This window comes from Burkholderia sp. LFS061 (genome assembly GCF_047978125.1).
In the GTDB taxonomy this organism is placed as follows: Bacteria; Pseudomonadota; Gammaproteobacteria; order Burkholderiales; family Burkholderiaceae; genus Burkholderia; species Burkholderia pyrrocinia_C.
This window is the reverse complement of the sequence record NZ_JBFPFS010000019.1, coordinates 56,243-112,581: the sequence shown is the minus strand read 5'-3', so window position 1 is coordinate 112,581 and position 56,339 is coordinate 56,243. Positions and strand designations below refer to the sequence as shown.

At 65.3% G+C, this 56,339-nt stretch carries 52 protein-coding genes (1 of these 52 cut by a window edge); 12 read left to right on the top strand and 40 right to left on the bottom strand.

Annotated elements, in window-relative coordinates; genetic code table 11:
• The first annotated feature begins 72 nt into the window (after positions 1–72).
• Positions 73–798, top strand: coding sequence for a glutathione S-transferase (locus tag ACNQQL_RS18700; RefSeq protein WP_347065033.1), 726 nt, complete (start codon positions 73–75; stop codon positions 796–798).
• Positions 799–846: 48 nt separating this feature from the next.
• Here ACNQQL_RS18700 and ACNQQL_RS18695 read toward each other — a convergent pair whose 3' ends face one another.
• Together ACNQQL_RS18695 and ACNQQL_RS18690 are read right to left on the bottom strand one after the other, a co-directional pair.
• Positions 847–1,245 (bottom strand): DUF4440 domain-containing protein, encoded by a 399-nt coding sequence (locus ACNQQL_RS18695; protein WP_347065032.1) that lies wholly within the window; start codon positions 1,243–1,245, stop codon positions 847–849.
• A 36-nt stretch (positions 1,246–1,281) separates the two neighbouring features.
• Entirely contained in the window at positions 1,282–2,646 is a 1,365-nt protein-coding gene (locus ACNQQL_RS18690; RefSeq protein WP_347065031.1) for an MFS transporter, read from the bottom strand.
• A 138-nt stretch (positions 2,647–2,784) separates the two neighbouring features.
• Between ACNQQL_RS18690 and ACNQQL_RS18685 the strand changes: the two genes are divergently transcribed.
• The gene (locus ACNQQL_RS18685) at positions 2,785–3,690 is read left to right on the top strand and encodes a LysR family transcriptional regulator (RefSeq protein WP_347065030.1); all 906 of its coding nucleotides are present in this window, start codon (positions 2,785–2,787) and stop codon (positions 3,688–3,690) included.
• Between the two features lie 61 nt (positions 3,691–3,751).
• Here the strand turns inward: ACNQQL_RS18685 and ACNQQL_RS18680 are convergent, their stop codons facing one another.
• The 5 genes from ACNQQL_RS18680 to ACNQQL_RS18660 all read right to left on the bottom strand — a co-directional run bounded on the left by ACNQQL_RS18680 (position 3,752) and on the right by ACNQQL_RS18660 (position 8,668).
• Complete coding sequence (locus ACNQQL_RS18680; RefSeq protein ID WP_347065029.1) at positions 3,752–5,290, bottom strand: amino acid permease; 1,539 nt, start codon at positions 5,288–5,290, stop codon at positions 3,752–3,754.
• Positions 5,291–5,387: 97 nt separating this feature from the next.
• Positions 5,388–5,852 carry an Lrp/AsnC family transcriptional regulator gene (locus ACNQQL_RS18675; protein ID WP_034180011.1) on the bottom strand — a complete coding sequence of 155 codons (465 nt, stop codon included), beginning with the start codon at positions 5,850–5,852 and terminating at the stop codon, positions 5,388–5,390.
• A 98-nt stretch (positions 5,853–5,950) separates the two neighbouring features.
• On the bottom strand, positions 5,951–6,709 hold the full coding sequence (locus tag ACNQQL_RS18670; RefSeq protein ID WP_347065028.1) for a dimethylarginine dimethylaminohydrolase family protein: 759 nt from the start codon (positions 6,707–6,709) through the stop codon (positions 5,951–5,953).
• Between the two features lie 209 nt (positions 6,710–6,918).
• Complete coding sequence (locus ACNQQL_RS18665) at positions 6,919–8,169, bottom strand: DUF1479 domain-containing protein (protein ID WP_347065027.1); 1,251 nt, start codon at positions 8,167–8,169, stop codon at positions 6,919–6,921.
• Between the two features lie 109 nt (positions 8,170–8,278).
• Positions 8,279–8,668, bottom strand: a complete 390-nt coding sequence (locus ACNQQL_RS18660) for a VOC family protein (RefSeq protein ID WP_347065026.1) — start codon at positions 8,666–8,668, stop codon at positions 8,279–8,281.
• A 71-nt stretch (positions 8,669–8,739) separates the two neighbouring features.
• On the opposite strand from ACNQQL_RS18660, the gene ACNQQL_RS18655 reads away from it, so the two are divergent.
• Positions 8,740–9,705, top strand: coding sequence for an AraC family transcriptional regulator (locus tag ACNQQL_RS18655; RefSeq protein WP_347065025.1), 966 nt, complete (start codon positions 8,740–8,742; stop codon positions 9,703–9,705).
• 89 nt (positions 9,706–9,794) lie between these two features.
• Here ACNQQL_RS18655 and gltA read toward each other — a convergent pair whose 3' ends face one another.
• The 7 genes from gltA to ACNQQL_RS18620 form a co-directional block, all read right to left on the bottom strand.
• Positions 9,795–11,096, bottom strand: coding sequence for a citrate synthase (gene gltA, locus ACNQQL_RS18650; RefSeq protein ID WP_014899964.1), 1,302 nt, complete (start codon positions 11,094–11,096; stop codon positions 9,795–9,797).
• A 53-nt stretch (positions 11,097–11,149) separates the two neighbouring features.
• Positions 11,150–11,422, bottom strand: coding sequence for a succinate dehydrogenase assembly factor 2 (locus tag ACNQQL_RS18645; protein ID WP_031400668.1), 273 nt, complete (start codon positions 11,420–11,422; stop codon positions 11,150–11,152).
• A 10-nt stretch (positions 11,423–11,432) separates the two neighbouring features.
• Positions 11,433–12,134 (bottom strand): succinate dehydrogenase iron-sulfur subunit, encoded by a 702-nt coding sequence (locus ACNQQL_RS18640; RefSeq protein WP_011658352.1) that lies wholly within the window; start codon positions 12,132–12,134, stop codon positions 11,433–11,435.
• 21 nt (positions 12,135–12,155) lie between these two features.
• Positions 12,156–13,931: a succinate dehydrogenase flavoprotein subunit gene (gene sdhA, locus ACNQQL_RS18635; protein ID WP_034180014.1), complete on the bottom strand. Its 1,776-nt coding sequence runs from the start codon at positions 13,929–13,931 to the stop codon at positions 12,156–12,158.
• 3 nt (positions 13,932–13,934) lie between these two features.
• Positions 13,935–14,303, bottom strand: a complete 369-nt coding sequence (sdhD, locus tag ACNQQL_RS18630; protein WP_034180015.1) for a succinate dehydrogenase, hydrophobic membrane anchor protein — start codon at positions 14,301–14,303, stop codon at positions 13,935–13,937.
• 4 nt (positions 14,304–14,307) lie between these two features.
• Positions 14,308–14,724: a succinate dehydrogenase, cytochrome b556 subunit gene (gene sdhC, locus ACNQQL_RS18625; RefSeq protein WP_034180016.1), complete on the bottom strand. Its 417-nt coding sequence runs from the start codon at positions 14,722–14,724 to the stop codon at positions 14,308–14,310.
• A gap of 170 nt (positions 14,725–14,894) precedes the next feature.
• On the bottom strand, positions 14,895–15,719 hold the full coding sequence (locus ACNQQL_RS18620) for a GntR family transcriptional regulator (protein WP_208457401.1): 825 nt from the start codon (positions 15,717–15,719) through the stop codon (positions 14,895–14,897).
• A 288-nt stretch (positions 15,720–16,007) separates the two neighbouring features.
• Here ACNQQL_RS18620 and ACNQQL_RS18615 point away from each other — a divergent pair, with 288 nt between their 5' ends.
• The 5 genes from ACNQQL_RS18615 to acnA all read left to right on the top strand — a co-directional run bounded on the left by ACNQQL_RS18615 (position 16,008) and on the right by acnA (position 23,172).
• Complete coding sequence (locus ACNQQL_RS18615; RefSeq protein WP_034180017.1) at positions 16,008–16,994, top strand: malate dehydrogenase; 987 nt, start codon at positions 16,008–16,010, stop codon at positions 16,992–16,994.
• 179 nt (positions 16,995–17,173) lie between these two features.
• The gene (locus tag ACNQQL_RS18610; RefSeq protein ID WP_204422608.1) at positions 17,174–18,181 is read left to right on the top strand and encodes an HpcH/HpaI aldolase/citrate lyase family protein; all 1,008 of its coding nucleotides are present in this window, start codon (positions 17,174–17,176) and stop codon (positions 18,179–18,181) included.
• 230 nt (positions 18,182–18,411) lie between these two features.
• Positions 18,412–18,927 (top strand): hypothetical protein, encoded by a 516-nt coding sequence (locus ACNQQL_RS18605; protein ID WP_347065024.1) that lies wholly within the window; start codon positions 18,412–18,414, stop codon positions 18,925–18,927.
• A gap of 23 nt (positions 18,928–18,950) precedes the next feature.
• Positions 18,951–20,402 carry a bifunctional 2-methylcitrate dehydratase/aconitate hydratase gene (locus ACNQQL_RS18600; RefSeq protein ID WP_347065023.1) on the top strand — a complete coding sequence of 484 codons (1,452 nt, stop codon included), beginning with the start codon at positions 18,951–18,953 and terminating at the stop codon, positions 20,400–20,402.
• Between the two features lie 52 nt (positions 20,403–20,454).
• The gene (gene acnA / locus ACNQQL_RS18595; protein ID WP_347065022.1) at positions 20,455–23,172 is read left to right on the top strand and encodes an aconitate hydratase AcnA; all 2,718 of its coding nucleotides are present in this window, start codon (positions 20,455–20,457) and stop codon (positions 23,170–23,172) included.
• A gap of 125 nt (positions 23,173–23,297) precedes the next feature.
• Here the strand turns inward: acnA and ACNQQL_RS18590 are convergent, their stop codons facing one another.
• From ACNQQL_RS18590 to ACNQQL_RS18540, 11 genes are all read right to left on the bottom strand, one after another.
• Positions 23,298–23,729, bottom strand: a complete 432-nt coding sequence (locus ACNQQL_RS18590; RefSeq protein WP_072444156.1) for a DUF1801 domain-containing protein — start codon at positions 23,727–23,729, stop codon at positions 23,298–23,300.
• The gene (locus ACNQQL_RS18585; protein ID WP_347065021.1) at positions 23,726–24,157 is read right to left on the bottom strand and encodes an SRPBCC domain-containing protein; all 432 of its coding nucleotides are present in this window, start codon (positions 24,155–24,157) and stop codon (positions 23,726–23,728) included. The genes ACNQQL_RS18590 and ACNQQL_RS18585 overlap by 4 nt, the downstream gene beginning before the upstream one ends.
• Complete coding sequence (locus tag ACNQQL_RS18580; protein WP_034185784.1) at positions 24,154–24,477, bottom strand: ArsR/SmtB family transcription factor; 324 nt, start codon at positions 24,475–24,477, stop codon at positions 24,154–24,156. Before ACNQQL_RS18580 ends, ACNQQL_RS18585 begins: the two co-directional genes overlap by 4 nt.
• Before the next feature lie 246 nt (positions 24,478–24,723).
• Positions 24,724–26,133 carry a hypothetical protein gene (locus ACNQQL_RS18575; protein ID WP_347065020.1) on the bottom strand — a complete coding sequence of 470 codons (1,410 nt, stop codon included), beginning with the start codon at positions 26,131–26,133 and terminating at the stop codon, positions 24,724–24,726.
• Complete coding sequence (locus ACNQQL_RS18570) at positions 26,130–26,387, bottom strand: PAAR domain-containing protein (RefSeq protein WP_347065019.1); 258 nt, start codon at positions 26,385–26,387, stop codon at positions 26,130–26,132. Before ACNQQL_RS18570 ends, ACNQQL_RS18575 begins: the two co-directional genes overlap by 4 nt.
• A 49-nt stretch (positions 26,388–26,436) precedes the next feature.
• Positions 26,437–27,018, bottom strand: coding sequence for a hypothetical protein (locus ACNQQL_RS18565; protein ID WP_347065018.1), 582 nt, complete (start codon positions 27,016–27,018; stop codon positions 26,437–26,439).
• A gap of 27 nt (positions 27,019–27,045) precedes the next feature.
• The gene (locus tag ACNQQL_RS18560; RefSeq protein ID WP_347065017.1) at positions 27,046–27,789 is read right to left on the bottom strand and encodes a hypothetical protein; all 744 of its coding nucleotides are present in this window, start codon (positions 27,787–27,789) and stop codon (positions 27,046–27,048) included.
• Positions 27,786–28,517 carry a hypothetical protein gene (locus tag ACNQQL_RS18555; protein WP_347065016.1) on the bottom strand — a complete coding sequence of 244 codons (732 nt, stop codon included), beginning with the start codon at positions 28,515–28,517 and terminating at the stop codon, positions 27,786–27,788. Before ACNQQL_RS18555 ends, ACNQQL_RS18560 begins: the two co-directional genes overlap by 4 nt.
• A 173-nt stretch (positions 28,518–28,690) precedes the next feature.
• Positions 28,691–29,440, bottom strand: a complete 750-nt coding sequence (locus ACNQQL_RS18550; protein ID WP_347065015.1) for a hypothetical protein — start codon at positions 29,438–29,440, stop codon at positions 28,691–28,693.
• Positions 29,440–31,374: an effector protein Tle3 domain-containing protein gene (locus ACNQQL_RS18545; protein ID WP_347065014.1), complete on the bottom strand. Its 1,935-nt coding sequence runs from the start codon at positions 31,372–31,374 to the stop codon at positions 29,440–29,442. Before ACNQQL_RS18545 ends, ACNQQL_RS18550 begins: the two co-directional genes overlap by 1 nt.
• Positions 31,375–31,377: 3 nt before the next feature.
• On the bottom strand, positions 31,378–33,891 hold the full coding sequence (locus ACNQQL_RS18540) for a type VI secretion system tip protein VgrG (RefSeq protein WP_347065013.1): 2,514 nt from the start codon (positions 33,889–33,891) through the stop codon (positions 31,378–31,380).
• 1,075 nt (positions 33,892–34,966) lie between these two features.
• Between ACNQQL_RS18540 and ACNQQL_RS18535 the strand changes: the two genes are divergently transcribed.
• Positions 34,967–36,700 (top strand): S53 family peptidase, encoded by a 1,734-nt coding sequence (locus tag ACNQQL_RS18535; protein WP_072439481.1) that lies wholly within the window; start codon positions 34,967–34,969, stop codon positions 36,698–36,700.
• Between the two features lie 85 nt (positions 36,701–36,785).
• Here the strand turns inward: ACNQQL_RS18535 and ACNQQL_RS18530 are convergent, their stop codons facing one another.
• From ACNQQL_RS18530 to ACNQQL_RS18510, 5 genes are all read right to left on the bottom strand, one after another.
• Positions 36,786–38,204, bottom strand: a complete 1,419-nt coding sequence (locus ACNQQL_RS18530) for an MFS transporter (RefSeq protein WP_347065012.1) — start codon at positions 38,202–38,204, stop codon at positions 36,786–36,788.
• A 337-nt stretch (positions 38,205–38,541) separates the two neighbouring features.
• Positions 38,542–39,381, bottom strand: a complete 840-nt coding sequence (locus tag ACNQQL_RS18525) for an ABC transporter permease (RefSeq protein ID WP_034180026.1) — start codon at positions 39,379–39,381, stop codon at positions 38,542–38,544.
• Positions 39,382–39,414: 33 nt separating this feature from the next.
• Positions 39,415–40,668 carry an ABC transporter permease gene (locus ACNQQL_RS18520; RefSeq protein WP_072439519.1) on the bottom strand — a complete coding sequence of 418 codons (1,254 nt, stop codon included), beginning with the start codon at positions 40,666–40,668 and terminating at the stop codon, positions 39,415–39,417.
• A gap of 99 nt (positions 40,669–40,767) precedes the next feature.
• Positions 40,768–41,814 (bottom strand): ABC transporter substrate-binding protein, encoded by a 1,047-nt coding sequence (locus tag ACNQQL_RS18515; protein ID WP_347065011.1) that lies wholly within the window; start codon positions 41,812–41,814, stop codon positions 40,768–40,770.
• Positions 41,815–41,891: 77 nt separating this feature from the next.
• Entirely contained in the window at positions 41,892–42,989 is a 1,098-nt protein-coding gene (locus ACNQQL_RS18510) for an ABC transporter ATP-binding protein (protein WP_347065039.1), read from the bottom strand.
• 187 nt (positions 42,990–43,176) lie between these two features.
• Here ACNQQL_RS18510 and ACNQQL_RS18505 point away from each other — a divergent pair, with 187 nt between their 5' ends.
• Entirely contained in the window at positions 43,177–44,694 is a 1,518-nt protein-coding gene (locus ACNQQL_RS18505; RefSeq protein WP_347065010.1) for a PLP-dependent aminotransferase family protein, read from the top strand.
• 27 nt (positions 44,695–44,721) lie between these two features.
• Here ACNQQL_RS18505 and ACNQQL_RS18500 read toward each other — a convergent pair whose 3' ends face one another.
• The 5 genes from ACNQQL_RS18500 to ACNQQL_RS18480 form a co-directional block, all read right to left on the bottom strand.
• Positions 44,722–45,756, bottom strand: coding sequence for a lipase secretion chaperone (locus tag ACNQQL_RS18500; protein ID WP_347065009.1), 1,035 nt, complete (start codon positions 45,754–45,756; stop codon positions 44,722–44,724).
• Between the two features lie 3 nt (positions 45,757–45,759).
• Positions 45,760–46,854, bottom strand: a complete 1,095-nt coding sequence (locus ACNQQL_RS18495; RefSeq protein ID WP_347065008.1) for a triacylglycerol lipase — start codon at positions 46,852–46,854, stop codon at positions 45,760–45,762.
• Between the two features lie 220 nt (positions 46,855–47,074).
• Entirely contained in the window at positions 47,075–49,207 is a 2,133-nt protein-coding gene (locus tag ACNQQL_RS18490; RefSeq protein WP_347065007.1) for a TonB-dependent copper receptor, read from the bottom strand.
• 83 nt (positions 49,208–49,290) lie between these two features.
• Positions 49,291–49,659, bottom strand: a complete 369-nt coding sequence (locus ACNQQL_RS18485; protein WP_204422600.1) for a DUF2946 domain-containing protein — start codon at positions 49,657–49,659, stop codon at positions 49,291–49,293.
• A 156-nt stretch (positions 49,660–49,815) separates the two neighbouring features.
• Positions 49,816–50,352 (bottom strand): cytochrome b, encoded by a 537-nt coding sequence (locus ACNQQL_RS18480; RefSeq protein ID WP_175958697.1) that lies wholly within the window; start codon positions 50,350–50,352, stop codon positions 49,816–49,818.
• A gap of 228 nt (positions 50,353–50,580) precedes the next feature.
• Here ACNQQL_RS18480 and ACNQQL_RS18475 point away from each other — a divergent pair, with 228 nt between their 5' ends.
• Complete coding sequence (locus ACNQQL_RS18475; protein WP_072439463.1) at positions 50,581–51,219, top strand: Pr6Pr family membrane protein; 639 nt, start codon at positions 50,581–50,583, stop codon at positions 51,217–51,219.
• 58 nt (positions 51,220–51,277) lie between these two features.
• On the opposite strand, the gene ACNQQL_RS18470 is transcribed toward ACNQQL_RS18475, so the two are convergent.
• Positions 51,278–52,009 carry a peptidoglycan DD-metalloendopeptidase family protein gene (locus ACNQQL_RS18470; protein WP_347065006.1) on the bottom strand — a complete coding sequence of 244 codons (732 nt, stop codon included), beginning with the start codon at positions 52,007–52,009 and terminating at the stop codon, positions 51,278–51,280.
• A 422-nt stretch (positions 52,010–52,431) separates the two neighbouring features.
• On the opposite strand from ACNQQL_RS18470, the gene ACNQQL_RS18465 reads away from it, so the two are divergent.
• Positions 52,432–52,752, top strand: a complete 321-nt coding sequence (locus ACNQQL_RS18465; protein ID WP_072439461.1) for a hypothetical protein — start codon at positions 52,432–52,434, stop codon at positions 52,750–52,752.
• 111 nt (positions 52,753–52,863) lie between these two features.
• On the opposite strand, the gene ACNQQL_RS18460 is transcribed toward ACNQQL_RS18465, so the two are convergent.
• The 4 genes from ACNQQL_RS18460 to ACNQQL_RS18445 all read right to left on the bottom strand — a co-directional run.
• Complete coding sequence (locus ACNQQL_RS18460; protein ID WP_034180037.1) at positions 52,864–53,208, bottom strand: DUF4148 domain-containing protein; 345 nt, start codon at positions 53,206–53,208, stop codon at positions 52,864–52,866.
• A gap of 197 nt (positions 53,209–53,405) precedes the next feature.
• Positions 53,406–54,818, bottom strand: coding sequence for an NADP-dependent phosphogluconate dehydrogenase (gndA, locus tag ACNQQL_RS18455; protein ID WP_347065005.1), 1,413 nt, complete (start codon positions 54,816–54,818; stop codon positions 53,406–53,408).
• A gap of 97 nt (positions 54,819–54,915) precedes the next feature.
• Positions 54,916–55,557 (bottom strand): DUF938 domain-containing protein, encoded by a 642-nt coding sequence (locus ACNQQL_RS18450; protein ID WP_347065004.1) that lies wholly within the window; start codon positions 55,555–55,557, stop codon positions 54,916–54,918.
• A protein-coding gene (locus tag ACNQQL_RS18445; RefSeq protein WP_347065003.1) for an NAD-dependent protein deacetylase crosses the window boundary here: on the bottom strand, positions 55,554–56,339 show its 3' portion. 111 nt of this gene lie beyond the right edge of the window; 786 of the gene's 897 nt are visible here — the last part of the coding sequence; its start codon lies beyond the right edge, outside the window; the stop codon is at positions 55,554–55,556. The genes ACNQQL_RS18450 and ACNQQL_RS18445 overlap by 4 nt, the downstream gene beginning before the upstream one ends.

Genomic DNA, 56,339 nt, shown 5'->3' with positions numbered 1-56,339 from the left:
CGGCGGACCGCGCACGGCTGCTCGGTTATCACGATAGGACAAGCATCCGGTTCAACTGGACAGGAGAACAGCATGCGATACGAACTCTATTACTGGCCCGAGATCCAGGGCCGCGGCGAATATGTGCGGCTCGCGCTCGAGGCTGCCGAAGCCGACTATGTCGACGTCGCGCGCGAATCGGGGCTCGGCATGGGCGTGTCGGCGATGATGCGCATGATGGACAGCGCGAACGCGGAATGCGTGCCGTTCGCGCCGCCGTTCCTGAAGGCCGGCGATGTGGTCGTCGGGCAGACCGCGAACATCCTGCTGTTTCTCGGCGCGCGGCTCGGGCTCGCGCCCGACGACGAAGCCGGCCGGCTGTGGGTGCACCAGATCCAGCTGACCGTCGCCGATTTCGTCACCGAGATCCACGACACGCATCATCCGATCGCAAGCGGCCTGTACTACGAGGACCAGAAAGCGGAAGCGGCCGAGCGCGCGGCCGATTTCCTCGAGAATCGGCTGCCGAAATTCCTCGGCTATTTCGATCGCGTGCTCGAACAGAATCCGCACAAGAGCGGCCATATCGCGGGCAGCGCGCTCAGTTATGCGGACCTTTCGATGTTCCAGCTCATCGAGGGCTTGCGCTATGCGTTTCCGAAGGCGATGAAGCGCGCGGAGCGGAAAGTCGCGGGGCTCGTCGGCTTGCACGACCGCGTCGCGCAACATACTTCCGTCGCGCGTTATCTCGACTCGGAGCGCCGCATCCCGTTCAACGACATGGGGATCTTCCGGCACTATCCGGAGCTGGACAAGTAACGGCTGCCGATGCCCGTGCGCCGTCGCGCGCGGCGGCACGGTTCCCGCTCACGCAGCGACCGGCGTCTCGTGAAGGTGTCGCCACACGATCAGGCCATCCGCTTCGCGCCGGAACACGGCCGTCGAGCGCCGCACCGCGCGCCGCCCGTCTCCATCGGTCTGCGTCTCGCGATAGCCGATCGCCGCGCCGTTCGACCACACCGCCAAACCGCGCAATTCGTCGATGCCGATCATCAGCCCCGGGCGCGCGCCGTGACCGCGCGAGAACAGCGCGTCGACGCCCGCGTAATCGAGTACCGTACCCGACAGCGTGATCATCGAAAATCCCGGCGAAAAACGCACCAGCAGCGACGCGAGCCGCCCGGGCGCCGCGCGGCCGGACAGCCAGCGTTCGATGTCGACGTGCGCGTCGACGACTGCCTGGAAATACGGATTCGGCAGGTTCATGAGGCTCTCAGGTTCCTTGTAATGAAGTGATGCGGGTTACGCGACGACCGCGCGGCGGGCGGGAAGCCGCGCGATCGGGCCCAGCGGCAGCGCGGTCAGCAGCGCCGCGAAGCAGAAGCACAGCCGGTACGGCGCCGACGACAGGCCTCCCGCGTCGAATACCAGCAGCGCATTGAGCGCACCGCCGAGCACGGCCACGCCGAGACAGAAACCCAGTTGGCGATTGATGTTCCACAGCGCGCTCGCGTCGGCCATCCGGTCGGCCGGCACGTCGACGAACGCTGCGCTTTGCGACGCGCTCGTGCACAGGCTTGCGCCGAACCCCATCGCGACGAACGCCGCGATACGCGCGGTCTCGAATGCAACCCACGGCGTCGCGAGCAACGCGATTCCCGCGCAATCGATCGCGATCCCGCAGACGAACAGCGGTTTCGCGCCATGACGCGCAAAGCAGCGACGCGTCGTCGCGACCGCGAAGAACGACGCGATTGCCCACGGCAACATTAACGCACCGGTGTGGGCGGCGCTCAATCCGAGCGCATTCTGCAGATAGAGCGACGCGACGAGGTTGACGCCTGTGAAGATGCCCGGCACGCACAGATAGACGACGACACCGATCCGCAGCAGCGGCTGCGCGAGCAGGCGCAGGTCGAGCACCGGCGATGCGGCGCGACGCGCATGCGCCGCATAGCCGGCGCCGGCAGCGAGTGCGACCGCCAGCATCGCGAACGGGAATGCGACGCCGCCGGGTTGCCCCGTTGCGGTCAGGCCGAGCAGCAGCGCGACGAGCGCCGCGGCGCTCAACGCGAGGCCGCGCACATCGAGCGCCGCCGGGCGTTCGCTCGCGTCGTCGGGCGGCAGCCACGCGAACGCGAGCACGCTGGTGGCCGCGGCCAGCGGCAGCATGCCGAAGAAGATCGCGCGCCACGACGCGCGATCGACGATCACGCCGCCGAGCGCCGGCGACAGCGCCGGCACGAGCAGCGCAACCATCATCACGATCGACGTCAGGTGCGCGCGCGCATCGGGCGGATACGCACGATAAGCCATCGTCTGCCCGACCGGAATCAGCAGCCCGCCGCCGAGTCCCTGGATCAACCGCCATGCCAGCAGCGCGCCGATCGATGCCGACAGGCCGACGCCGGCACTGCCGAGCGCGAACAGCAACAGCGACGCGATCAGCAGGCGGCGCTCGCCGAAACGCCGCGCGAGCCACGTGCCGAGCGGGATCACGACGGTCAGCCCGAGCACGTACATGTTGCCGATCCACGCCAGTTGGGCGACCGATGCGTGCAGCTCGCGCTGGATCGTCGGATACGCGGCGTTGATGACGAACATGTTGGCGAGATCGATCGCGAACCCGAGCAGGTAGACAGCGGCAATTTTCGAGCGATCGGTCATGTCGGCGGGAGGCGAACGAAACGCCGCAGTGTAAGGTTCGCCGCACGCGTCGATAAGACCGCCCGGCCGGCAAGACTGGTCGAAAAATTTTGACAATCAGGGCAACATGTCGGTTTTCCGCAGAGCAGCCGACATGCCATGGTGAGTCTCGATCGTTTCGCCGTCTTCCGCGCCGTCGTGGAATCGGGGTCGTTTACGGCCGCCGCCGCCCAGTTGAATCAGGCCCGGGCCGCGGTCAGCTTCAACATCAAGCAGCTGGAAACCGAGCTCGGCGTCACGCTGCTCACGCGCACGACGCGGCGCGTCGAGCTGACCGACGCGGGCGAGCGCTTTTATGCGCGCTGCCTGCGCGTGCTGGAGGAAGCCGAGAGCGCGATCGACGATGCCCGCAGCGAGCATGGCGGGATGCACGGCGTGCTGCGCGTGACGTCGACCGTCGAGTACGGGACGATGGTCGTCGCGCCGGCGCTGCACGAATTCATGCAGCGCCATCCCGCGCTGCGCGTGCGGCTCGAGACGCATGCGTCGCAGGTCGATCTGGTGCGCGAGCGCGTCGACGTCGCGATCCGGCTCGGGCGCCTCGAACAGTTTCAGGACCTGCCGTACCGTGGCGCGTGCCTTGCGACCTATGAAGTGCGGCCCGTGATCGCCGCGTCGCTGCTCGCCGCTGCCGGCCTGTCGCGCATCGATTCGCCCGACGTACTGGCGCGCCTGCCGCAACTCGGCCACACGCGGCTCGAGCGGATCGCCACCTGGACGCTCGCGGATCGCGACGGCAACCCGCACGCCTTTCAGCCCGGCGCCAAGCCGCGTGTCGTCGTCGACAACGCGTCGGTGCTGCGCGTGCTCGCGCGACAGGGCAGCGGCGTCGCGCTGCTGCCCGAATGGCTCGTGCGCGACGACCTCGCGAGCGGTGCGCTGGTCGACGCGCTGCCGGGCTACCGGTTTCCGCCGCAGGCCGTCTACGCGCTGTACCCGTCGACCCCGCACGTGCCGCAGAAGGTGCGCGCGTGGGTCGATTTCATGAAGGCCTATCTGGCCTGAACGCGGCGGCTCAGGCAGCCGTCGCGTCCTCCCGCAGCCGCGTGTCGATCCGGCGCGTGCACTACGCGTCGCGCGATCGCTCGCGCGGGTCCGCCGCCGCGTCGACGGCCTCGACCGAGCGCGTCAGCCACGGCCCGATGTCCATCTCCTCGTAGCGCACGAGCCGGCTCTTGCGTGCACGGCGATACGCGAACCAGATCGCGACGAACAGCGGAATCCACACATAGATCGACAACACTTCCATCCAGTCGATGCGGGCCGCGAAGAACGCCTGGTAATCCTGCCCGAGCGAGATCACGATGCAGATCGCGATCGCGAACAGCGGCCCGAACGGAAACCACTTCGCGCGATACGGCAACTGATCGAGCCGGTAGCCCTGCTTCAGGAAGCCCTTGCGGAACCGGTAATGGCAGACCGCGATGCCGAGCCACGCGATGAAACCCGTGATGCCCACCGTATTCAGCAGCCACAGATAGATGCTCTGGTTGTTGGTCAGCGACGTGAGGAAACACAGCCCGCCGACGGCCATCGTCGCGTACAGCGCGTTGCGCGGCACGCCGCCCGGCGACAGCGTCGCGAACATCGCCGGCGCACGCCCTTCCGATGCGAGGTTGTACAGCATCCGCGTCGCCGCGTAGGTGCCGGAATTGCCGGCCGACAGCACGGCAGTCAGGATCACGAGATTCATCGCGCCGGCGGCGAGCGGGAAGCCCGCATGGCTGAACACCAGCGTGAACGGGCTCACGCCGATGTCGGTCACGTCGCTCTTCAGCAGGTTCGGATCCGTGTACGGCACGAGCAGGCCGATCACGAAGATCGCGAGCACGTAGAACAGCATGATCCGCCAGAAGATCTGCTTCACCGCGCGCGGGATCGTCTTGCGCGGGTTTTCCGATTCGCCGGCCGTGATCCCGACCAGTTCCGTACCGAGAAACGAGAAACCCGCGATCAGCGCGACGCTCATCATCGCGTGCACGCCGCCGACGAACGGCGCTTCGCCCGTCGTGAAGTTGCGCCAGCCGACCGGATGCCCGGTGCCCAGCACGCCGGCCGCAATCAGCAGCCCCGCCACGATGAACGCGATCACGGTGACGACCTTGATCAGCGAGAACCAGTATTCCGATTCACCGAAGCCGCGTACCGACAGCGTATTCAGCAGGAAGATCAGCACAAGGAAGGCCGTGCCCCACCACACGCCCGGCACGGCCGGAAACCAGTAGCGCATCACGATCTGCGCGGCGACCAGCTCGATCGCAATCGTCACGGCCCAGCTATACCAGTAGGTCCAGCCGAGCGCGACGCCGAAGCCTTCGTCGACGTACTTCTCGCCGTAGATTGCGAACGAGCCCGACACGGGCATCAGCGCCGCCATCTCGCCGAGCCCCGTGACGACGAAGTAGACCATGATCCCGATCACGAGATACGCGGCGATCGCACCGCCCGGTCCCGCCTGCGCGACCGACGCGCCCGACGCGACGAACAGCCCCGTGCCGATCGAGCCGCCGATCGCGATCATCGCGATGTGGCGGCCCTGCAGACGGCGCTTCAGCGTCGTCCCGGACGGCGCGGCCGTCTGCGCTGCCGCTTGCAAAGCATCCATGGTGTTCACCCTGATTGGATTCGGGTCGACCAATTTGATTCGGAATACAAATCGATTGGCCTGGTCTTTCGCATCGAAACCGGACCTTCCCGGCGCGTCACACGACGCTGCGCTTGATCGCCTGCAGTTCGGCCGTCGTCACGATCTTCTCGATCCGGTACCGCGGGCTTTCCAGCCACGCGTTCGCGATCCGCCGGTACTCGTCGAGATCCTCGCATGCGAGCCGCACGAGAAAATCGAATGTGCCGCTGACGAGCCAGCAATCGAGCACGGCCGGATTGGCCCGCATTTCATCCTCGAACGGCGCCTGCGAACGCCCGTGATCGGCCAGCACGATCTGAGCGATCACGACGATCGGCTTGGTCGCGCGCGGCGCGTTGATCACCGCGCGGTAGCCTTCGATCACGCCGAGCGCCTCGAGCCGCTCCACGCGCGCCTGGCAGGGCCGCGGCGTGAGGTTCACGAGCTCCGACAGCTTCCGGTAGGAAATCCGCCCGTCGGTGCGCAGGATGTCGAGGATCCGGAGATCGATCTTGTCGAGCTGCATCTTCTTGTCGGTCATCCGCGTTCGCTCCGGTCGGGTCGTGGCTGGTGCGCGGGACGTCTCCTTGTCCGCGCGGGGGCCACATTATCCGGCCGAAGCGGCCGCGCGCCAATCGGCTAGAACCGCAGCGACAGGCAGGTCAGGCCGCCGTCCATCTTGCGGAACTCGCTCGTGTCGATCACGTGCAGCGGCAGCCCGAGCGACGCGATCGCGTCGTGCACGCGCGGATAACCGGCCGGCGTGATCAGCGTGCCGTTCACGCGCAGCGTGTTGCCCGCGTATTCGTCCGCGGCCGAGATCGCGATCCGGTGGTAGCCGGCGAACGCCGGGTGCGCGGCCAGCGCTTCGGTCACGAGCAGCGTGTCGTCGCCGAGCGCGTTGACGACCGACTTCAGGTGCAGGCCGGCGCCGACCGGCACCGCGACGACCGAATAACCGTAGCGCGACACGAGCGATTCGAACGCGGCAATGCCTTCGGCGTCGGTGCGGCCGGTCATGCCGATGTAGAAGCGCTTGCCCACCAGCATCACGTCGCCGCCGTCGAGACGGCCGTCCTGCATCGGCAGCAGGTCGCGATGCGCGGCGAGCGCCGCTTCGATATGCGCCGTCTCGCCGCGCCGAGCAGGCGCGCCGGGGCGCGTGATCACCGCGAACTCCGGCGTCACGACGGCGACGTCTTCGACGAAATGCGAATCGGGGAATGCGTCCAGCGGCGGCAGCTCGATCAGCTCGACGCCAAGCGTGCGCAGCGCGTCGCAATACGCGTGGAACTGCGTGAGCGTCTTGTCGTAGTCGGGTGCGCCGAGTTCGGCGGTGGTCAGGCCCGCGCCACAAGACGGCGCGGGACGACGAACGATCGCTTGCGTGAATTGCATCGACTCCTCCTTGGTCATCGCCACACCCGTGCGGCGCACGGGGTAGCGGCGTTGTGTCCGGACCATTATCGGAAGCCAAATTGCGCAATTCGCGTCGATTTCGGCTGCACCGACAGCCGATTACGTCGAATTGCGCGCGGCACGCAGCGGATTCGGCAGACGGCCGTTCGCCGTGTCGCGAACGGCCGCTTTCGTATGCGGCGCTCCCGTTACACGCCGGGCCCGAACCCCATCTGCGAGCGGCCGAGCGTCGTGAGATCGCCCTCCCCGCCGCGCCCGTCGAATTCGACCTCGAAATGATCGGCCGGGAAATCGGGCGGGCTCTCGCCGCGCACGAACGCGGGCAACTGGCGCCGCAGGTACGCGTCGTTCTTCGCGCAGCCGGGCGCGGCCGCGATGTACATCACGTTGCTGTCGCCGCTGCCGCGGTGCGCATCCTCGACCGCATGCACGACGTCGCCATGCCAGAACACCGCATCGCCCGGCTCCATGTGCGGGATCGGCACCAGCCCGTCGAGCAGCAGCGCGTGCCATTCGGGCCGGATCGACAGCGCGCGGCCGGGACGCGCGCCGCACAGGTCGTCGTCGGCAACATCGTCCTGCAGCGCGCGCAGCACGACATAGGCCATCGCATTCGCGACCGAGATCAGTTGCAGCGTGCCGTCGCCGGGCCCCTGCGGCGTCAACGCGGTCCAGCCCTGGAACGTGCGGAACATCGAACACACGGCCGGCGACGGGATCTCCTCGACATCGGGTCGGAACGCGGCATCGAACGGGTCGTAATCGCGCCAGCGGCCGGCCAGCACGTGGCGATAGACCTGGCGGAAGTTCGCGCCGAGCCAGCGTTCGACGGAGCCGCCGTCGACATGCGGCGACAGCCCGAGCGACGTCGAACCCGGCGGCCGGCGGCGAATCCGGTCCGCATAGGCGGGTACCTGGTCGGGATCGAAATGCGTGCGCGCGCCGTCCGCATGCCGCCACAGGCGGTTCAGGAACACGCGCGCCTGCGTGAGCGCCGGCGACTGGCGCGCGACCACCTGCGGCTTCGACCAGTAGACGCCGTAGATCTGCGGCTTGCCCGACGCGAGGTTGCCGAAATAGCGATCCTCCACACGCGCATTCAGCCGGTCGGCGAAGCGGTTCGCATCCAGATACGCGCCGATCTCGTCGTTCCAGTCGCTCGCCTGCCGTGCGTCGAACACGCCGCGAATCACGACCGCGCCATGCGTGCGGATCGCGGCAATCGCGTGCGGATCGACAGTGCCGCTCGCGATATCCGCGAACGGCACCACCGGAATCACGTCGCGGCCATGCGCATGCGCGCGGCGGATCGCGTCGACCTGCCGCGCGATGTCGCCTTCCAGCTCGCGGAACGTGGCCGCGTAACCGGGCAGGTCGGCGCGCAGCGCCTGTTTCGCCGCGCGGATCGCGGCGGGCAGATCGTCAATCGTCAGTTGCATCGTGTCTCCTCGCTGAAGCGTGTCGTGATGTGCTGCCAGCGTACGGCCGGCGCACGACCGCCATCACCGCTATCCGGTCAACTATCGATACAATCCTGACAACCGTGCATTACTCGGGACGATGGCAGACCACGCAGAGCTTGTTGTCGTCCGGGTCGCGGAAATATGCGCCGTAGTAATCGCGGTGGTAATGCGGCCGCAGGCCCGGCGGCCCTTCGCAGGTGCCGCCGTGCCGCAGCGCGAGCGCGTGGCAGCGGTCGACGTGCGCGCGCGTCGGCGCGTCGAACGCGATCGTGTGGCCATTGCCCGGCTCGGGTGCGCGGCCGTCGAGCGGATGGCCGAAGAAGAACAGCGGCCGGTCGGCGTCGGCCGGCATCCAGCCCGACCAGCCGTCCGGCTCGCGGAACTTCAGGCGCAACCCGAGTTCCGCGAACAGCGGCGCATAGAAATCGTAGGCGCGCGTCGTATCGCCGACGCCCACGCAAACATGTGAAAACATGGCATCGCTCCGTGGTGACGATCGCTCACGATCATGCCACGGCGCGCAGCCCGCGCCACCCGGAGGCCGCGATGAAACCGCAGTACGAGCACGTGACGTTCGCTCCCGGCTGTTCGATCCGCGTGTACCACCGCCAGCTCGCGCGCATTCCGTTCGAATGGCACCGCCATCCCGAATACGAGTTGACGCTCACGCTCAACAGCCGCGGCCAGCGCTTCATCGGCGATCACGTCGCGCGCTACACGGACGACGATCTGGTGCTCGTGCCACCCAACCTGCCGCACACCTGGTCGTCGAACGCGCGCATCGATCGCGATGCGCCCGAAGTCGCGCTCGTCGTCTGGTTCGACGGCGACTGGGTGCGGCGGCTTGCCGACTGCTGCCCCGAATACGCACCGCTGCGCTCGCTGTTGCGGCGCGCGGCGCCGGGCCTGCGCTTCGACACCGACACGGCCTGCGCGATGCGCGCCCGGCTGCCGCGGCTGCTCGATCCTGCTCCGCGCGTGAGACTCGCGGCCGCGCTCGACACGCTCGCCGATCTCGCGGAAGCCGGCGGCGAGCCGCTCGCCACCGCGCATGCGTACGGCGGGCCCGACGGCACGACACCGCGCGCCGATGCGGCCGCGCCCGAAGCCGAGCGCCTCGATCGCGTGCTCGACGCGATCGACCGGCACTTCCACGAACCGCTGCGTATCGACGCACTCGCGGCTGCCGCGCACATGTCCGAGCGCACGCTGCAGCGCCTGTTCGTCCGGCATCTCGGCGAAAGCGTCGGTCGCTACGTGCAGCGGCTGCGGCTCGCGCACGCATGCCGCCATCTCGTCGGCACCGACTGGCCGATCGCGACGGTCGCCGCGCGCTGCGGCATTCCGAATGCCGCGAACTTCAACCGCCAGTTCCTCGCCGCGCGCGGGATGACGCCTGGCGCGTACCGGCAGTTCTTCCTGCAGCACGGCCACGCGCCCGACGAAGACGCGCCTGCGCTCGATACGCGGCCGCCGTCGCTGGAGCGCCGCGCCGATCCGGCGCGCAAATGAAAACACCCCGACGGGCTGACCCGTCGGGGTGTCGTGGCGTTGCGATTGCCCGACGCGAGCGGCCTGCCGGCCGTCGCGCCGCACACGACTTAACGTGCGTTGATCGGCTTCGCTTCGCGCGGCGTATCGCCGATGAACAGCTGGCGCGGACGGCCGATCTTCTGCTCCGGATCCGCAATCATTTCGTTCCACTGCGCGATCCAGCCGACCGTACGTGCCATCGCGAAGATACACGTGAACATCGACGTCGGGATGCCCAGCGCGCGCTGGACGATGCCCGAGTAGAAGTCGACGTTCGGGTACAGCTTGCGCGACACGAAGTATTCGTCTTCCAGCGCGATCTTCTCGAGCTGCATCGCGAGCTTGAACAGCGGGTCGTCGTGCAGGCCCAGTTCGTTCAGCACTTCGTAGCACGTCTCGCGCATCAGCTTCGCGCGCGGGTCGTAGTTCTTGTACACGCGGTGGCCGAAGCCCATCAGCTTCACGCCCGAATTCTTGTCCTTCACCTGCTTGATGAATTCGGGGATGTTGTCCGGCGAACCGATCTGCTCGAGCATGTTCAGCGCGGCTTCGTTCGCGCCGCCGTGCGCCGGGCCCCACAGACAGGCGATACCGGCCGCGATACACGCGAACGGGTTCGCGCCCGACGAACCGGCCAGGCGGACCGTCGACGTCGATGCGTTCTGCTCGTGGTCGGCGTGCAGGATCAGGATGCGGTCGAGTGCGCGGACGAGCACGTCGTTGACCTTGTACTCTTCGCACGGGTTCGAGAACATCATGTGCATGAAGTTCGCGCTGTACGACAGCGAGTTCTTCGGATACACGAACGGCTGGCCGATGCTGTACTTGTACGCCATCGCGACGAGCGTCGGCAGCTTCGCGATCATGCGGATCGCCGATACTTCACGATGACGCGGGTCGTTGATGTCGAGCGAGTCGTGGTAGAACGCGGACAGCGCGCCGACCGCGGCGACCAGGATCGCCATCGGGTGCGCGTCGCGGCGGAAGCCACGGAAGAAGAAGTGCATCTGCTCGTGCACCATCGTGTGCTTCGTGACGGTGTCGACGAATTCCTTCTTCTGCGCTGCGTTCGGCAGTTCGCCCTTCAGCAGCAGGTAGCAGCTTTCGAGGAAGTCCGCGTTTTGCGCGAGGTTGTCGATCGGGTAACCGCGGTACAGCAGTTCGCCCTTGTCGCCGTCGATGTACGTGATCGCCGAATTACAAGCTGCCGTCGACATGAAGCCCGGGTCGTACGTGAACTTGCCGGTCTGGCCGTACAGCTTGCGGATGTCGATTACGTCCGGGCCCATCGTGCCCTTGTAGATCGGCAGTTCGACGCTCGGCGAGTTGTCGCTGAACGATAGCGTGGCTTTAACATCAGACGGAGTCATGGCACATCCTCAATCGAAATAAAGAAACGGGATTCGATAACGGGCGTAACGCGTTACACGTTGCGCAGCATCTCCAACAGCCGGTGAATATCCGGGCTGTCTAGGTCGCCCTCTGGTTCCTTGCGCGCGAGGAGCAAGTCCATCAGGTCGTTGTCGCTCAGATCGAGCAGGCGCGACAACGCGCCTACGTCTGCATCGGTGAGGTCATGCTCGTATCTGCCGAAGAAACGCTCGAAGATGATGTCGTTTTCCAGCAGACCCCGCCGCGCGCGCCAGCGAAGGCGCGCGCGACGGTGCGGGTCGGATTGATGCGAATCGTCGCTCATTGCTCCGGCCTTAAACCGCGCGGCGAACCATCAGTTCCTTGATCTTGCCGATCGCCTTCGTCGGGTTCAGGCCCTTCGGGCAAACGTCGACGCAGTTCATGATCGTGTGGCAACGGAACAGACGGTACGGGTCTTCCAGGTTGTCGAGACGCTCGCCGGTGGCCGTGTCGCGGCTGTCCGCGATGAAGCGGTAAGCCTGCAGCAGGCCGGCCGGGCCGACGAACTTGTCCGGGTTCCACCAGAAGCTCGGGCACGACGTCGAGCAGCTCGCGCACAGAATGCACTCGTACACGCCGTCGAGCTCGTCGCGCTCTTCCGGCGACTGGAGGCGTTCCTTCTCCGGCGGCGGCGCGTCGTTGATCAGGTACGGCTTGATCGAGTGATACTGGTTGAAGAAGTGCGTCATGTCGACGATCAGGTCGCGCACGACGGGCAGGCCCGGCAGCGGACGCAGCACGATCTTCTGCGGCAGGTCGTTCAGGTTCGTCAGGCACGCGAGACCGTTCTTGCCGTTGATGTTCATCGCGTCCGAACCGCACACGCCTTCGCGGCACGAACGGCGGAACGACAGCGTCTCGTCCACTGCCTTCAGCTTGACCAGTGCGTCGAGCAGCATGCGCTCGTGCTGGATCTCGAGTTCGTACGTCTGCATGCGCGGCGCTGCGTCCTTGTCCGGATCGTAGCGGTAGACTTCAAAAATGCGTTTTGCCATTTCGGATTCCTTTGACTCGGCTTAGAACGTGCGCGGCTTCGGCGGCACGGATTCGACCGTCAGCGGCTTCATTTGAACCGGCTTGTAGTCGAGGCGATCGCCTTCGCTGTACCACAGCGTGTGGCGCAGCCAGTTCTCGTCGTCGCGGTGTTCGTAGTCGCTGTGGGCATGCGCGCCACGGCTTTCCTTGCGCGCTTCCGCCGACACCATCGTCGCGCGGGCGACTTCGATCAGGTTCTCCAACTCGAGCGCTTCGACGCGCGCGGTGTTGAACACCTTCGACTTGTCCTTCAGGTGGATGCTTTCCACGCGCGCCGCCAGGCCGGCCATCTGGTCGACGCCTTCCTTCAGCAGCGCCGACGTGCGGAACACGCCTGCATGCTTCTGCATCGTCGCGCGAATGTCGTTCGCGACGTCCTGCGTGTATTCGCCCGACGTCGACTTGTCGAGCTTGTTCAGGCGCGCCAGCGAGAATTCGCCTGCATCGGCCGGCAGCGGCTTGTGTTCCTTCTGGTTCTTCACGTGCTCGACGATGTGGTTGCCGGCCGCACGGCCGAACACCACGAGGTCCAGCAGCGAGTTCGTGCCGAGGCGGTTCGCGCCGTGCACGGACACGCACGAGCACTCGCCCACTGCGTAGAAGCCGTTGACCGGTTCCTTGTGATCGCGCGACGTGCCGACGACCTGACCGTGGATGTTGGTCGGGATGCCGCCCATCTGATAGTGGATCGTCGGGACGACCGGGATCGGTTCCTTGATCGCATCGACGTTCGCGAACTTCAGCGCGATTTCGCGGATCGACGGCAGACGCTTCATGATCGTCTCGGCGCCGATGTGCGACAGGTCGAGCAGCACGTGATCCTTGTTCGGACCCACGCCGCGGCCTTCCTTGATTTCCTGGTCCATCGAGCGCGACACGAAGTCACGCGGCGCCAGATCCTTCAGCGTCGGTGCATAGCGCTCCATGAAGCGCTCGCCGTTCGCGTTGCGCAGGATGCCGCCTTCGCCGCGCACGCCTTCGGTGATCAGCACGCCCGCGCCGGCCACGCCGGTCGGGTGGAACTGCCAGAACTCCATGTCCTGCAGCGCGATGCCCGAACGCGCGGCCATGCCGAGGCCGTCGCCGGTGTTGATGAACGCGTTGGTCGATGCCGCGAAGATCCGGCCTGCGCCGCCCGTCGCGAACAGCGTCGTCTTGCCTTCCATGATGTAGACGTCGCCCGTTTCCATCTCGAGGGCCGTCACGCCGAGCACGTCGCCGTCCGCGTCGCGGATCAGGTCGAGCGCCATCCATTCGACGAAGAACTGCGTCTTCGCCTCGACGTTCTGCTGGTACAGCGTGTGCAGCAGCGCGTGACCGGTACGGTCGGCGGCCGCGCATGCGCGCTGGACCGGCTTCTCGCCGTAGTTCGCGGTGTGGCCGCCGAACGGGCGCTGATAGATCGTGCCGTCCGCGTTGCGGTCGAACGGCATGCCGAAGTGCTCGAGTTCGTACACGACGTTCGGCGCTTCACGGCACATGAATTCGATCGCGTCCTGGTCGCCGAGCCAGTCGGAGCCCTTGATCGTGTCGTAGAAGTGGAAGTGCCAGTTGTCTTCGCTCATGTTGCCGAGCGATGCGCCGATGCCGCCCTGCGCGGCCACCGTGTGCGAACGCGTCGGGAACACCTTCGACAGCACGCCGACCGACAGGCCCGCGCGCGACAGTTGCAGCGCCGCGCGCAAGCCGGAGCCGCCCGCGCCGACGATCACTACGTCGAACTTGCGACGCGGGAGGGAAGTTTTGATTGCAGCCATTCTTTACACTCTCCAGAGAATCTGCGCGGCGTAGCCCGCACATGCGAGCAGCCAGACGATGGTCAGCGATTGCAGCAGCAGGCGCACACCGACGGGCTTCACGTAATCCATCCAGATGTCGCGCACGCCGACCCATGCGTGGTAGAAGAGGGAAAGCAGCATCACGAAGGTCGCGAGCTTCATCCATTGCGCGGAGAAGATCGACGCCCAGCCTTCGTACGAGAAATCGTGCGCGCCGAAGAACAGGACGAGCAGGATGACCGTGTAGACCGCCATGATCGTGGCGGTGATACGCTGCGCGAGCCAGTCGCGCAGGCCGTAGTGCGCGCCGACGACGAGGCGCTTCGAGCCGATTCGGTTATTGGCTGCCATTTTCTTAGAATGCTCCGAACAGTTTGAGTGCCATGGCGATCGTCAGCGCGATCGAGACGACAAAGACGACGACTGCCGTCCGCTTGCCGCTTTCCTTCGTGACGGCGTCGTGGTTGACGTCCATCAGCAGGTGGCGAATGCCGGCGCAGAAATGGTGGAAGAAGGCCCAAGACAACGCGAGGACGATCAGCTTGACGACGATGTTGGAGAGGAAGGCCTTGAAGACTTCGAAGCTGAGCTCGGACGTCAGGCTCTGGTCGAAGAGGAACAGCAGGAACGGCAGGAACAAGAACAGCAGCGCACCGCTGACTCGATGGAGGATCGACAAAGTCGCTGCCAGCGGCATGCGATATTTCATCGTGATATCGCCGAATCCGATGTTCCGGTATTCCGGCCTCGGTTTTCTTACTGCGTCAGTCATGCTAGACCCCTACTATGTTGTCACACTAATCCGCGATTTTAGCGCCTTTTTATATCGCGCTGCAGCGAAAGTCTGCTCTGGATAGTTGCGCGAACGAGAACAAAGGCGGCCCGAAACGTGCTTCGCGAGCGTGGGAATCGCGAATGCACTCGGCTTGAGCCGAACCGTCGTCAGCTCAAGTCATTCTGATAGTAGTACCCGGTTGTGACATACCAGCCGCGCCGCACTTCCACCGGCCGATCCCCGTACGTATAGGACACGCGCTCGACCGACAGCAACGGAAAACCCGCGGGCACATGCAGCAGGTCGGCCACCGCCGGATCCGCCGCGACCGCGCGGATCTTCTCCGTCGCGCGGATCATCCGCGTGCCGAACTCCGTCTCGAACATCGCGTAGAGCGGCCCCTTGTACTCGCTCAGCCGCTCGAACGTGAGCCCGCGAAACATCGCGCCCGGCAGCCAGATCTCGTCGAGCACCGTCACCTCGCTGTCGAACTCCAGCAGGCGACGCACCTGCACGACGGGATCGGCCGGCTTCAGGTCGAGCTGCCGCGCGATCTCGGCCGGCGCACGCAGGCGCCGGCATTCGAGCAGGCGGCTCACGTGCGGGTGCTCGGCACCGTCGTCGGCAAGCAGACGCAGGAAGCGGAATTGCGCGCGATCCTCGTTGTGCGTTGCAACAAAAGTACCCTTGCCCTGCCGCCGGACCACGAGATTTTCGGCGGCCAGTTCGTCGATCGCCTTGCGAACGGTGCCCTGGCTGACCTTGTAACGGGCGGCGAGCTCCACTTCGCTCGGAATGATCTCGCCCGGCTTCCATTCGCCGGTTTCGAGACTTTGCGTGATCAATGACTTGATCTGCTGGTATAAAGGGCTGAACGTCGGCGACGCGGATGCCGCGGGCGAAGGCGCGGAATCGCCCGCGCCCGGCTGCCCTGGGCCGCCTGCGCCGGTCTGATTCGCGGTATTCGCCTGGTTCGATGTCATGGCGCGCATTTCATCACAAACCGCACTTTTTCGTCCACTCAATTTCGGCAAAACATCTGTCTTATATAAGACATATGATACCGTTTGACTTTGCGCGTGACGGCTCCTACACTCCCGGTCGAGCAAGGGTTCGCGGGTGCAAAAGCGCGTCCCAGGCTACGTGCCACGGCCGTCTCCAGGTTCACCGCGTCTGCCATCGCGAGTCCTCCGCCCTGCTTCAATGCAACGTTACGCACAACGCGCATAGAATGGCGTTTTCGCTAGCGTCCAACGCTTCACCCGTCCTGGAGATTTTCAATGGCTAAGCCCGCAAAGCGCGTTGCCGTCACCGGCGCCGCAGGTCAAATCGCTTACTCCCTGCTGTTCCGCATCGCGAACGGCGACCTGCTCGGCAAGGACCAGCCGGTCATCCTGCAACTGCTCGACCTCCCGCAAGCCCAAGCCGCCGTCAAAGGCGTCGTGATGGAACTCGACGATTGCGCGTTCCCGCTGCTCGCGGGCGTCGTGATCACCGACGATCCGAAGGTTGCATTCAAGGACGCCGACGTCGCGCTGCTGGTCGGTGCGCGTCCGCGCTCGAAGGGCATGGAGCGCAAGGACCTGCTGTCGGCGAACGCCGAGATCTTCACGGTTCAGGGCGCCGCGCTGAACGAAGTCGCGAGCCGCGACGTGAAGGTGCTGGTCGTCGGCAACCCGGCGAACACGAACGCGTACATCGCGATGAAGTCGGCACCGGACCTGCCGAAGAAGAACTTCACGGCCATGCTGCGCCTCGACCACAACCGCGCGCTGTCGCAGCTCGCCGCCAAGTCGGGCAAGCCGGTCGCATCGATCGAGAAGCTCGCTGTGTGGGGCAACCACTCGCCGACGATGTACCCGGACTTCCGCTTCGCGACCGCCGAAGGCGAATCGATGCTGAAGCTGATCAACGACGACGTGTGGAACCGCGACACGTTCATCCCGACCGTCGGCAAGCGCGGCGCGGCGATCATCGAAGCGCGCGGCCTGTCGTCGGCCGCATCGGCAGCCAACGCGGCGATCGACCACGTCCGTGACTGGGTGCTCGGCACGAACGGCAAGTGGGTCACGATGGGCATCCCGTCGGACGGCTCGTACGGCATCCCCGAAGACATCATCTACGGCGTGCCGGTCGTTTGCGAAAACGGCGAGTACAAGCGCGTCGAAGGCCTGGAAATCGACGCGTTCTCGCGCGAGAAGATGGACGGCACGCTGGCCGAGCTGCTCGAAGAGCGCGATGGCGTCGCCCACCTGCTGAAGAACTAATTTCAGTACCGTGACGGGCAGCCTCCGGGCGCTCGTCACCGCAGGGCCGGCAAGCCGCCGGCCCTGCCGCCCGATCCGATCCGGGCACGTTTTGCCGCCTCTTGCGCCCCGCGCATCGGCCCAGAACGCGCCCGAATCCGATTTTCTCCACGTTGACCCGCTTCCCTGACGTAGAAGAGATGGCCGCGCTCACTCCTGCACAAGTGCTGTACGACGGGGCGTCCCCGCCCGCGATCCTGCCATGCTGCGATCACTACGCGGGCAGCGAGAAGCTGATGCGCAAGTCGCTCGCGCTGCAGGCCGAAACGGGCCCCGTATTCGACATCACGCTCGACTGCGAGGACGGCGCGGCCGTCGGCCAGGAAGCCGCACACGCGGAACTCGTCGCCGAGCTGCTCGGCAGCGCCGAGAACCGCTTCGGGCGCGTCGGCGTACGGATCCACGACTTTTCCCACCCGCACTGGCGCGACGATGTCCGCATCGTGCTGCGCGCCGCCCGTGCGCCCGCCTACATCACGCTGCCGAAGATCGCGAACGCCGCCGACGCGGCCGAAATGGCCGCGTTCATCGAAGGCGCGCGCCGCGAGCTCGGCATCGCGCAGCCGATCCCGGTCGACGTGCTGGTCGAGACGCACGGCGCGCTCGCGCAGGCGGCCGCCCTCGCCGCGCTGCCGATGGTCGGCACGCTGAGCTTCGGGCTGATGGATTTCGTCTCCGCGCACCACGGCGCGATTCCCGATGCCGCGATGCGCTCGCCCGGCCAGTTCGAACACCCGCTCGTGCGCCGCGCGAAGCTGGAAATCGCCGCGGCCTGCCACGCGCACGGCAAGACGCCGTCGCACAACGTGACGACCGAGGTGCGCGACATGAGCGTCGTCGCCGCCGATGCGCGCCGCGCGCGCGACGAATTCGCGTTCACGCGGATGTGGAGCATCCACCCCGCGCAGATCCGCCCGATCGTCGACGCATTCGCGCCGCGCACCGACGAGGTCGTGCTGGCCGCCGAGATCCTGCTCGCCGCGCAGGCCGCCGACTGGGGCCCGACGCGCCACGGTGATACGCTGCACGATCGCGCGAGCTATCGCTATTACTGGTCGGTGCTGCGCCGCGCGCGGGCCACCGGCCAGCCCGTACCGGCCGAGGCCGCGCCGCTGTTCGGCCCGGCCGCCGCGGGCGACGCGCAGTGAGCGCGCGCCGCCGGCCGATACACGAATTTCATGCATTCGCCGAGGCGCGAACCGGACAGAGGTTTGCGAAACGACAAAAAACGTAACGGAGCCCGAAAACCTGAAATATGCGCGGCCAAATAGGTGAAAATAGCGGCCGCTGCGCGCTTTCGGGGCGCGTGCAGTTTCAAACCGGCCGGCAGCTTCGATTGCCGGCCCTTGTCAACTGATTATCGAAAGGTTCTGACTCCATGAAGAAACTCCTGATCGCTACCGTCATCGGCGCCTTGTCCGCCACGATGCTGGTCTCGGCTCCGAGCGCGTTTGCCCAGGGTACGGCCACCACGACCGCGAAGAAGGCCGCGGCCAAGCGCCCGGCGCCGGCCAAGCGCATCATCCCGCGCAGCAAGAAGGCGCAGGCGCGCGCCGCTGCCAAGGTCGATCCGGTACCGGACGGCGCGGTCAAGTGGGCCTGTAAGGATGGCCTGTCGTTCGACCTCGCCGGCGACATGAAGCGCGACCAGGTCGTCACGGTTCACTGGGCGAAGAAGAACTACAAGCTGCCGCGTCAAGCCACGACGACGGGCGCCGACACGTTCTACGATCCGGCAGCAGGTTTCAAGCTGGTCGTGATCCCGTCCAAGGCGATGCTGTTCTCCGACGCGAACGGCGGCGAGCGCCTCGCGGACGAGTGCGTGACGCCGGAAATGGCGCAAGGCACGCCGGCACCGACGCAGTCGAACGAGCTGAAGCCGGCAACGAACTAAGCGCGTTCCTCCCCGGCCCCTCGATGTCCGCCCCGGTCTCCAACGTCCGCCCTGCTCCGGATACGGTACTCGTCGATATCGTCGACTACGTGCTGGACACCGGCATCGACAGCGCGCTCGCGCTGGAGACGGCGCGTCATTGCCTGATCGACACGCTCGGATGCGGACTCGAGGCGCTGTCCTACCCTGCCTGCACCAAGCTGCTCGGCCCCGTCGTGCCCGGCACGATCGTGCCGAACGGCGCGAAGGTGCCCGGCACGTCCTTCCAGCTCGATCCCGTCCAGGCCGCGTTCGACATCGGCGCGATGATCCGCTGGCTGGACTTCAACGACACCTGGCTCGCCGCCGAATGGGGTCATCCGTCCGACAATCTCGGCGGGATCCTGGCGACGGCCGACTGGCTCTCCCGCACGGCCGTCGCGGCCGGCCGAAAGCCTCTGCTCATGCGCGACGTGCTGGTCGCGATGATCCAGGCCCACGAGATCCAGGGCTGCCTGGCACTCGAGAATTCGTTCAATGCGGTCGGGCTCGACCACGTGCTGCTCGTGAAGGTCGCGTCGACGGCCGTCGTCGGCCGGCTGCTCGGGCTCACGCGCGACGAGCTGATCAACGCGGTATCCAACGCGTTCGTCGACGGCCACGCGCTGCGCACCTACCGCCACGCACCGAACACGGGTTCGCGCAAGTCGTGGGCGGCCGGCGATGCCACGTCCCGCGCGGTGCGCCTCGCGCTGATCGCGAAAACCGGCGAAATGGGCTACCCGTCGGCGCTCACCGCAAAGACCTGGGGCTTCTACGACGTGCTGTTCGACGGACAGCCGTTTCGCTTCCAGCGCCCGTACGGCACGTACGTGATGGAAAACGTGCTGTTCAAGATCGCGTTCCCCGCCGAATTCCATGCGCAGACGGCCGCCGAGGCCGCGCTGCAGCTGCACGCGCAGCTCGCCGCGGCGGGCCGCACGATCGACGACATCGGCCGCATCACGATCCGCACGCATGCGGCCGCGATCCGCATCATCGACAAGCAGGGCCCGCTCGCCAATCCGGCCGACCGCGACCACTGCATCCAGTACATGGTCGCCGTGCCGTTGCTGTTCGGCCGGCTGACCGCGACCGACTACGAGGATGCGGCCGCGGCGGACCCGCGCATCGACGCGCTGCGCGCGAAAACCGTGTGCGTCGAGGATCCGCAGTTCACGAAGGATTACCACGATCCGGACAAGCGATCGATCGCGAATGCGCTGACGATCGAATTCAAGGACGGATCGAAGCTTGCCGAGGTGGCGGTCGAATACCCGCTCGGCCACAAGCGACGCCGCGCGGACGGCATCCCGCTGCTGGTCGAGAAGTTCCGGACCAACCTCGCCCGCCGCTTCCCGGCAAAGCAGCAACAAGCGATTCTCGACGTGTCGCTGGACCAGGCAAAGCTCGAAGCGATGCCGGTCGATGAGTACGTCGACTTGTATGTGATATAGCCGTCATCTACAGGACACGTTGTTTCCTAGCCTTAAACCCAGGAAAATCACCATGGCCCACAATCTCCACAAGACCCTCAAGGAATTCGACAGCGGTTCCGGCAAAGGCAAGTTCTACTCGCTGCCGCAACTCGGCAAGGAGCTGAAGACGAAGATCGAGCGCCTGCCGGTGTCGATCCGTATCGTGCTCGAGTCCGTGCTGCGTAACTACGACGGCAAGAAAATCACCGAAGAGCACATCGAGCAGCTCGCGAACTGGAAGCCGACCGCGAAGCGCGTCGACGAGATTCCGTTCGTGGTGTCGCGCGTCGTGCTGCAGGACTTCACGGGCGTGCCGCTGCTCGCCGACATCGCGGCCATGCGCGGCGTCGCCGAGCGCACCGGCAAGAACCCGAAGAAGATCGAGCCGCTGGTCCCGGTCGATCTCGTCGTCGACCACTCGGTCCAGATCGACTACTTCCGCCAGAAGGACGCGCTCGACCTGAACATGAAACTGGAATTCCAGCGCAACAACGAGCGCTACCAGTTCATGAAGTGGGGCATGCAGGCCTTCGACACGTTCAAGGTCGTGCCGCCGGGCGTCGGCATCGTCCACCAGGTGAACCTCGAATATCTCGCGCGCGGCGTCCACAAGAAGGCGGACGGCGGCGACACCGTGTACTACCCGGATACCCTCGTCGGCACGGACAGCCACACGACGATGATCAACGGCATCGGCGTGGTCGGCTGGGGCGTGGGCGGCATCGAAGCCGAAGCCGGCATGCTCGGCCAGCCGGTGTACTTCCTGACGCCGGACGTCGTCGGCGTCGAGCTGAAGGGCAAGCTGCGCGAAGGCGTGACGGCCACCGACCTCGTGCTGACGATCACCGAAATGCTGCGCAAGGAGAAGGTCGTCGGCAAGTTCGTCGAATTCTTCGGCGAAGGCACGAAGTCGCTGTCGCTGCCGGACCGCGCAACGATCGGCAACATGGCGCCGGAATACGGCGCGACGATGGGCTTCTTCCCGGTCGATGAAAAGACGATCGACTACTTCGAAGGCACGGGCCGCACGAAGGCGGAAATCGCCGCGTTCGAAAACTACTTCAAGGCGCAGAAGCTGTTCGGCATCCCGAAGGCCGGCGACATCGACTACACGAAGACGGTCACGCTCGACCTCGCGACGGTCGCACCGTCGCTGGCCGGCCCGAAGCGCCCGCAGGACCGCATCGAGATCGGCAACGTCAAGTCGACGTTCACCGACCTGTTCTCGAAGCCGGTCGCGGAGAACGGCTTCGCGAAGAAGGCGGATGACCTGAACACGCAGTACACGACGAGCAACGGCGTCGACGTGAAGAACGGCGACGTGCTGATCGCCGCGATCACGTCGTGCACGAACACGTCGAACCCGAGCGTGCTGCTGGCCGCCGGCCTGCTCGCGAAGAAGGCCGTCGAAGCCGGCCTGACCGTCGCGCCGCACATCAAGACGTCGCTCGCGCCGGGATCGCGCATCGTCACCGAGTACCTGACGAAGACGGGCCTGCTGCCCTACCTCGCGAAGCTCGGCTTCGAAGTCGCCGCCTACGGCTGCACGACCTGTATCGGCAACGCGGGCGACCTGACGCCGGAACTGAACGAAGCGATCACGAAGAACGACATCGTCGCGGCAGCCGTGCTGTCGGGCAACCGTAACTTCGAAGCGCGTATCCACCCGAACATCCGCGCGAACTTCCTCGCGTCGCCGCCGCTCGTCGTCGCGTACGCGATCGCCGGCAACATCACGCGCGACCTGATGACCGAGCCGGTCGGCAAGGGCAAGGGCGGCCGCGACATCTACCTCGGCGACATCTGGCCGACGAGCGATGAAATCAACGCGCTGCTCAAGTTCGCGCTCGATCCGAAGAAGTTCGAGGACAACTACTCGAAGCTGACCAAGAAGGGCGACCTCTGGAGCAAGATCGAGGGCGAATCGGGCCAGGTCTACGACTGGCCGAAGTCGACGTACATCGCCGAGCCGCCGTTCTTCGGCAACGACTTCTCGATGGAACCGGCCGCTTCGATCCCGTCGGTCAAGGGCGCGCGCGCACTGGGCATCTTCGGCGACTCGGTCACGACCGACCACATCAGCCCGGCAGGCTCGATCAAGGAAGACTCGCCGGCAGGCAAGTGGCTGAAGGAAAACGGCGTGCAGAAGGCCGACTTCAACAGCTACGGCTCGCGCCGCGGCAATCACGACGTGATGATGCGCGGCACGTTCGCGAACGTCCGGATCAAGAACCTGATGATCCCGGTGAAGGCGGACGGCACGCGCATCGAAGGCGGCCTGACGATCCACCAGCCGAGCGGCGAACAGCAGTCGATCTATGATGCAGCGATGCAATACATCGCTGCCGACACGCCGACCGTCGTGTTCGCGGGCGAAGAGTACGGCACGGGCTCGTCGCGCGACTGGGCCGCGAAGGGCACGCAACTGCTCGGCGTGAAGGCCGTGATCGCACGCAGCTTCGAGCGGATCCACCGCTCGAACCTGGTCGGCATGGGCGTGCTGCCGCTGCAGTTCAAGGGCTCGGACAGCGTCCAGTCGCTCGGCATCACCGGCGACGAGACGTACGACATCGAAGGCCTCGGCGACGACTTCAAGCCGCAGCAGGACGTCACGCTCGTGATCAACCGCAAGAACGGCGAAACGCAGCGCGTGCAGGTGCTGCTGCGCATCGATACGCCGATCGAAGTCGACTACTACAAGCACGGCGGTATCCTGCCGTTCGTGCTGCGCTCGCTGCTCGCAGCGTAAGCGCCCTGCTTTTGCAGGTGCCGCAGCCGCTCGCGGCGGTTGCGGCCGATTTGGATGCCCGACCTCGTGTCGGGCTTTTTTTTGGTTCATCGCGCGTTACGCGATGTTGCCGGTCGTCCGGCGCGTCACGCCGCCTTGTCGCCGCGCGCCTTCGCGCCCGCTCCTCGCGCGTTCTTCTTCAGATGCGTGCGGTTGTATTCGATCGCCGCACGCACGAGGGTCTTCAGCGCCCGCTTGTCGATCCGGTCGCCTTCGAAGAAATCGATCGCCCGCCGCGCATTGCCTTCGAGGCCATCATTGAACAGCCCGCCAGGATCGGGCAGATGCGCGCCGTGCATGAACGTCAGCTTCACCTTGCCCTTGTGCGCATTCGCGACCGCGATCATCCCGTCGCACGACCACACGGGGCTGCCCATCCATTTCCATTCCTCGACGATGCCGTCGTCGGCCGCGAGAATCGTCTGGCGGAGGTCGGCGAAGAGCGGGCCGCGCCAATCGGCGATGCCGGCGATCAGCGCGTCGATGCGCTCCGACGGTTGAAGGTTCGTTGTACTCATGCGCGGGCCTCCGTGCCTTCGTCGGGGCGCGCCAGCACCTGTTCCAGCGACTCGAAGAACCGCACCCAGCCGTGCTGCGCGCCGCGGTACGCCTGCTCCTGATCCGCGCGGAAGCCGACCTGTTCCATGCGCAGGTGCGTGCCGGCCGGCGTCGGCGTGAGCGTCCACGTGACGACGCTTTCGAGGCCGTAAGCGGCCCACGTGTAGGACAGCGCGCGCTGCGGCTCGATCGTCAGGACCGTGCAGGCGACCGAGCCCCAGTCCGCGCGAAAGCTGAAGGCGCGGCCCGCGACGGGCTCGAAGTCGCTCTTCATCAGCCACGCCTCGATCAGGTGCGGTTGCGTGAGCGCGCGCCAGATCTTCTCCGGCGGATGGGACAGCTCCCGTTCGACGACGACGGAGCGCGTTTCGGTAGTGGCTTGGTTCATTGATCCATCCTCTTGAGCAGATCTTCGAGGGCATCGAACCGGCTCTGCCAGAAGCCTGCCATCTGGCTGGTCCAGTCGATCAGCGGGGCCAGCGCTTGCGGCTGTGCGCTGTAGTGCGTCTGCCGGCCTTCGTGACGGTCATTCACGAGCCCGGCCTGCTTCAGTACGCCGAGATGCTTCGACACGGCCGGCTGCGAGACGCCCGCGTGGGCCGTCAGTGCGGCAACCGTCAGCTCGCCCTCCTCGCACAGCCGCTCGAACAGCGCGCGGCGCGTCGGATCGGCAAGCGTACGGAAAAGCATGTCGTGAGCGTTCTGCATGTCCTGATTCATAACCCGTTGGTTATGGGTTGAAGGATATCTGCTGAACGGCAAGAGTCAAGAAGGAATTTCGTGGATGCCGAGGCGCGCAGCTGACGCATGCGACGCGCTTCGCGTCGGAAGCGGGCTGGCCGAAGGTCTCGCGGACCGTCGGATCACGCCGGCTTCGCCCATCCGGATTCGAGCGTTTGCTCTAATTTTTATTCGATCATCGCGCGCTGATGCCGTGCCACACATGACCCGGCATCAAATCCAAGCGCCCATGCGCCGCAGTTGTCGGTAAAAATCGTCTTCCAGCAAACGACGCTTCAGAAACGAACCGCCAAGCTGGATCAGGAACAGCAATACGAATCCGGCCAGGCAGGCCCAGAACCATCCTCTGGATGCATTGAGAGCATTAAGCGCGACCATGATCAGGATCAGGCAACAACTCCCGCCCACGCTTACCGACAAGCTAAGCCGACGCATATAGCCCGCCTCGACGCGAGGCACCGGTGCGCTCTGCACTCCGACCAAATTCAGCCGCACCTGTTGAGCGTTCGGCGAAGCAACCAGTTGTGCGCCCTGGCCATGCGCCACCATCTGCGCCGCGAGCGCCTGAAGCAATAGCTCATTCACCGGCCCCGGTTTGCCGATCGCGCGGTCGACATCGTGCACCGGCAGTTCCAGTCCTGCATCCTTGATGGCGCCGAGCGTCGCATGCCGACCCGGGGGCGGCAGATCACTCAGCCACGCGTGCCTGATGCGCACGCGCGGCGTTTGCTCCGATTCCAACAGCGTTTCCAGCGCGTCCACCACGGAATCGGATGGCATCGCAATCGGGCGGAATAAACGCGCCTGAGGCCGGAGTTTTCCGTTGAAGTCCTCGATCACGCGCGGCGAGGTGAGCAACATCGCCACGGCGGCCTCCGACCATGCCGGCTCCGCGCCCTCCACATGCATTTGACAGGCCAGCAACAGCCGGAAATCGGATTTGCAGCCTTCGTCGAACCACGTCTGGATGTTCGTCTGCTTCGCACCGAACGGCACCCATCCGAACTGCACAAGGTCGGGCAGGTTCAGCCTCTTCCAGACGGCCCGGAGTTCGGTCAGATCCTCCTTGCCGGCCGATTGCAGGATCACATCGACGACACGGCTCCGCGCATGACGTGTAAGGCTGGCCGCGAACGGCGTCAGCAGTTGCTCCAGCACCCGTTCGAGCCGCGATACGCCTGCCGAACCGTTCGATGCCGGCAACGCCAGGATCTTGCCGGGATTCATCGGCGCACTGCCCTCCAGGCCCAGCAGACGTTCAGCCAACTCGGGCTCCGGCGTCAACGCAACGCTATCGACGATCACCACGTGAGCTTGCGCCCATCGCCGCCACGTCGCCCGCTCGCTGCGGCACAGGAAATTCCACCAGTCGACCCGCTCGATCCACTCCTCGTAGCTGCAATAGATCACGCCGCACACGGCACCCGACACCAGCAACGGAAACAGCAACGCGCGCACGAAGAAGAGTTCGGATATCACCGGCTTGCCCTGCTCCCACGTGAGTACCGCAATGAGCATGCCCGCGATCTGGATGACGACGATCGCAAGTACGCACCACCAGATCGACGGTGGCTTGCCGTACTGATATTCCCCGACGTTCGGGACCGTCCACGTGCGCTTCATGCGATTTTCATCCCTGTGCTGCTGGCGATCACCTGGCTGCCGCACCGCGTTCGGCACATATGCACCGCCCATTTGCGGCCGCCTTCGCTGTAACCCTCGGCGCACTCGACGATCGGGTTGTCGCCGTGCTCCGGGCACGAGACGACGTCATGAAGCAGCGCTACCTTGCGGCCGTCGAGGTCGAATGTCGATGATGCGGTTTTGACAACACCGCCGTGTGTGGTGGCATCGTCCAGGCATACAGGTGTTCTCATGAGGAAGGTCCTTGTAATTGCGGGTGACGCGCGCCACGTGGAAGCTGGATCATGGCTGTCCCTCGCCTGAAACTGTCGACCCAAGTTGAGAGCCATCTATGTTCCGACAAAGCCATGCTCTCGCCTGCACAGATGGGGTATCCGGCTCGATCAAATTAATAGAGAGCGGTTTCATGTCTTTGCGTTCTCCCGAGTCACTCACCACCTTCCCTTTCCCGTCGTATTCATCAAACCGGAGAGTAAAGAACGTAGCAACCTCATTCTTTCTATAATCACCTCCACACCAATACGCCTTGCCCTCAATAAGCGATGCATAGCCAAGCGATTTCATACATCGACCTCTCGCCTCCTCACGAGTCTGCGCCACCTCACGATCAGAGCAATTCATTCTATTTACCATAACCGGAGCAAAAACGATATTCGCATTACGCCCTCCACGCCTGGCTCGCTTTGCATCAACGTAGACATCGTCACCACCGAAACTTCGGCCTGCATATTTCCAAACTTTCTGGTCAAGCGTCGTTTCAAATAATTTATTATCGAATTGAGCAAATGCATTTTCTGACAACAGCAAGGCTACAGGTAGCAAAATTCTATATAACTTATTCAAGCAACTGAGGGTTTTCATCATGGGTATTTGTTGTAAGTTTCTCACGCCTCACGGCACCAGTGGCACGTCCGGGTTCGTTGGCTTGATCGATGCGTCGCAGGTAATGCGGTCCTGACCGGAGGGCGTGCGAAGCTTTGAAAAAATTCCCGGCCGCTTTGATGCTGCAAAGCTCCCGCCCTTGACACCAGGCGGATAGGGGCCGCTTAAGTCAATACCTGGCATCATCGGATATTCGACAACGTAGGCGTCATCGTCTGCCGACCTATTTGCGACATAGAGTCGATCTTTTGTTACAAAAACCGAATAGTCCTTCGAGTCCTCAAACGCATTAAAACTGTGATCCATGTAGACCTTCGTGGCAAAGATTTTTCCACCATCTGTCGAATACCAAAATGGCACCACACAACCTTTTTCACCATTTCCGCAAATCAATCCATCCGGATAGGCCAGCGGCAAAATAATATTCCTTCCGGTCGGGTCGGCGTTAATGATGCGCCCCTGGAAATTTTCAAACAGGCCCCGCCCTAAGAACTTTCGAATCCCGGCACGGGTGTCGTTGTAATACGATTCCCCGTGATAACAGTCCCGGTAACGTTCCAGCGTTACAAAGCGGTGTTCGTCAATTCGATAGATCACTTGGGGCGGCGAGTCATACGGCAACACCTTGAGCGCCGAACTCCTAAATTTGCTAAGACTGAAAACCGAATGCTTCGGCTCTGGTGCCGCACACCCTTGTATCAGGGCGACCAGCGCGATTATGGCAACGGCGTATCTCACCATCTTGCGGCTCATTGGGGCACCAGCGGTGCATCCGGGTTAGTCGGCTTGATCGACGCGTCGCAAGTGATTCGATCCTGGCCGGAGGGCGTGCGAAGCTTTGAAAAAATTCCCGGCCGCTTTGATGCCGCAAAGCTCCCGCCCTTGACACCAGGCGGATAGGGCCTGCCTAAGTCAATGCCTGGGACCATCGGAGACACAATGACGTAGGCATCGTCGTCTCCCCACTTCTTCGCGACATAGAGTTTGTCTTCGGTTACGAACATCGAATAGTTCTTCGAGTCCTCGAACGAATTGAAGCTATGTTCCATGTAAACCGTCGTGGCAAAGGTTTTCCCGCCATTTGTCGAATACCAAAATGGCACTACACAACCTTTTTCACCGTTGCCGCAAAATGCTCTCGGTGGGTAAGCCAGGGGCAAAACGATATTCATTCCAGCCGGATCGGCGTTAATGATACGGCCCTGGAAATTTTCAAAATGCCCACGTCCTAAATACTTTCTGATACCGGCACGGGTATCGTTGTAGTACGATTCCCCGTGGTAACAGTCTCGATAACGTTCCAACGTCACAAAGCGGTGGTCATCAATCTGGTAGATGACTTGGGCTAGGGAGTCATACGGCAATTCCTTGAGCGCTGAGCTCATGAAATCCCCAAGCCCAAAGGTCGACCGACGCGAAGTCTGTGCTGTGCATCCTTGCAGCAGGGCGACCAGACTGATTACAGCGATCATGTATCTCATTACGCCCCTCCTTTCCATTGCTGTGGCCGCAGTTGTTCTGCTTCGGCCTTACTTTTTCCTCGACTAACCGACTCGCGACAGCAAAGCAACCGGTCTCGGGCCAGCGATACGATCGGCGCACGAAGATCGATCCCACAAGCCACACGATGACGGCACGGCTGAATGTCTGCGCCTCACTGCGGAGCTAGTGGCGCGTCGAAATTAGTCGGCTTAATCGACGCATCGCAGGTGATGCGGTCCTGTCCGGACGGCGTGCGAAGGCCATCCGGCATTAACTTTTTCTTAGATGCCCACGCACCGTCCGATTCAAAGATTGATGGCTGAGGGTTACCGGGATCGACAGAATGGTGAAGCAGGTATTGGCGAACGCTCAAATCGTATTCCGGTCGATCCATTCTGTATTGATATTTCTTGGCGACAAATAACTTGTCGATTGTTACTGCCACCGTATAGTCTTTCGAGTCCTCGAATGCATTGAAACTGTGATCTATGTAAATCTTCGTGGCGAAAGTTTTCCCACCATCTGTCGAGTACCAAAATGGCACCGCGCAACCCTTTTCACCATTGCCACAAATCAGTCCATCCGGATACGCCAGCGGTAAAACAATATTCGCCCCAGTCGGGTCGGCGTTAATAATACGTCCCTGGAAGTTTTCAAACAGGCCTCGCCCTAAATACTTTCGAATTCCAGCGCGGGGGTCGTTGTAGTACGATTCCCCGTGTTGACAGTCCCGGTAATGTTCCAGCGTTACAAAGCGGTGGTCGTCAATTCGGTAGATGACTTGGGGTGGCGAGTCATACGGCAATTCCTTGAGCGCTGAGCTCATGAAATCTCCAAGCCCGAAAGTCGGTCGCCGCGAAGTCTGTACGGTGCATCCTTGCAGCAGGGCGAACAGCGTGATTGCACAAATCGTGTGTCTCATCACGTTCCTCCTTTCCATTGCTGTTGCCGAAGTTGTTCTGCTTCGGCCTTGCTTTGTTCCTCGGAGACCGTGGCCCAATCGATACAGGGTGGCTTGGTAACGGATTGGGAGACGCCAAGCTCAAAGTAACTGTCGTAGCCTTGCATCCAGTCGGCCAATTTCATCAGGCGGGTCCAGAACGCCACCCTCTCGTATGCATCACAAAAGCCGACTGGGAGATCGTAGGCCACCACCCGACGCATGAACGCTTGGTGCTGCGGCAACGTGCTGTGGTTGGTCGGCTCAGCGCGATAGGTGTCAAGTCGTTGCAGCATTTCGTCTTGGGTCTCAGGTCGAATCGTGCGCCTAGAGCTGTAAATGTCCTCGGTAGTAACGGTGCGCTCCGGCTGATAAATCGACCGCATATAACGGTAGTCGGGATCAGCATAGCTCCCTGTATTCGGATCATTCTGATCGGGAACCCACTTACCCATTTCGTCGGCTCCTTTACGTGAGTCTTCGAACTGACGCATCTCGTCCGCCGTGACCGGATGCGGTACCTCTTCAGCATTGATCGTCACGGTTTTGTCGGGATGCGGTACTGTCCACAGCTTCACGAGAGGTGTGAAAATATCCCTGTTTCCATTCCAGAAATCGGTCGGCTTCGCACCGGGCACGAGCTTGCTTTCGAGAATTGGCGGCAAAGTACCGAACTTCTTCACGCCCGGCGCGTCGCCCACCGGAGTACCCCGCGCCAGCATGCGCTGCTTGACGGTATCGCCTAGCTCGGCGAGCAGTTTGTCGTCCACGCCCTGCCAGCCGATACTTTGCAGCGGCACCGCACCCATCACGCGATCATGCGGCGTGAAGTACACGTACAGTCGACCGTGATTGTCGCGCTCGTGGACACCGGAGTTGCGCTGGTTGTCAGGGCGCCAAAAATCTATGTCCTCGGAGGCACCGCACTGCAACTGCTGCAATTGCGCCTCGGTGAAAATGCGCCTGTCCTCCTTGAGCCGATTTGCGATATTCCGGAAGGTATTGACGCGTGCCTCGGGAGTAGGGCGCGCCACACCGCAGGCCAGCGCGTCCGTGATCTTGTCATCGAGTGCGTACGGCGAGTTCATCACAAACAGGGCATCAGGCGCGCGCGTCTTGCACAAGGCGGTCGCTGCCATCGCGATCATGGTGCCCTGGCTGTGCGACATCACAGTCACGGTATCGCGTGGACACTCGGAACGAATCTTGTCGATCAGGTCCGCCAATCGTTGTGCCGCGTGTGCATAGTAGTCGCGTGGCGGCGCATCCTGGAGTTGCCGATCGGCCTCGGTATTGAGCTTCTCCATATCGAACGCGAGCACATGACGTTTGAATCCTTCCCGGCTCCACAATTGCGACAGGTTATTGGTACCGTTCTGGAAAGGACCGCCTCCCCAATACCATGGACCTTTCTCGTTTGTGCACTCCGGCGTCCCCCATGCAGATAAATCGAAACCGCGCGGACTGCGCATCGGAATGCGCCAGTTGCGCTCCTCTCCGTCCTTCGCACGGTAGCCCCAGTAGAAGCGGATCACGGGCGAGTTACCTTCATCCCCCTTCTTGATATACCTAGGTACGGGACGGTCACCGTCTACCGTGCTGTAGGTATTCGCCTTCAGATCGCTCCGTTTCAGCCGTTCGTTAAGCCCTTGGCACAACGCCTGTTCCGCCGCGTCATACCACTCCCCCGTGGAATTAACGCCATGCACAAAGATGATGACGCCTGGCATGTGCGGCGGAATGCGGCATTCTGCGCGCACCTGAAAACTGCTCGGAGTGTGATATGACTCCCAATACGGTTGCCCTAGATGATCGCGCTGCATCGGCACGATGCGCGTTGCGGTGTCGTGCCGATAGGGTCTCGGCGTACCAGCATCGTCGTCCGTGTCGTCCGGCTGGTTGGAGTGATCCGTCATGAATCAGCCCTCCTTATTGTTCTGAAGCAGCAACTTGAGCCCCCGTGCAACATCCTGCCGGCTCAACGAGGTCTCCCCCTTGTCGTTGGTTATGCCCTCGATAATCTGTCCGCCGGCGAGCTGAATCTTGTACGGTCGGTTTGCAACCGGTCGGCCGGTGATGTCGTCGCTGAGAATGAACTGCTCGTCGTTCGCGATATCGATCTGGTTGAACTTCGGCAACGGCAGCGACAGCGCGCCCGGTCCTTCCTTCTGGATTTCGATGATTTTGAGGATCAGGCAGCCGGCCCCGCCAATCTCGACGTTATCGCCCAGCACCTTGACGTAGGCCGTACCGCCGCCGCCGAGCACAACTCCGTTCGCGGCACTGACGGTCGTGGTGCCGTCGGCACTGGTGATCCGCATGTCCTTCTGCGCCACCAGTTCCATCGCGTCGGACTGCGCCTGGATCTGAACCTTGCCGCGCGCGGCGTAGAGCTTGATGCCGAACTTGTGCGCAAACAGCGACAGCACCTCGCCCGCCGCGATCGCGACGTTCCGGAGCGCATTCACGTTGAACCGCGACGACGTGCCGACACTCACGTCCTTGCCCGCCGACACCATCACCCGATCCGGTGTCGCCAGGCCAATGCCGTTCGGCGCGGACAGTGCGATCACGGCCGTCTTCAAGCTCGCCAGTTCTTCCTTCAGCCACGCGTTTTCCGCCTTCAGGTCCGCGAACTCCGCGTGCGCCACCGCTGCGGCATCGGTCAACCCCTGAGCCTGCGCCTGTGTCAGCGCAAACTGGTTCGTCGCCGGCCGCATGTCGGTCGTCTGCCCGGTCGCCTTCTCCTGCCTGTCGGACGACACCAACAGACCGCCCCCCGCGCGCACATGCCCCCGATCGTCGGTGCGCAGTTCGAAACCCTCGCCGCGCAGTTGCTGGTCGCGGTCCACCGTATAGCCGAGATTGAGCTGCGACTTGCCATGCTCGGTCGCGACCTTGATGTGTTCGCGACCCTGCCGGTCGTCCATCTCCAACGTGTTGTTCGAGCGCGTGCGGATCGTATTGCGCGTGCCCCAAGGCACACCCGCGACGATCGGATCCGTGTGCTGAGCGGTATGCAGCACGTGGCTGATGAACGGCAAATCCACGCAGCCCCACAGAAAGCTCACGCCGACTACCGTGCCCTCGACGAGCCCGAAGTGAAAACCGGTCTGGTTCGGCCCCGCGAACGGCTTCGCCAGCCTCATCGGGCAGCTCTGCAGGCCCGGTGCTCGCGTGTCGCGATCCAGATGGAGATCGACGATGTATTCGCCCTCGCTGTCCAGATAGGGGTCTTTCCAGCCGCCGGACGACGCGATCGTCCCGGTGATGACCCCGTAGATCCTGGGCCACGTTGCTTCCTTCAACGGCATTCGATACTGGCGATCGGATGGAATCGCGTCGAACTTGACGCGATAGGCCTTCTTCCGGCTCGCACCGCACGTCAGCCGCACCACGACCAGCCCGTGCTTCGCATCGGGCAATTCCCGGTTCGACAGTTTCAGCACCGAGCCGGGCGTGAGGTCCAGCATGTCGCACTCGCCGCGATACTCGACTTGCCCGGCCAGCGCAACCTCCCGGCGCAATTGCGCCTCTTCCTTCGCCTCGTCCTCGCTCTGGCTCGGTGTCCCCCATGAATACGCTTCACCATACGTGCCGCGATCCTCGCGGATCGGGCTGACCGCCTCGATCGGCACCGACTCCACAGCTTCGGTGCTGAATGTGCGCACCGCGTAGGCCGCGGGCATGGTCTTCGCGCACATTTCCAGTGCGCTGACCGACTCGATGCCCCCAGTTTCCAGACCGCCGTGCGGCCGGTATGCAACCGTCAGGCGCTCGGGATCCCGGCGGTAGTGCGCATAGTCATCGCCGAAGCACACCCGCTCGCAGCGTTCCCCTTCCTCGCAGACGAACCAGATGCCCGAGCGGCGGCACAGTCGCGTGATGAACGCCAGATCGTCCTCGCCCCACTGCATCACGAAGCTGCGCTTTCGATAGGATCGGTACAGCTTGAATTCGAAACGCGCGAAAATCTTGTTGAACTCGTGTTCCCGCAGGATCTGCTCGATGATCTCGGGAATGCTCATGTCGAGGAAGAACCGGCACTTCGGCGCATTGCGCAACAGCGCCAGACGCGATTCCAGCACGATCTCGTACAGCGACTGATCGCGGTTGGTGGCCTTCAGCGCGAAGCCCGTCACCACGCCTTGCACGCGCCGCGCCTCCTCCGGCCGGCTCCATCGGTCACGCGGCGGCGGCTGAATGACGAATGCACCCATCCGGTTCAGAAATTCACCGCGCGACAGGTCGTGACGGGGATGGGTGAACCGGATCGTGTACTTCGTCGGCTCGCCGATCCCACACTCGCCATCGAATTCGTAGATGTCCGCAAGCGCGGCAGCGGGCGCGCCCTTGATATCCAGGCTATAGAACTGATGGATGTTGACGCCCGCGCGCGGGGGTGTGTCGGAAATGGCCGTGCTCGCGGTCAATTAATTCTCCGAAAACGTTTGCGGAATAGTCCGCGCGACTTTAACTGGGTGAGTGACAAATCTGCTATAGGACGAATCTGAAATTGGCAACGACCGGGAATTAAAGCCGGATCCATTGACGAGTGCGGGTCGAGCGAAAACAGACTCCGTGTTTCCCGGATGCCGATTCGCTCGATTAGCACCATGCGGCCGACGCATGGACTCTCTCCGCGCGGCATATCCGGTGCGTCCGGAGACAACGGACGTGTGTACCGAAAACTGCTGCGGGCCGAAATCCGATAGCGCGTTCCGTGTGCGGCGGAACAGGACCATCGAAACGCCCGGAATCGAAAACATTTCCTGACAATCCGGAATCCCGGCTTATGACCGAACACTCGATACGGAAAACTACCGTTCGGCACTCCGCGAAATTCGTGTGAGGGCTATCCAATCCAGTTTCGGCGACAGCGGAGTTCAGGCGTCGGCGATCGCTGCCGCAAGTCATTGGGCATCGCACCGGGCAAGATCGACCATTCAACGTCGCTTTCGCTTCGCGAAGCGCTCCAAACAGCGTCGGCTTCATGTTTCCGGACTCGAGCGTTTGCTCTAATTCACGGCGGCATTCTCGCAATCGAAAGCAGTCTGCAAGAGTGCGCGGCGAGCTGTTCCACACTTCGGGAAACGCCGGCGGTCAGTCGGCCCCTTTGCCGTGCATCCGCGATGCCGTCCCGGCCGCCTCGCCTCGTTTGATCACATAGTGCGACACCGCGTGCGGCGGTGGACGATCGCGAATCATGCGCATACACGATCGTGCGCTCCGTCATCGCGCACGTTCCGGCGCGGCAACGAACGACTCGCGCGTATGAACGCCGTGCGTCGCGTTGCCATCGTGTCGCGAACCGGTTCCCTCGCCAATACGGAGCAGCTGTCGCGTGCGCCGCGCGATACACACCCGGTCGCACGCCGATGTCAGAACTGACAGCTATGGAAACTGGCAGCTACCTGAACGGCACCGACGCCCTACGCTCGTCACCGCTCGCGGCCCCACAAGGGCCGTGAGCTCCAGCAACGTCGTCCCTCCTAAAAAGGACTCCCGATGAAAAGGAACGCCCGGTTTGCCCTGCCCCTTCCGTCGCCCCGCCGCCTTGCATGCGCGTGGCCGCTCGTACTCGCCGCCGGCGCGGCGCATGCGACGACGGACTGGGTCGATACCCACACGAAGGCCTTTCTGACCGGCCCGCAGTTGATGGCGCGCAGCGCGGCGCCGTCGCTCGAACTCGCGGCCGGCGAGACGACGGACGTCGTCGTCAGCCTGAAGCTGCGCAACGCCGCGCAGCTCAAGCAACTGGCGCGCGACGTGAACCGGCCCGGCAGCGCGCATTACCGCCAGTACCTGACGCACGAGCAGTTCCTCGCCAGCTACGCGCCAACCGACGCGCAGGTTAAGTCGGTCGTCGACTATCTGCGCAAGAGCGGCTTCGTGAACATCGAGGTCGCGCCGAACCGGCTGCTGGTGTCCGCGCGCGGCACGGCCGGCACGGTGAAGACCGCGTTCAACACGTCGCTCGTGCACTTCGAATACGCGGGCCGCTCGGGCTTCGCGAATGCATCGACCGCACAGGTACCGAGCGCGCTCGGCGACGTCGTCGGCTCGGTGCTCGGGCTGCAGAACGTCGCGCGCGCACGGCCGATGCTGCGCATCGGCAACGTGGCGAAGCCGCAGGCACTCGCGGCCGGCACGGCGACCGGCCACTATCCGAAGGAATTCCCGGGCCTCTACAACGCGACCGGCGTGCCGACCGCGGCCGGCGTGACCGTCGGCATCATCACGATCGGCGGCGTGTCGCAGACGCTGCAGGACCTGAAGCAGTTCACGTCGAGCAACGGTTACGGCACGGTCTCGACGCAGACCGTCAAGACCAACGGCACGAGCGGCAGCTACAGCGACGACCAGGACGGCCAGGGCGAATGGGATCTCGACAGCCAGTCGATCGTCGGCTCGGCCGGCGGCCAGGTCGGCAAGCTCGTGTTCTACATGGCGGACCTCAACGCCGCCGGCAACACGGGGCTCACGCAGGCGTTCAACCGCGCAGTGTCGGACAACACCGCGAAAGTGATCAACGTGTCGCTCGGCTGGTGCGAAACCGACGCGAACGCGGACGGCACGCTCGACGCCGAAGAGCAGATCTTCACGACGGCCGCGGCGCAAGGCCAGACGTTCTCGGTGTCGTCGGGCGACGAAGGCGTGTACGAGTGCAACAACCGCGGCTATCCGGACGGCTCGAACTACACGGTGTCGTGGCCGGCTTCGTCGCCGCACGTGCTCGCGATCGGCGGCACGACGCTCTATACGACGTCGGCGGGCGCGTTCTCGAACGAAACGGTGTGGAACGAAGGGCTCGACGGCAACGGCAAGCTGTGGGCGACGGGCGGCGGCGTCAGCACGATCCTGCCCGCGCCGTCGTGGCAGTCGGGCAGCAGCCGTCAGTTGCCGGACGTGTCGTTCGACGCCGCGCAAAGCACCGGCGCGTACATCTACAACTACGGCCAGTTGCAGCAGATCGGCGGCACGAGTCTCGCCGCGCCGATCTTCACGGGCTTCTGGGCGCGCCTGCTCGCGGCGAACGGCACGGGCCTCGGTTTCCCGGCCGGCAACCTGTATCGCGCGATTCCGTCGAACCGGTCGCTCGTGCGCTATGACGTCGTGTCGGGTAACAACGGCTATCAGGGGTATGGCTACACCGCCGGCACCGGCTGGGATCTGACGACCGGCTTCGGCAGCCTGAACATCGCGAACCTCAACCAACTGATCAAGTCGGGCGGGTTCTGAGCGATATGTGAAGGCCGGCGCGCGGCAGTGATTTGCCGCGCGCCGGCTTTGTCGCCTTCAGGTCGCGCGGAATTCGCGCATCACCCTACTCCGTCGCACGCTCGTTCACAGGCTGCGGCGCGGCCGGCACACCGCTCCGATGCGACGGTGCAAACAGCCGCAATCCGCTCGCGACGCTCGCAGCACCTGCGAAACCCGCGCCGAGCATCAGCGCGAGCGTCGGCCCGTGACGCCCCGCGATCCCGAACGACAGCGCGACGAGCGCCGCCCCCGTCGCCTGCCCGATCAGCCGCGCGGTCGCGATGATTCCGCTCGCGCCGCCGCTGCGCTCGGGCGGCGCGCTCGACATCAGCGCCTTCAGGTTCGGCGACTGGAAGAAGCCGAAGCCCGCGCCGCACAGCATCATCCGCCAGCCGATGTCGAATACGTTCGGCGCCGCCGGCAGTGCAGCAAGCGACACCATGCCCGCGCTCAGCAGCGCGAGCCCGATCGCACCGAGCAGGCCGGGCGGGTATCGATCCGACAGGCGGCCCGCGATCGGCGCGGCGAGCGCGACGATCGCAGACCACGGCGTCATCAGGAACCCCGTCTCGACAGCGTCGCGATGCAGGACGGTTTCGAAATAGAACGGCAGCGACACGAACGCGAGCCCCTGCGCGGCGAACGCGCACACGGCGGTCAGCGCGGACAGCGTGAACACGGGTCGGCGAAACAGGTCGACCGGCAGCATCGGCGCCGGGTGCCCTGCCTGGCGGCGGATCAGCAGCCAGCCGAACGCGAGCGCAACCGCCGCCGCCGCGAACACCACGGAAAGCGGCCCGCGCTGTGCGAATTCGCCGAGCGCGAAGATCAGCGATGCGAACGCGATCACGTTGAACAGCGCGGCGACCGGATCGAACGCATGCTTGCCGCGCGCCGTCTGCGGCAGCGACGGAATCGCCACTGCGAGCGCGAACACGCCGAGCGGCACGTTCACCGCGAACAGCCACGGCCATGCGGCGACCGACAGGATCAGCGACGCGATCGTCGGCCCCACCGCGAACGACACGCCGACGACGAGCGCGTTGAAGCCGACGCCACGCCCGAGCCGGTGCGCGGGAAACAGGCCGCGGATCAGCGCGACGTTGACGCTCATAATCGCGCTCGCGCCGAAGCCCTGCACGATCCGCGCGGCCGTCAGCATCGGCAGCGTCGACGCGAGCGAACAACCGAGCGATGCGAGCGTGAACACCGCGAGCCCGGCGACATACACGCGCTTGTGGCCGACGATGTCGCCGAGCGACGCGAACGGCAGCAGCGTCGCGACCATCGCGAGCTGGTACGCATTGATGATCCATACGGACGCGGCCGGCGACGCATGCAGGTCGGCGGCGATCGCGGGCAGCGCGGTGTTCGCGATCGCGGTGTCGAGCGTCGCGAGCGCGACGGCCAGCAGCACGGCGGACATCGCGCGCCAGTTGACGGCCGGCTCCCGGGCGCCGGCGGAGGATGCGAATTCGGACAAGATGAGGCTCGGCTGACGGGCGACGCGCGGCGTCGCGGATTGAGCGGCGCGGCGGCGTGCGTTCCGGACGGCAAGACCGGCGCGCGCGCAGCCGCGATCCGTATTGTTGCAGAGCCGCATCGAACGTGCAGGCGGCCGCCTCGTCAGTCAGCGAAACGAAAGCTTGCGCGTTGCCGTGCTTGACGCGCGGCATCGTTGAGCGCACAACGATCGACGATCCGGCGCGCCGGCTGGCCTTCCGGGCGCGTGCCCGTCCTCGTCGTGCCGGCGGTACCGCGCATCGGAAACCGATGCGCCGATGCGCGGCGTGCGTGCGCCGCCGGCGCGCCAAATCGGATCAGGTCACCGCGCGCCGCGCATTGCGTCCGCGCAGCCATTCGAGCGCGAGCAGCAGGCTCGTCGAGAAGATGATCAGGATCGTCGCGAGCGCAGCGATCGTCGGGCTGATGTTCTCGCGGATACCCGTGAACATCTGGCGCGGCAGCGTCGTCTGGTCCGCGCCCGCGAGGAACAGCGTGACGACCACTTCATCGAACGACGTCGCGAACGCGAACAGCGCGCCCGACATCACGCCCGGCGCGATCACCGGCAGCGTCACGCGGAAAAACGTCGACACCGGATTCGCGCCGAGCGACAGGCTCGCGCGCACGAGATTGTGGTTGAACCCCTGCAGCGTCGCGGCGACCGTCGTCACGACGAACGGCACGCCGAGCGCCGCGTGCGCGGCGATCAGCCCCGTATAGGTATTCGCGAGCCCGAGCGGCGCGAAGAACAGGTACATACCGACGCCGACCACGACGACCGGCACGATCATCGGCGACAGCAGCACGGCCATCAGCAGCGCCTTGCCGCGGAAGTCGGCCTTCGTGAGACCGATCGCGGCGAGCGTGCCGAGCACGGTCGCGACGACGGTCGCCGACGGCGCGACGATGAAGCTGTTTTTCGCGGCCATCCGCCACTCGTCCGACGCGATCAGGTTCTCGTACCAGCGCATCGAGAAGCCCGGGATCGGATAGACGAGGAACGTGCTCGACGAAAACGACAGCGGCACGATCGCGAGCACCGGCAGGATCAGGTACAGCAGTGTCAGCACGACGAGCACGCGCAATGCGACGTACCACGCGCGCTCGACGAACGACATGTGCGGCGCGAACAGCGGCCTGGCGAGCAGTTTCATGGTCGAATCCCTTTCCGTTCCGTTGTTGCGCGCTTAGCCGAGGCTCACGTTCGAGCGGGTGAAGCGGCCGTAGATCGCGTACAGCACGAGCGTCGCCGCGAGCAGCAGCCCGCCAAGTGCGCACGCCATGCCCCAGTTGATCGTCACGTTCGTGAAGTACGCGACGTAGTAGCTGACCATCTGGTCGTTCGGCCCGCCGAGCAGCGCGGGCGTGATGTAGTAGCCGATCGCGAGGATGAACACCAGCAGCGCGCCCGCGCCGACGCCCGGATAGGTCTGCGGCACGTACACGCGCCAGAATGCGGCGAACGGATGGCTGCCGAGCGATACGGCTGCGCGCTGGTAGGTCGGCGGGATCGACTTCATCACGCTGTACAGCGGCAGGATCATGAACGGCAGCAGGATGTGCGTCATCGAGATATACACGCCGACGCGGTTGAACAGCAGCGTCAGCGGATGCGAGATCAGCCCGCTGCCGATCAGCGCCGTGTTGATGAGCCCTTCGCTCTGCAGCAGCACGATCCACGCGGCGACTCGCACGAGCACCGACGTCCAGAACGGAATCAGCACGAGAATCATCACGAGGTTCGCACGCCGCTCCGACAGCGTCGAGATCCAGTATGCGAGCGGGTAGCCGAGCAGCAGCGCGAACAGCGTGACCGCGACGCCGATCACGAACGTGCGGCCGAAGATCGCGAGATAGATCGACTGGTCGGGATCGGCCTGCACGATGTGGCCGAAGCCGTCCTGTTTGTGGTCGAGCGCGGCGAGCAGGTAGAACGGCGAAACCGTGCTGCCGTTCTTCGCGATGGCCTGCCAGTACGCCGTGTCGCCCCAGCGCGAATCGAGTTCGACGAGTTTCGTGCGCGTCTGCGCAGGCGTGAGCGTCGATTCATTGTCGCCCTTCAGCGGCATCGCGCGCGCCGTCTTCGCGACGAGCGAGCGATAACCGGGAATCTCGGTGTTCAGGCGCCGCGCGAGCGCGCCCATCGCCTCGCTGTCGGCCACCTTCGTCATGTCGGCCGCGAGCGCGACATACGCGGCGTCGGCCGGCGGCGCCTTGCGGTCCCAGCCCGACAGCGCGGTGACCGTGTTCGGCAGCGCGGTCGCGATCTCGGGGTTCTGCACCGCGCGCGTGAGCAGCGTGCCGATCGGTACGACGAAGATCAGCAGCAGGAAAATCGCGAGCGGCGCGACCAGCAGCAGCGCCATCGTGCGCTTGCGGGCCTCGGCAGCCTTCAGCTCGCGCTTGAGCGCGGCGCCCGACGAGGAAGGCGCGATCGTCATCGTATTCAACGGGTCTCTCCGGCCGGGCACGCTCCGGCGGAATGCCGCGCGACGCGATCGACGCGCCGCGCGGCTGGTTGCATCAGGATGCCTGAACGGTTACTTCGTCGCCCATGCGGCGAAGCGCTGCTCGAGCTCGTCGCTGTGATCGGTCCAGAAGCCGATATCTTCCAGCACCGCGTTCTTGCCGTTGGCCGGCGAGTTCGGCAGGTTCGCGAGCGTCTTCGCGTCGAGCGACTTGATCGCGGCGATGTTCGCGGGGCCGTACGCGATGTGCTGCGCATACGCCTGCTGCGGCTTCGGCGTCAGCGAATACGCGATGTACTGCTCGGCCAGCGCCTTGTTCGGCGAGCCCTTCGGAATCGCCCAGTAGTCGAGGTCGTAGATGCTGCCGTTCCACACGACCTTCAGGTTCTTGCCTTCCTTCTGCGCGGCATCGATGCGGCCGTTGTACGCGGTCGACATCACGACGTCGCCGGCGACGAGGAACTGCGGCGGCTGCGCGCCCGCTTCCCACCACTGGATGTACGGCTTCAGCTCGTCGAGCTTCTTGAACGCGCGGTCCTGGCCGGCCTTCGTGCCGAGCACCTTGTACACGTCCTTCGTCGCGACGCCGTCGGCCATCAGCGCGAATTCGAGGTTATAGCGCGCGCCCTTGCGCATCCCGCGCTTGCCGGGGAATTTTTTCACGTTCCAGAAATCGGCCCAGCCGGTCGGTGCCGACTTCAGCTTGTCCGCGTTGTACGACAGTGCCGTCGACCACACGAAGAAGCCGACGCCGCACGCTTGCGGCGATTCCGGAATCAGGTCGGACTTCTTGGCGATCTTCGACCAGTCGAGCTTCTCGTACAGCCCTTCGTCGCAACCGCGGTTCAGGTCGCCCGATTCGACTTCGACCACGTCCCAGTTGACGTGCTTCGCCTCGACCATCGCCTTCACCTTCGCCTGCTCGCCGTTGTATTCGACGGCGGTGACCTTGTTGCCGGTTGCCTTCTCGAACGGCTGGTTGAACGCGACCTTCTGCGCGTCGCCGTTCGCGCCGCCGAAGTTGACGACCGTGAGTTCGGCGGCCGTTGCCGATGCGCCGACTACGGCGAGCGCCAGTGCCAGCGTGGTGCGGCGCGCCGTGAAGCTTGCTCGTTTCATGATGGTTCCTCTCCTCTCGTGGTGGAAGTGGGCAGTTGTTGTTGACGACGTGCTGCGGTAAATCGGGGAAACCCTGTTCATGCGAACACGCGCAGGTGCTCGGGCGCGAATGCAAGCGAGACCGGCGCGCCGGGAGAGAACGCATCGATCGCGCCGGTGCCGAGCGGCACCTTCACGAAGCATTCGTCCTGGCCCGGCAGCGCGCAGCGCATGCGCACGTGATCGCCGAAATAGATGAGGCTGCGCGCCTCGCCGGTCAGCCGGTTCGCGGCTGCGCCGCTCGCGTGCCCGTGCGCGGCGAGGCTCATGCGTTCGGGGCGGATGCACGCGACGGCCGACGCGCCCTCGGCGGCTTCGCCGATATGGCGGCCGACGAGCTTCGTGCCGTCGTCGAGCCGGAACTCGCAGAATTCGCCGTCGACGCTCGCAATGGTGCCGCGCAGCCGGTTGCTGTCGCCGATGAAGTTCGCGACGAATTCGTTGCACGGCGATTCGTACAGGCGGTCGACGGTGTCGAGCTGCTGCACGATGCCCTTGTCGAACACGGCCACACGATCGGACATCGTCAGCGCCTCGCCCTGGTCGTGCGTCACGTACACGAAGGTCACGCCGAGCTTCTCGTGCAGCGCCTTCAGTTCGTACTGCATGTGTTCGCGCAACTGCTTGTCGAGCGCGCCGAGCGGCTCGTCCATCAGCACGAGCTTCGGCTCGAACACGAGCGCACGCGCCAGCGCGATACGCTGCTGCTGGCCGCCCGATAGCTGCGCCGGGTAGCGTTTCGCGAAGCGCTCCATCTGCACCATCTTCAGCGCATGCGCGACACGCTCCGTGCGCTCGGCGGCCGGCAGCTTGCGCACGGTCAGCGGATACGCGACGTTCTGCTCGACCGTCAGGTGCGGGAACAGCGCGTAGTTCTGGAACACCATGCCGATGTTGCGCTTGTGCGGCGGCACGTTGTTCAGGAGTTCGCCGTCGAGGCGGATCTCGCCGCCGGTCGGAAACTCGAAACCGGCGAGCATCATCAGGCAGGTCGTCTTGCCCGAGCCCGACGGCCCGAGCAGCGTCAGGAATTCCCCTCGGTGGATATCGAGGTCGAGCGATTTGACGACCAGCGTTTCACCGTCATAGGTCTTCCGCACGCCGCGAAAGCTGACGATCACATCATCGGACTTCATCATGCTGTCCCCTTGCGTCGCGACAATCGTTTATGAATGCCCCCTAACCTGCCGCTTCGCGGCAGGCCCCCCGAGGGGGTCAAGAAAACTTGGGGCGGCCCGGCGTTTTCTTGCGAGATGCGATCCACTATACGGTGCGCACGGTTCTATACTAGGGAACCATTTCAATATTCCAAGTAGGACCACTTTGGATACCGTGATCCTTGCCGACTGGCTCTCCGCCCGCCTCGACCGCGGCTCGTCCGAGCCGATGTACCGACAGTTGCTACAACAGATGCAGCAGGCCATCCTGACCGGGGAATTGGGGCCAGGAACAAAACTGCCCAGCTCCCGGACGCTCGCGGCGGACCTGTCGATCGCGCGCAATACCGTGCTGCACGTGTACGACCAGCTGACGGCCGAAGGCTATGTGCTGACGACGACCGGCAGCGGCACCTATGTGGCCGACACGCGGCCGGACGCCGCCGCGATTCGCGCGCCGGGCGCCGCACCGCCCGAGGCCGGTACGCTGCCGCCGCCGGACGCGCAGGGCAGCCTGTCGATGCGCGGCCGGCAACTGATCGAGCATGCGGGCGTGTCGCGGCGCCAGTGGGGCGCGTTCATGCCGGGCGTACCGGACGTGTCGGAGTTTCCGAGCCGCACGTGGAGCCGCCTGCAGGCGCGGCTGTGGAAGGAGGCGAACCCCGAACTGCTGACCTATGCACCGGGCGGCGGCTACCGGCCGTTACGGCGCGCGCTCGCCGATTACCTGCGCGTCGCGCGCTCGGTCAAATGCTCGCCGGACCAGGTGATCATCACGACCGGCATTCATCAGTCGATCGATCTCGCGGTGCGGCTGCTGTCCGACATCGGCGATCGCGCGTGGGTCGAGGAACCGTGCTACTGGGGCGTGCGCAGCGTATTGCAGGCGGCCGGCCTCACGCTCGCGCCGGTGCCGGTCGACCAGGAAGGGCTCGCGCCGCGTGCCGGCGACATGCAGCATCCGCCGCGGCTCGTGCTCGTCACGCCGTCGCATCAGTACCCGCTCGGGATGGTGATGAGCCTCGCGCGGCGCCGGATGCTGCTCGAATACGCGCGCCAGCACCGCTGCTGGATCATCGAGGACGACTACGACAGCGAATTCCGCTACGGCAGCCGCCCGCTCGCGTCGCTGCAGGGGCTCGACGACGGCGGCCGCGTGATCTACGTCGGCAGCCTCGGCAAGATGCTGTTCCCGGGCCTGCGGATGGGCTACATGGTCGTGCCCGAGCATCTGGTCGACACCTTCCGCACCGGGCTGTCGGAACTGTACCGCGAGGGCCAGCTGATGCAGCAGGCCGTGCTCGCCGAATTCATCATGGACGGTCACCTGACTTCGCACGTCAGGCGCATGCGCACGCTGTACGGCGAGCGCCGGCAACTGATGATCGACGCGATCCGCGCGCGCTTCGGCGACGCGCTGCCCGTGATGGGCGACGAGGCCGGCCTGCACCTGGTGCTCGGCCTGCCCGACACGTGCGACGATCGCGCGGTCACGCAGAGCGCGTTCGACGCGGGCGTGATCGTGCGCCCGCTCACCAGCTACTACAGCAACCTCGACACCGCTCGGCGCGGCCTGCTGCTCGGCTATGCGTGCGTCCCGCACGAAAGCATCGGGCCCGCGTTCGACACGCTCGCGGATACCATCGAGCAGCATCTGCCGCGGCACATCACGCGCGCGGCATAGGGGCGGTCACATGCGACGGCGCCCGCGTTACTGCGCGCTGCCCGCGCCGCGATCGAGCGACGCCGCGCGCACGGCTTCGCCGGGCTTCGTGAACACGCGCTGCCGCAGTGCGGCGATCTGCGCGTCGCGATCCGGCGGCGACAGGCCGGCCGACTCGATCTGCGCGCGGTGCGCCGCATAGTCCGCGTAGCGGCTCTGCCACGATGCGTCGTCCTGCTGCATCTGCGCGACCCGCGCGGCGGCCTCGGGCCCGAGCGTCTGCGTCAGTTGCGCGCGCATCGCATCGGGCGTCGCCCCGCTCTTCTGCAACTGCGCGATCTCGTCGATCGCGGCCCGCTGCCGGTCGACCCGCTGCTGCGCCATGCGTTCGTCGGCCGGCATCTGCTGCTCGAGCGCCGCGAGCCGTTCGGCCTTCTGTGCATCGGTCAGCGTGCGATCCTGCGCGATCTTCAGCCGTGCGAGATCGTAGCGCTGCCGCCACTGCTCCGCGCCGAAGAACGGCTGGCTCCAGTCGCCGAGCGCGCGATACGCGATCGACGCGCGCTGGTCGAGCGCGAGCTGCAGCGCGCTCAGGTCGGACTTGTCGACCGCGCCGGCATCGCGCAGTTTCGCGAGCGCGTCGAGATACGCGCGATACCGGCGCCACACGTCGAGCGCGTCGGCTTGCGCAGCCGTGCCGTCGAGCTGCGCGGCAATCTCGCGCGCGACGAGCGCATCGAGCGCTGCCGCGCCGAGGTCGCTCTGCGCGGTCAGGCAGTAGTCGAAGAAATCGCGCACCGCGCGCACCTTCGCGAGATGGCCGCCCGCATCGAGCGGCAGCCGCGGCGCACTGGAACCGGCCAGCGACGACGGCAGGCCCGCGCGCGCCGGCACGGCGGCCTGCGGCGGTGCCGCAGCCACGCCGCCCACCGCCGCCGCATCGGGCGACTCGCCGGCGCTACCCGTACCGCGATGCCATCCCGCCCCGCTCCACATTGCGACGCCGGCGATCGCCGCCAGCCCCACGACACCGTAGACCGCCGCGCGCCGCGCCAGCAGCGCGCGCCCTTCGCGTGCCGTCATCGATTACACGCCCGCCAGCTTCAGCCGGTTCGCATGCGTGCGGATCACCGCGACCGGATCTTCCGCATACGCGCCCCGCACGCCGAGCAACTGGTTGATCTCGTCGATATGGTTCCACTTGTAGCTCGTGCTCAGCACCTGGCCGTACAGCGCGCTGCACTTCGACACGAGCCCGTCGTTCTGGCCCGAGCCGCGGTTGATCATCACCGTGCCCGTGCCGAACAGCGCGAGCGTCGACAGGTCGAGCGCGTTCGCCGGGTCGACGAGCGGAATGGTGCTCGTGTCCGTCGCACCCGTGACACCGAACACGGAGAGCGTTGGCTGGATCGCCGTGCCGGCCCATGAATACAGCAGATGCGTGTTGCCGCCGACGGTTTCCGTCGGCGCGCCGGTCTGGCAACTGCCCGGCGCGCCAAGGCCCGCGCTCGGATAGTTCTGGTTGTACGTGGCGGCCTGTGCGGTCGTCAGCGTCTTCAGCGAGGCGAGCGCGTCCTGGTTCGTGTTGTGACTGCTGCTCGTCAGGATTCCGAACACATTGACGAACGCGGCGATCACCGATGACGAAAGCCCGGTCGGATCGTATGCGAGCACGCTCTGCACGAAGTCGGCGAACTCGGAGCCGCGATGCGGCGTGCCGATCGTCGTCACCGACGCGACGAGATCGGGCGCGACGGCCGCGACATAACGCGACGTGAGCCCGCCCTGGCTGTGACCGACGAGATTGACCTTGGTCGCGCCCGTCGCGGCGAGCACCGTCTTCACGTAAGCGAGCAACTGTTCGCCGCGCCCGTTCGGCCCGTCGTCGCTCTGGAAGCCCGACAGGTTCGCGACGTAGACGGTCGCGCCATGCTGCTGCAGGTCTTCCTGGATGCCGTACCAGTACTCGAGCACGCCCGCGTACTTGTCGGTGCCCGTGAGCCCGTGCACGAGGATGATCGGATAACGCGTCGTCGCGTAGTCGTCGGCGGGCGCGGTCGCCGCCATCGTCGCGTGCGTCGTCGCGAGCGTCATCAACGCAGTCGTCCCCGCGAACGGCGCGACGCTCATCGCGCATGCCACTGCCCCTGCCACCACCCTGGAACGCATCGATCTGGCCATGCATGTTCTCCTGATTATTGTGCTGCCGGTACGAATGAGATCGGATCGACGCACGCGGCGCCCTCGCGTGCGCCGTGATCGTCGAATGCCGGAGTGAAGCACGACTGGCCAACGTTTGCGCCCCGACTAGACACGGTTCTCTAATCGGTTGACGCGCCCCACCTGTTCGGGCGGGGCCGTGTTCATGCGCGCGCATGCTGCAACGCACACGCGCAATGCGCTACAGCTTTGCGCTTACGCGTACCCATGCGGTACGGCCCGGCTCCATCACCGGCGCGTTCGCCGGATAGCCGAAGCCGGCATTGCCGGCGAGGTTCAGATGCTCGGTGTAGGCCTTGTTCAGCACGTTGTCGACGCCGACCGAGACCTGCACGGTCTTGCTGACGTTGTATTGCGTATGCAGCGACAGCACGCCGAATCCGGCGCTCGGGCCGAAGTCCTTGCCGACCACGTTGCCCTCGTTCAGCGCATAACGATGCTGCGGCGCAACGATCCGCCACAGGCCGCCGGCCGACCACGCGCCACGCGTGTATTCGAGCCCGATGCGCGCCTCGAGCGGCGGCATCTGCGGCAGCGGATCGCCGCTCGCCACGTTGCGCCCCCACGCATACGCGAGCGACGTCTCGACGCGCAGCGGCGCAACCGGCCGCCACGACACGCCTGCCTCGCCGCCCATGATCTGCGCGTTGACGTTGGTCGCCCGCGTGGTCGGGCCCATCATGCCGGCCGCGTAGTTGAACAGGATGAAGTCCTGCACGTAGCCTGCGTAGGCCGACACCCACGCATCGAATCGGTCGCTCTTGTATTGCGCGCCGATGTCGAGCTGCGTGGTCTTCTCCGGCTGCACCGCCGAGAATGCGTTGACCGAACCGGCCGGCCCGCGCTTCGCGGAGAACAGCTCCCAGTAGTCGGGATAGCGCTCCGCATGACCGATCCCCGCGTACCACGTGACGGGCAGCGACGCGAGATCGCGCTCGTAGCGCACGAAGCCGCTCGGCAGCACGCGCGCGCGATCGTCGTCGAAGGTCGGGTTGGGTTTGCTCGCCATCATCCCGCTCGTCGTCGCGCGCTTGTCGCGTGCGCTTGCGTAGTCGACGCGCGCGCCGCCGATCACGCGCGACACGTCGCTCGCGTACCACGTCAGCTCGCCGAACGCACCCGCGTTCCACATCGTCGCCTGCGCATCCCACGGCTGATCGCCGTAGTTCTGCCGCCCCATCGCCGAGCGCGAATCGAGCCGGTTCGATTGCGCGTCGACGCCCGTCACGAGCTTGAAGTCGTCGCCGAAACGGAACGTCGCGGCAGCGCGCGCGCCGACCGTGCGGCGCCGCACCTCCGACGCCATCCGCATCGGCATGCTGCTGGTCGGATCGGGCTGCCGCAACGTGTAGTTGTCCATCACGTGGTCGGCTTCGTTGTAGTACACGCGTGCCTCGATCCGGTCGAGCACGTCGCCGAGATGCCGCTTGTCGAACGACAGGCCGAACGTCTCGCGGCGGAAATGCGCGCCGTCCATCCCGCGGCCCGCATACTTCGCGTAGCCGTCGCCCGTGCCGGCTGTCAGTTCGACACGCGTATGGTCGTCGGGCGTCCAGCCGAGCGCCGCATCGGCGTTCCACTTGTCCCACTGCGACGGCACCGTGTTGCCGTTGCCGTCCTTGTAGTCCTGCGAATGCGCGTGGTTCGCGGTCACGCGGCCATAGACGTCCGGCGTGCCGGCCGTCAGGTCGATGTTCTGGTCGTTGCGGCCGAACGACCCGCCGACGAGGCTGCCCTCGAAACGCATGCCCGGCTTGTCGAAACGCGGCGTCACGCGCTCGAACAGCACGGTGCCGGCCGACGCGCCGGGACCGTACAGCACGGTCTGCGGCCCCTTCACGACGGTGACCTTGTCATAGCTTTCCGGCGCGATGTACGACGTCGGCGCATCCATCCGGTTCGGGCAGGCGCCGAGCGTCGGCATCCCGTTCGCCAGGATATTCAGCCGCGACCCGAACATCCCGCGCAGCACGGGGTCGCCGTTCGTACCGCCGCTGCGGATCGACGTGAAACCGGGGATCGTCTTCAGGTAATCCGCGCCGTCGCTGGCGGGCAGCGGCTGGCGCGGCGCCTTCGGATCCGTGACGACGACGAGCGGCGTCGTCAGCGGCGACGCGACGACCTCGACGGGCGGCAGCAGCGCGGCCGAATCGTCCGCAGGCGCGCCGGCCGCGCGCGCCGTTTCGGCCGCGGCGGCGGTCGCGGCCAGCGCGCCGACGGCGAGCGCGGGAACGGTGAGTTTCAACATGCGCGGCACGCGCCGCGCACAGGCATTGCGTGACGCCCGCGGCGCACGCAACTGGAAAATGGTCATGATCGAAAGCCCGAGTGACGCCCTCCACGCGACCTCGACGGGCCGCACGGATATCGGCGGTGGAAAGAACGGAAGACAGCGCGTTAGGCGCGCTCGGGCGGTGCGCGTGGATACGCGCGCGGATAGCGATCGGTGCGCGCCGCGACGGCTGGCGGCGCGGCGGCGGAAACGGAAACGACGGAAACGGAAGCGAACGACGCGGCGGCAGGCGCGCCGATCGCAGGGCTGTGCGCGAAGAATCCGCAATAGCCGCACGCATCGAGATGCAGCGCATGATCGTGCATGCGGCCCGCATCGGGCGACCGATGCGCGCCATGCTCTGCACTGCAGACGATTGCGTCGGGCGCGGCCGCCTGCGCGATGCGCCACTGCGACACCAGCGGCGCCGCGATCGCGAACCAGATCGCGAGCACGCCAAGCCAGGCGGTCAGGTGACGATGTCGGTGCAGCATGCGCGGCGGCGAGTAATCGGAATGTAAAAACAGCCGAGATGTTACAGAATGTTCGCCTCGATGGCCAGCCGCGGACGACGGTAAACGAAGCGGGGGCGCATGGTTGTCAACACAACCATGCGCCCCCGCCTGCTGCGCGCGCCCGGAGTGCGGCGATCAGGGCACCATGCGCCGCAGCACGTTATCGCGCCGGATGAAATGGTGGTACAACGTGGCCAGCGCATGCAGGCCGATCACGAAGTAGAACGCGTTGCCGATCAATTCGTGCGCTTCCTTGATCGTCGGCCGCAACGCCTTGTCGGGGCCGAACAGCGTGAACGACACGCCGAGCCAGTCGAGCGACACCGGCTTTCCGCCCAGGTTGATCATCATGATGCCGAGCAGCGGCTGCGCGATGATGAACACGTAGAGCGCAAAATGCGCGAGCTTCGAGAGCCAGCGCAGCAGCGCGGCCTGCGGAATGGCTTCCGGCACGCGGCTGACGACCCGCCACAGCACACGCAGCACCGACAGCACGAGCACGAACGTGCCTGCGGTGAGGTGCACGTTCATCCAGAACACCCGGCTGTCGCTGCCTTTCGGCCCGCGGATCTCGATGGCCAGGTACGCCAGCGCCACCAGCAGGAAGATGGCCCAGTGGAAGAAGATCGCGGGCGAGCTGTAGCGCGTCTGTTTCGCGAGGATGTTTTTCATGCGTCGTCTCGTGTTGTATGCGGGGAGGGGCGCATGCCGCAACGGGCTCCGCGCCCGGTAGAGCTGCCACGATTGTAGCCGCACGGGCGTCCGATTTCCCGCGGTGCGGTCAAATATCCGACGAATCGTCAACACGCACCGCGCGCGGCTGCCATATGGAAAATCCGCATCGCGCACGGGAACGGCTGTGGCACGATGAAGCTTTGGTGTCGACGTTGCGCGCGCATCATGAGCAAGGCGTTCTTCGTTGCGGCCTACCGGCTGATTGCCGCGTTGCTCGCGGTGTCCACGACGTTGCACAGCATCGCCGGCTACTGGGGCATGCCCGCGGTCCATCTCGGCAACTTCCTCAGCTACTTCACGCAACTGAGCAGCCTCTATGCGTCGGCGATACTGACCGCCGGGCTCTGGCGCATCGCGCGCCCCGGCTCGGCCCGCTACGAATCGATGCGCGGCGCGGCGGTTTTGTACGTGCTGATCACCGCGATCGTCTACGAACTGCTGCTCGCGCGGCTCGATGCGCTGCGTCATGTCACGCCGGCGTTCAACAACTGGGTGCTGCACCGGATCGTGCCGCTCGTCATGCTGTGCGACTGGCTGTACGTGGAGCCACGCTCGCCGATCGCGCGGCGCAGCGCGTTCGCGTGGCTCGGTTTTCCGGTCGTCTATCTCGGCTATACGCTCGTGCGCGGCGCGCTGGAGAACTGGTATCCCTACCCGTTCGTCGATCCGCGGCCGCACGGCTACCTGCCGGTCGCGATCCAGTGCTCGCTGATCGCGCTTGGCGCAGCGGCGCTCGCATTGGGCATCCGCTGGCTTGGCAATCACGCGAGACAGTCCGACACCGCGACGCTGAAGGAAGGATGAAGGCGAAAGAAGGCGGGAGCGTGTGCGCCGCCCGGCGCACACGCGGCGATGCGGCTCGTCAGCCGCCGTTGCGCGGCAGGAAGTTCATCGGATCGACGACCTTGCCGTTCTGGCGGACTTCGAACTCGAACGTCGAACGGCCGCTCGCGTCGGTGCCCATCTCGGCGACCGGCTGGCCCTGGCGCACCGCGTCGCCTTCGTTGACGAGCAGCTTGCCGTTGTGACCGTAGGCCGTGATGAGCCCGTTGTCGTGCTTCAGGATCACGAGCGGGCCGTACGCCTTGACGCCGGACCCGGCATAGACCACTCGCCCGTTCGCCGCGGCCCGCACCGAACGGTCGGGCCCGGACGCGGCGATCACGACGCCGCGCGTCTTGCCGGTCGCAAACGGCGCCGTGACGACACCCGTGGCCGGCCATGCGAGCGAGCCCGGCTGCGCGGCCGCCGCGGGCGGCTGCCCGAATGACGTCGCGGCAGGCGGTGCGACGCGCAGCACCTGGCCGGGCGACACCGCGTCGGTAGGCGCCATGTGGTTCCAGCTCGCCACGTCCTGCACGCGCTGCCCGTAGGCGTTCGCGATGCCCGCGAGCGTGTCGCCCGGGTTCACGCGGTAATAGCCTGCGATCACGCCGGGCGTCGCGGCCGACGTCGGCGCCGACGAACGCGCCGGCTGCCAGTTGTCGGTCCACGGCGTCAGCGTACAGCCCGACAGCGCGACGGCCGCAGCGACGAGCGCTGCGTGCGGCAGCCAGTGCGCCAGCGAATCGTGGATGGGAATAGTTTTTCTCAAGGGTCCTCCCGGATTTGCGTCGTTGCGCCGCCCACCGCCCTCCGGCGCGCGACGCACGATGTCCGGCCGGACGGCCGGACCAACCAGTATCCGACCGCTCTCGCGGCCGTCAGTTTCCACAGCGGAACGTCGGCGCGAACGGGCTCACCGGCCCCTTTTTCGCGTCGCTCCGACCGGCAAAGATACCATTTGTCGCGGTCAGGACCGCGACAGGCGCAGATTCCGGCAACAATCTTGCGGCCTCGCCGATGCGGGCCGGCGGCCCGCGAACCGCACCGCGCGGGCCGTCCGGCGGCCCAGCCGCCGACCTTCCGCCCGCGTCGCAGCCATCTGCCGTCTCGGCTCCGTCACATTCTCCCCTTCGATCGCCGCCTATACTCGGTGATGCGCAGCGTAATCCAACGACAACGAGGAGCATGACAATGAACAATGCGACGTTTCTTTCCGTGCAGCTCAATGCGGACGATTTCGCCGGTTCCAGCGGCCTGGTCGAATTGCTCAACCGGCACCTGCTGTTCGCGACCGACGTCGCCGAGGCGGCCGATGCGCTCGTCCAGCTGGCGAGCGTCGCGCACCTGACGGGCGCCACGCGCCACAGCGTCGAGCTGCCGGTCCTCGCGATCGAGCGGCTGCGCGATGCGCTCGACACGCTGAGCGGCTACGACGAAACGTGGCTGCAGGTGCTGGAGCCGGCCGAAGCGCTGTTTCGGGAGATCGGGCGCGGCACACGCCCGCTGCATTGACCGCCGGCGCGGCACGCGCCACCAATGAAAACAGCCCGTCGTTCCGCTTTGCGGAACGACGGGCTGTTTGTACTACATGGGTCAGGTCCGGCCGCCGGGGCGGCCGCGCCATTAACGACCCTTGTAGACCGGTGCGCCGTCAGCGATACGCTTGACTTGCCAGCCGGTCTTTGCTGCGGCCGGAGCGCCGGATTCCTGCGCGGCGGCCGGTTGCGCGCCATAGCCGGTCGTGTCGGCGGCGGCGACGTTCTGTTGCGGGTTCACACGAGCTTCAGCTGCCTGGATGCCTGCCGGGTAGTCCGTGCGGTCGCTGCCCAGCTTATAGCCGGCCTGTTGCAGTTGGACCAGTTCGGCCTTCACCTGCGCACGGGTAACGGGCGCGTTCTGTTGGGCGAACGAGACGGCGGGAACGGCGAGGACAGCAGCTGCAGCGAACGTTGCGATCAGCGATTTCATGATTACCTCCGGGATTTTTTTGCTCCGCCGCACACACCATGTCTGCAGCGATGGAACAGAGTTTAGTCCCGACGTCCCCTAGGGAAAACCATGAAAGAGCGAAAACACTGTTTCCCCGGAGCCAACAATGTCGACATCCGGGATAGAAAAACCCTATTCAAAGAATAGATTTTCGCAACAATGCGCCCGCGGGCCGGTTACGACCAGTTCGCGTGGAAGCTTCCCGGCTTGTCGGTGCGCTCGAACGTGTGCGCGCCGAAGAAGTCGCGCTGCGCCTGCACGAGGTTCGCCGGCAGCCGCTCGGAACGGTAGCTGTCGAAGTACGCGACCGCCGACGCGAACGCCGGCACCGGCACGCCGGCCTTCACCGCGGCGACCACGACATCGCGCAGCGATGCCTGGTAGTTCGCGGCGATGTCCTGGAAGTACGGATCGAGCAGCAGGTTCGCGAGCGCCGGATCCTTCGCGTAAGCATCCGTGATCTTCTGCAGGAAGCGCGCGCGGATGATGCAGCCCGCGCGGAAGATCTTCGCGATCGTCCCGAGGTCAAGGTTCCAGCCGTACTCTTCGGACGCCGTGCGCAGCTGCGCGAAGCCCTGCGCGTACGAGATCACCTTGCTCAGGTACAGCGCACGGCGCACCGCTTCGACGAACGCGGCGCGATCGCCGTCGAACGGCGCGGCAGTCGGGCCCGACAGGATCTTGCTGGCCGCGACGCGCTCGGTCTTCAGCGACGACAGCACGCGCGCGAACACCGATTCCGTGATGAGCGGCAGCGGCACGCCGAGATCCAGCGCGTTCTGGCTCGTCCACTTGCCGGTGCCCTTCTGCGCGGCGCGATCGAGGATCACGTCGACGAGGTGCTTGCCGGTCTCTTCGTCCTTCTTGCCGAAGATCTTCGACGTGATCTCGATCAGGTAGCTGTCGAGCTCGCCCTGGTTCCATTCGGTGTACACCGCGCCGAGCTCGTCGTTGGTCAGGCCCGCGACGTTCTTCAGCACCGAGTAGCTTTCGGCGATCAATTGCATGTCGCCGTATTCGATGCCGTTGTGGACCATCTTCACGTAGTGGCCTGCACCATCCGGGCCCATGTACGCGACGCACGGCTCGCCGTCCGACGGCGCCTTCGCGGCGATCTGCTTGAGGATCGGCTCGACGAGGTCGTACGCGTCGCGCTGGCCGCCGGGCATGATCGACGGGCCGCGCAGCGCGCCCTCTTCGCCGCCCGACACGCCGGTGCCGATGAAATGCAGGCCCGATTGCGCGAGTTCCTGGTTGCGGCGAATCGTGTCGGTGAAGTGCGTATTGCCGCCGTCGATCAGCACGTCACCCTTCTCGAGCAGCGGCTTGAGCGACGCGATCGTCGCATCGGTCGCCTCACCCGCCTTCACCATCATCAGGATCCGGCGCGGCGTTTCGAGCGACGCGACGAACTCCTCGAGCGTATGGGTCGGCACCAGGTTGCGGCCGGGGAATTCGGCGATCAGTTCGTCGGTTTTCTCGCGGCTGCGGTTGTACACCGACACCGCGTAACCGCGGCTCTCGATATTGAGTGCGAGATTGCGGCCCATCACCGCGAGCCCGATCACACCGATTGCTTGTTTGCCCATTAGTCAATTCTCCGGAAAAAACAGGGCGCGACCCGACCCGGGCCGCGCGCACAGGCGAAAGGATAGTGGAAACCCGGCGGCGATGCGCGCTTGCGTGTCATTGTTCCGCGTGCGGAAGCCGCCGGAACACGACGCTCAGGTTGTTCGCCGGCATCTCGACGACCTCGATGCAGTCGAGCCCGCGATCGAGACCGAGCGCGACGACGGCTTCGAGATCGCGCACGCCCCAAGATGGGTCGCGGCTGCGCAACTGCAGGTCGAACGCTTCGTTCGACGGCGCCGTATGCCGGCCCTCGCGACGATACGGGCCGTACAGGAACAGCACGCCGCCCGGCCGCAGCAGGCGAGACGCGCCCGCGAACAGCGCGTCGGTACAGGCCCACGGCGAGATGTGAATCATGTTGATGCAGACGATCGCGTCGAGCGCGTCGACCGGCCACGCCGCGTCGCGCACGTCAAACGCCAGCGGCCCGGCGACGTTCGCGACGCCCGCATGCGCGATCCACGCGGCGACCGAGCGCCGCGCGTGCGCGTCGGGATCGCTCGGCTGCCAGCGCAGGCCCGGCAACGCCTGCGCGAAATGGACGACATGCTGCCCCGTGCCGCTCGCGATTTCGAGCACGCTGCCGGTCGCCGGCAGCACGCGGCGTAACACGTCGAGGATCGGCCCGCGATTGCGTTCGGCCGCCGGCGCCGACAGCCGCGCGGACGGATCGGGCGAAGATGTCGGGCCGCTCACGATACGTGCTCCGGTGCGTTGCGCGCGAAGCCCAGCCGCGCGGTGAGTGCATCGAGCGCCGGTGCGCACTGCGCCTCGACCTTCAGCGTCAGCATCGGATCGGCGCGCGTATGACCGAGATTGAGCGCGGCGACCGGCTTGTGCTGTGCCTGCGCCCATACGCAGAAGCGGTACCCGGAATACACCATCAGCGACGACCCGACGACGAGCAAGGCATCGGCCGCATCGAGCGCCTGTGCGGCCAGCGTCACACGCTCGCGCGGCACGTTCTCGCCGAAGAACACGACCGCCGGCTTCAGCAGGCCGCCGCACGCGGGACACGCCGGGATGCGGAACGTGTCGAGCGCGGCCCATTCGAGGTGCGCGTCGCCGTCGGCGGCCGGCTCGGCCTGCGCGCCCAGCAGGTCGGGATTATCGGCTTCGAGCACGCTCTGGATCGTCGCGCGCGCATGATGCGCGCCGCATTCGAGGCACGTCACGCCGTTGATCCCGCCGTGCAGCTCGATCACGTCGTCGCTGCCCGCACGCTGATGCAGGCCGTCGACATTCTGCGTGACGAGGCGCTCGATCCGGCCTGCGCGGCCGAGCCGCGCCAGCGCGTCGTGCGACCGGTTCGGCTGCGCGCGGCCGACGACGGGCCAGCCGATCATGCTGCGCGCCCAGTAGCGTCGCCGCGCCGCGTCGGAGCCGAGGAATTCGTGGAGCTGGATCGGCGGAGAGCGCATCCATTGGCCATTGCGGTCGCGATAGCCGGGAATGCCGGAATCGGTGCTGATGCCCGC

What these genes read in the sequence shown, in the direction of transcription:
- gltA (WP_014899964.1), bottom strand. Translation starts at nt 11,096, where the DNA reads ATGACTCCGTCTGATGTTAAAGCCACGCTATCGTTCAGCGACAACTCG.
- ACNQQL_RS18660 (WP_347065026.1), bottom strand. Translation starts at nt 8,668, where the DNA reads ATGTTTTCACATGTTTGCGTGGGCGTCGGCGATACGACGCGCGCCTAC.
- ACNQQL_RS18480 (WP_175958697.1), bottom strand. Translation starts at nt 50,352, where the DNA reads ATGAAAAACATCCTCGCGAAACAGACGCGCTACAGCTCGCCCGCGATC.
- ACNQQL_RS18615 (WP_034180017.1), top strand. Translation starts at nt 16,008, where the DNA reads ATGGCTAAGCCCGCAAAGCGCGTTGCCGTCACCGGCGCCGCAGGTCAA.
- ACNQQL_RS18515 (WP_347065011.1), bottom strand. Translation starts at nt 41,814, where the DNA reads ATGAAACGAGCAAGCTTCACGGCGCGCCGCACCACGCTGGCACTGGCG.
- ACNQQL_RS18585 (WP_347065021.1), bottom strand. Translation starts at nt 24,157, where the DNA reads ATGAACCAAGCCACTACCGAAACGCGCTCCGTCGTCGTCGAACGGGAG.
- ACNQQL_RS18645 (WP_031400668.1), bottom strand. Translation starts at nt 11,422, where the DNA reads ATGAGCGACGATTCGCATCAATCCGACCCGCACCGTCGCGCGCGCCTT.
- ACNQQL_RS18475 (WP_072439463.1), top strand. Translation starts at nt 50,581, where the DNA reads ATGAGCAAGGCGTTCTTCGTTGCGGCCTACCGGCTGATTGCCGCGTTG.
- sdhA (WP_034180014.1), bottom strand. Translation starts at nt 13,931, where the DNA reads ATGGCTGCAATCAAAACTTCCCTCCCGCGTCGCAAGTTCGACGTAGTG.
- ACNQQL_RS18580 (WP_034185784.1), bottom strand. Translation starts at nt 24,477, where the DNA reads ATGCAGAACGCTCACGACATGCTTTTCCGTACGCTTGCCGATCCGACG.
- sdhC (WP_034180016.1), bottom strand. Translation starts at nt 14,724, where the DNA reads ATGACTGACGCAGTAAGAAAACCGAGGCCGGAATACCGGAACATCGGA.
- ACNQQL_RS18700 (WP_347065033.1), top strand. Translation starts at nt 73, where the DNA reads ATGCGATACGAACTCTATTACTGGCCCGAGATCCAGGGCCGCGGCGAA.
- ACNQQL_RS18535 (WP_072439481.1), top strand. Translation starts at nt 34,967, where the DNA reads ATGAAAAGGAACGCCCGGTTTGCCCTGCCCCTTCCGTCGCCCCGCCGC.
- ACNQQL_RS18590 (WP_072444156.1), bottom strand. Translation starts at nt 23,729, where the DNA reads ATGAGTACAACGAACCTTCAACCGTCGGAGCGCATCGACGCGCTGATC.
- ACNQQL_RS18670 (WP_347065028.1), bottom strand. Translation starts at nt 6,709, where the DNA reads ATGCAATTCACGCAAGCGATCGTTCGTCGTCCCGCGCCGTCTTGTGGC.
- ACNQQL_RS18605 (WP_347065024.1), top strand. Translation starts at nt 18,412, where the DNA reads ATGAAGAAACTCCTGATCGCTACCGTCATCGGCGCCTTGTCCGCCACG.
- ACNQQL_RS18575 (WP_347065020.1), bottom strand. Translation starts at nt 26,133, where the DNA reads ATGAAGCGCACGTGGACGGTCCCGAACGTCGGGGAATATCAGTACGGC.
- ACNQQL_RS18685 (WP_347065030.1), top strand. Translation starts at nt 2,785, where the DNA reads ATGGTGAGTCTCGATCGTTTCGCCGTCTTCCGCGCCGTCGTGGAATCG.
- ACNQQL_RS18490 (WP_347065007.1), bottom strand. Translation starts at nt 49,207, where the DNA reads ATGACCATTTTCCAGTTGCGTGCGCCGCGGGCGTCACGCAATGCCTGT.
- ACNQQL_RS18510 (WP_347065039.1), bottom strand. Translation starts at nt 42,989, where the DNA reads ATGAAGTCCGATGATGTGATCGTCAGCTTTCGCGGCGTGCGGAAGACC.
- ACNQQL_RS18565 (WP_347065018.1), bottom strand. Translation starts at nt 27,018, where the DNA reads ATGATGAAAACCCTCAGTTGCTTGAATAAGTTATATAGAATTTTGCTA.
- acnA (WP_347065022.1), top strand. Translation starts at nt 20,455, where the DNA reads ATGGCCCACAATCTCCACAAGACCCTCAAGGAATTCGACAGCGGTTCC.
- ACNQQL_RS18640 (WP_011658352.1), bottom strand. Translation starts at nt 12,134, where the DNA reads ATGGCAAAACGCATTTTTGAAGTCTACCGCTACGATCCGGACAAGGAC.
- ACNQQL_RS18620 (WP_208457401.1), bottom strand. Translation starts at nt 15,719, where the DNA reads ATGCGCGCCATGACATCGAACCAGGCGAATACCGCGAATCAGACCGGC.
- gndA (WP_347065005.1), bottom strand. Translation starts at nt 54,818, where the DNA reads ATGGGCAAACAAGCAATCGGTGTGATCGGGCTCGCGGTGATGGGCCGC.
- ACNQQL_RS18655 (WP_347065025.1), top strand. Translation starts at nt 8,740, where the DNA reads ATGAAACCGCAGTACGAGCACGTGACGTTCGCTCCCGGCTGTTCGATC.
- ACNQQL_RS18675 (WP_034180011.1), bottom strand. Translation starts at nt 5,852, where the DNA reads ATGACCGACAAGAAGATGCAGCTCGACAAGATCGATCTCCGGATCCTC.
- ACNQQL_RS18545 (WP_347065014.1), bottom strand. Translation starts at nt 31,374, where the DNA reads ATGACGGATCACTCCAACCAGCCGGACGACACGGACGACGATGCTGGT.
- ACNQQL_RS18695 (WP_347065032.1), bottom strand. Translation starts at nt 1,245, where the DNA reads ATGAACCTGCCGAATCCGTATTTCCAGGCAGTCGTCGACGCGCACGTC.
- ACNQQL_RS18570 (WP_347065019.1), bottom strand. Translation starts at nt 26,387, where the DNA reads ATGAGAACACCTGTATGCCTGGACGATGCCACCACACACGGCGGTGTT.
- ACNQQL_RS18555 (WP_347065016.1), bottom strand. Translation starts at nt 28,517, where the DNA reads ATGAGATACATGATCGCTGTAATCAGTCTGGTCGCCCTGCTGCAAGGA.
- ACNQQL_RS18485 (WP_204422600.1), bottom strand. Translation starts at nt 49,659, where the DNA reads ATGCTGCACCGACATCGTCACCTGACCGCCTGGCTTGGCGTGCTCGCG.
- ACNQQL_RS18680 (WP_347065029.1), bottom strand. Translation starts at nt 5,290, where the DNA reads ATGGATGCTTTGCAAGCGGCAGCGCAGACGGCCGCGCCGTCCGGGACG.
- ACNQQL_RS18520 (WP_072439519.1), bottom strand. Translation starts at nt 40,668, where the DNA reads ATGACGATCGCGCCTTCCTCGTCGGGCGCCGCGCTCAAGCGCGAGCTG.
- ACNQQL_RS18525 (WP_034180026.1), bottom strand. Translation starts at nt 39,381, where the DNA reads ATGAAACTGCTCGCCAGGCCGCTGTTCGCGCCGCACATGTCGTTCGTC.
- sdhD (WP_034180015.1), bottom strand. Translation starts at nt 14,303, where the DNA reads ATGGCAGCCAATAACCGAATCGGCTCGAAGCGCCTCGTCGTCGGCGCG.
- ACNQQL_RS18500 (WP_347065009.1), bottom strand. Translation starts at nt 45,756, where the DNA reads ATGACGGCACGCGAAGGGCGCGCGCTGCTGGCGCGGCGCGCGGCGGTC.
- ACNQQL_RS18560 (WP_347065017.1), bottom strand. Translation starts at nt 27,789, where the DNA reads ATGAGCCGCAAGATGGTGAGATACGCCGTTGCCATAATCGCGCTGGTC.
- ACNQQL_RS18610 (WP_204422608.1), top strand. Translation starts at nt 17,174, where the DNA reads ATGGCCGCGCTCACTCCTGCACAAGTGCTGTACGACGGGGCGTCCCCG.
- ACNQQL_RS18465 (WP_072439461.1), top strand. Translation starts at nt 52,432, where the DNA reads ATGAACAATGCGACGTTTCTTTCCGTGCAGCTCAATGCGGACGATTTC.
- ACNQQL_RS18600 (WP_347065023.1), top strand. Translation starts at nt 18,951, where the DNA reads ATGTCCGCCCCGGTCTCCAACGTCCGCCCTGCTCCGGATACGGTACTC.
- ACNQQL_RS18550 (WP_347065015.1), bottom strand. Translation starts at nt 29,440, where the DNA reads ATGAGACACACGATTTGTGCAATCACGCTGTTCGCCCTGCTGCAAGGA.
- ACNQQL_RS18690 (WP_347065031.1), bottom strand. Translation starts at nt 2,646, where the DNA reads ATGACCGATCGCTCGAAAATTGCCGCTGTCTACCTGCTCGGGTTCGCG.
- ACNQQL_RS18665 (WP_347065027.1), bottom strand. Translation starts at nt 8,169, where the DNA reads ATGCAACTGACGATTGACGATCTGCCCGCCGCGATCCGCGCGGCGAAA.
- ACNQQL_RS18460 (WP_034180037.1), bottom strand. Translation starts at nt 53,208, where the DNA reads ATGAAATCGCTGATCGCAACGTTCGCTGCAGCTGCTGTCCTCGCCGTT.
- ACNQQL_RS18495 (WP_347065008.1), bottom strand. Translation starts at nt 46,854, where the DNA reads ATGGCCAGATCGATGCGTTCCAGGGTGGTGGCAGGGGCAGTGGCATGC.